Origin of the sequence: Actinoplanes palleronii (assembly GCF_016862315.1) — a bacterium.
Lineage (GTDB): Bacteria > Actinomycetota > Actinomycetes > Mycobacteriales > Micromonosporaceae > Actinoplanes > Actinoplanes palleronii.
In genome coordinates this window covers 1-46,237 of the sequence record NZ_BOMS01000008.1, presented here as the reverse complement: position 1 = coordinate 46,237, position 46,237 = coordinate 1, and the positions used below count along the sequence as shown (strand labels likewise).

General features: G+C 71.7%; 40 protein-coding genes, 1 pseudogene and 1 riboswitch. Of the genes and pseudogenes, 28 read left to right on the top strand and 13 right to left on the bottom strand.

Annotated elements, in window-relative coordinates:
* Nucleotides 1-99: 99 nt before the first annotated feature.
* On the top strand, nt 100-888 hold the full coding sequence (locus Apa02nite_RS01975) for a GVDTG sorting domain-containing protein (protein ID WP_203823541.1): 789 nt from the start codon (nt 100-102) through the stop codon (nt 886-888).
* Nucleotides 889-897: 9 nt separating this feature from the next.
* Nucleotides 898-1,929 carry a class F sortase gene (locus Apa02nite_RS50830; RefSeq protein ID WP_239164059.1) on the top strand — a complete coding sequence of 344 codons (1,032 nt, stop codon included), beginning with the start codon at nt 898-900 and terminating at the stop codon, nt 1,927-1,929.
* A gap of 473 nt (nt 1,930-2,402) precedes the next feature.
* Here the strand turns inward: Apa02nite_RS50830 and Apa02nite_RS01965 are convergent, their stop codons facing one another.
* A complete protein-coding gene (locus tag Apa02nite_RS01965; RefSeq protein WP_239164058.1) occupies nt 2,403-5,198 on the bottom strand; it encodes a GH92 family glycosyl hydrolase in 2,796 nt (931 codons plus the stop codon).
* 189 nt (nt 5,199-5,387) lie between these two features.
* Between Apa02nite_RS01965 and Apa02nite_RS01960 the strand changes: the two genes are divergently transcribed.
* Complete coding sequence (locus tag Apa02nite_RS01960; protein WP_203823540.1) at nt 5,388-6,611, top strand: hypothetical protein; 1,224 nt, start codon at nt 5,388-5,390, stop codon at nt 6,609-6,611.
* Nucleotides 6,612-6,618: 7 nt separating this feature from the next.
* Here Apa02nite_RS01960 and Apa02nite_RS01955 read toward each other — a convergent pair whose 3' ends face one another.
* Complete coding sequence (locus Apa02nite_RS01955) at nt 6,619-7,119, bottom strand: LysM peptidoglycan-binding domain-containing protein (protein WP_239164057.1); 501 nt, start codon at nt 7,117-7,119, stop codon at nt 6,619-6,621.
* A gap of 43 nt (nt 7,120-7,162) precedes the next feature.
* Nucleotides 7,163-7,368: riboswitch (cyclic di-AMP (ydaO/yuaA leader) on the bottom strand.
* A gap of 241 nt (nt 7,369-7,609) precedes the next feature.
* Between Apa02nite_RS01955 and Apa02nite_RS01950 the strand changes: the two genes are divergently transcribed.
* The 5 genes from Apa02nite_RS01950 to Apa02nite_RS01930 all read left to right on the top strand — a co-directional run bounded on the left by Apa02nite_RS01950 (nt 7,610) and on the right by Apa02nite_RS01930 (nt 14,141).
* Nucleotides 7,610-8,068, top strand: a complete 459-nt coding sequence (locus Apa02nite_RS01950) for a DUF6174 domain-containing protein (protein WP_203823538.1) — start codon at nt 7,610-7,612, stop codon at nt 8,066-8,068.
* A 98-nt stretch (nt 8,069-8,166) separates the two neighbouring features.
* Nucleotides 8,167-8,775, top strand: a complete 609-nt coding sequence (locus tag Apa02nite_RS01945) for a VOC family protein (protein ID WP_203823537.1) — start codon at nt 8,167-8,169, stop codon at nt 8,773-8,775.
* 255 nt (nt 8,776-9,030) lie between these two features.
* Entirely contained in the window at nt 9,031-11,730 is a 2,700-nt protein-coding gene (locus Apa02nite_RS01940) for a helix-turn-helix transcriptional regulator (protein WP_239164056.1), read from the top strand.
* Between the two features lie 180 nt (nt 11,731-11,910).
* Nucleotides 11,911-12,774 (top strand): family 43 glycosylhydrolase, encoded by an 864-nt coding sequence (locus Apa02nite_RS01935; protein ID WP_239164055.1) that lies wholly within the window; start codon nt 11,911-11,913, stop codon nt 12,772-12,774.
* Entirely contained in the window at nt 12,771-14,141 is a 1,371-nt protein-coding gene (locus Apa02nite_RS01930; RefSeq protein WP_203823536.1) for a glycoside hydrolase family 43 protein, read from the top strand. Before Apa02nite_RS01935 ends, Apa02nite_RS01930 begins: the two co-directional genes overlap by 4 nt.
* Nucleotides 14,142-14,259: 118 nt before the next feature.
* Here the strand turns inward: Apa02nite_RS01930 and Apa02nite_RS01925 are convergent, their stop codons facing one another.
* A complete protein-coding gene (locus Apa02nite_RS01925) occupies nt 14,260-14,874 on the bottom strand; it encodes a nucleotide sugar dehydrogenase (RefSeq protein ID WP_203823535.1) in 615 nt (204 codons plus the stop codon).
* Nucleotides 14,875-15,225: 351 nt separating this feature from the next.
* Between Apa02nite_RS01925 and Apa02nite_RS01920 the strand changes: the two genes are divergently transcribed.
* Nucleotides 15,226-15,522 (top strand): hypothetical protein, encoded by a 297-nt coding sequence (locus Apa02nite_RS01920; RefSeq protein ID WP_203823534.1) that lies wholly within the window; start codon nt 15,226-15,228, stop codon nt 15,520-15,522.
* On the opposite strand, the gene Apa02nite_RS01915 is transcribed toward Apa02nite_RS01920, so the two are convergent.
* From Apa02nite_RS01915 to Apa02nite_RS01905, 3 genes are all read right to left on the bottom strand, one after another.
* Nucleotides 15,519-16,292, bottom strand: coding sequence for an RNA ligase family protein (locus Apa02nite_RS01915; protein WP_203823533.1), 774 nt, complete (start codon nt 16,290-16,292; stop codon nt 15,519-15,521). The two genes, Apa02nite_RS01920 and Apa02nite_RS01915, sit on opposite strands and share 4 nt — an antisense overlap.
* 296 nt (nt 16,293-16,588) lie before the next feature.
* Nucleotides 16,589-17,248, bottom strand: a complete 660-nt coding sequence (locus Apa02nite_RS01910) for a Tat pathway signal sequence domain protein (RefSeq protein WP_203823532.1) — start codon at nt 17,246-17,248, stop codon at nt 16,589-16,591.
* Nucleotides 17,249-17,273: 25 nt separating this feature from the next.
* Nucleotides 17,274-18,185 carry a hypothetical protein gene (locus Apa02nite_RS01905; protein WP_203823531.1) on the bottom strand — a complete coding sequence of 304 codons (912 nt, stop codon included), beginning with the start codon at nt 18,183-18,185 and terminating at the stop codon, nt 17,274-17,276.
* Nucleotides 18,186-18,368: 183 nt separating this feature from the next.
* Here Apa02nite_RS01905 and Apa02nite_RS01900 point away from each other — a divergent pair, with 183 nt between their 5' ends.
* The 5 genes from Apa02nite_RS01900 to Apa02nite_RS01880 all read left to right on the top strand — a co-directional run bounded on the left by Apa02nite_RS01900 (nt 18,369) and on the right by Apa02nite_RS01880 (nt 22,152).
* Complete coding sequence (locus Apa02nite_RS01900) at nt 18,369-19,100, top strand: TetR/AcrR family transcriptional regulator (protein WP_067697913.1); 732 nt, start codon at nt 18,369-18,371, stop codon at nt 19,098-19,100.
* A gap of 157 nt (nt 19,101-19,257) precedes the next feature.
* Nucleotides 19,258-19,863 (top strand): DUF6230 family protein, encoded by a 606-nt coding sequence (locus tag Apa02nite_RS01895; RefSeq protein ID WP_067697915.1) that lies wholly within the window; start codon nt 19,258-19,260, stop codon nt 19,861-19,863.
* 2 nt (nt 19,864-19,865) lie between these two features.
* Entirely contained in the window at nt 19,866-20,318 is a 453-nt protein-coding gene (locus Apa02nite_RS01890) for a DUF6114 domain-containing protein (RefSeq protein WP_203823530.1), read from the top strand.
* A gap of 89 nt (nt 20,319-20,407) precedes the next feature.
* The gene (locus Apa02nite_RS01885) at nt 20,408-21,574 is read left to right on the top strand and encodes a S8 family peptidase (protein WP_239164054.1); all 1,167 of its coding nucleotides are present in this window, start codon (nt 20,408-20,410) and stop codon (nt 21,572-21,574) included.
* A gap of 239 nt (nt 21,575-21,813) precedes the next feature.
* A complete protein-coding gene (locus Apa02nite_RS01880) occupies nt 21,814-22,152 on the top strand; it encodes a hypothetical protein (RefSeq protein ID WP_203823529.1) in 339 nt (112 codons plus the stop codon).
* A gap of 44 nt (nt 22,153-22,196) precedes the next feature.
* Here Apa02nite_RS01880 and Apa02nite_RS01875 read toward each other — a convergent pair whose 3' ends face one another.
* The gene (locus Apa02nite_RS01875) at nt 22,197-22,886 is read right to left on the bottom strand and encodes a GH12 family glycosyl hydrolase domain-containing protein (RefSeq protein WP_067697920.1); all 690 of its coding nucleotides are present in this window, start codon (nt 22,884-22,886) and stop codon (nt 22,197-22,199) included.
* Nucleotides 22,887-23,118: 232 nt separating this feature from the next.
* On the opposite strand from Apa02nite_RS01875, the gene Apa02nite_RS01870 reads away from it, so the two are divergent.
* Nucleotides 23,119-24,168 (top strand): pectinesterase family protein, encoded by a 1,050-nt coding sequence (locus Apa02nite_RS01870; RefSeq protein WP_203823528.1) that lies wholly within the window; start codon nt 23,119-23,121, stop codon nt 24,166-24,168.
* A 250-nt stretch (nt 24,169-24,418) separates the two neighbouring features.
* On the opposite strand, the gene Apa02nite_RS01865 is transcribed toward Apa02nite_RS01870, so the two are convergent.
* On the bottom strand, nt 24,419-25,624 hold the full coding sequence (locus tag Apa02nite_RS01865) for an MFS transporter (RefSeq protein ID WP_203823527.1): 1,206 nt from the start codon (nt 25,622-25,624) through the stop codon (nt 24,419-24,421).
* A gap of 131 nt (nt 25,625-25,755) precedes the next feature.
* Here Apa02nite_RS01865 and Apa02nite_RS01860 point away from each other — a divergent pair, with 131 nt between their 5' ends.
* The 8 genes from Apa02nite_RS01860 (at nt 25,756) to Apa02nite_RS01825 (ending at nt 35,843) form a co-directional block, all read left to right on the top strand.
* A complete protein-coding gene (locus Apa02nite_RS01860; RefSeq protein WP_203823526.1) occupies nt 25,756-27,327 on the top strand; it encodes a lysyl oxidase family protein in 1,572 nt (523 codons plus the stop codon).
* 182 nt (nt 27,328-27,509) lie between these two features.
* Entirely contained in the window at nt 27,510-28,940 is a 1,431-nt protein-coding gene (locus tag Apa02nite_RS01855) for an alanine racemase (protein ID WP_203823525.1), read from the top strand.
* Complete coding sequence (locus Apa02nite_RS01850; RefSeq protein WP_203823524.1) at nt 28,937-30,253, top strand: pyridoxal-phosphate dependent enzyme; 1,317 nt, start codon at nt 28,937-28,939, stop codon at nt 30,251-30,253. The genes Apa02nite_RS01855 and Apa02nite_RS01850 overlap by 4 nt, the downstream gene beginning before the upstream one ends.
* Nucleotides 30,246-31,424 carry an aminotransferase class V-fold PLP-dependent enzyme gene (locus Apa02nite_RS01845; RefSeq protein ID WP_203823523.1) on the top strand — a complete coding sequence of 393 codons (1,179 nt, stop codon included), beginning with the start codon at nt 30,246-30,248 and terminating at the stop codon, nt 31,422-31,424. Before Apa02nite_RS01850 ends, Apa02nite_RS01845 begins: the two co-directional genes overlap by 8 nt.
* A 119-nt stretch (nt 31,425-31,543) precedes the next feature.
* Nucleotides 31,544-32,287 carry a class I SAM-dependent methyltransferase gene (locus Apa02nite_RS01840; protein WP_239164053.1) on the top strand — a complete coding sequence of 248 codons (744 nt, stop codon included), beginning with the start codon at nt 31,544-31,546 and terminating at the stop codon, nt 32,285-32,287.
* Nucleotides 32,288-32,309: 22 nt separating this feature from the next.
* Nucleotides 32,310-32,891 carry a hypothetical protein gene (locus tag Apa02nite_RS01835; protein ID WP_203823522.1) on the top strand — a complete coding sequence of 194 codons (582 nt, stop codon included), beginning with the start codon at nt 32,310-32,312 and terminating at the stop codon, nt 32,889-32,891.
* Between the two features lie 325 nt (nt 32,892-33,216).
* Entirely contained in the window at nt 33,217-33,771 is a 555-nt protein-coding gene (locus Apa02nite_RS01830) for a hypothetical protein (RefSeq protein WP_203823521.1), read from the top strand.
* A gap of 44 nt (nt 33,772-33,815) precedes the next feature.
* The gene (locus Apa02nite_RS01825; RefSeq protein WP_203823520.1) at nt 33,816-35,843 is read left to right on the top strand and encodes a S9 family peptidase; all 2,028 of its coding nucleotides are present in this window, start codon (nt 33,816-33,818) and stop codon (nt 35,841-35,843) included.
* 112 nt (nt 35,844-35,955) lie between these two features.
* Here Apa02nite_RS01825 and Apa02nite_RS01820 read toward each other — a convergent pair whose 3' ends face one another.
* Complete coding sequence (locus Apa02nite_RS01820; RefSeq protein ID WP_203823519.1) at nt 35,956-36,729, bottom strand: GGDEF domain-containing protein; 774 nt, start codon at nt 36,727-36,729, stop codon at nt 35,956-35,958.
* Between the two features lie 55 nt (nt 36,730-36,784).
* Complete coding sequence (locus tag Apa02nite_RS01815; RefSeq protein ID WP_239164052.1) at nt 36,785-38,485, bottom strand: serine/threonine-protein kinase; 1,701 nt, start codon at nt 38,483-38,485, stop codon at nt 36,785-36,787.
* A gap of 299 nt (nt 38,486-38,784) precedes the next feature.
* Here Apa02nite_RS01815 and Apa02nite_RS01810 point away from each other — a divergent pair, with 299 nt between their 5' ends.
* On the top strand, nt 38,785-39,240 hold the full coding sequence (locus tag Apa02nite_RS01810; protein WP_203823518.1) for an LGFP repeat-containing protein: 456 nt from the start codon (nt 38,785-38,787) through the stop codon (nt 39,238-39,240).
* A 7-nt stretch (nt 39,241-39,247) separates the two neighbouring features.
* Here Apa02nite_RS01810 and Apa02nite_RS01805 read toward each other — a convergent pair whose 3' ends face one another.
* Nucleotides 39,248-39,685, bottom strand: coding sequence for a nitroreductase family deazaflavin-dependent oxidoreductase (locus tag Apa02nite_RS01805; protein ID WP_203823517.1), 438 nt, complete (start codon nt 39,683-39,685; stop codon nt 39,248-39,250).
* A 134-nt stretch (nt 39,686-39,819) separates the two neighbouring features.
* Between Apa02nite_RS01805 and Apa02nite_RS01800 the strand changes: the two genes are divergently transcribed.
* The 3 genes and pseudogenes from Apa02nite_RS01800 to Apa02nite_RS52275 form a co-directional block, all read left to right on the top strand.
* Nucleotides 39,820-40,416, top strand: a complete 597-nt coding sequence (locus Apa02nite_RS01800; protein ID WP_203823516.1) for a TetR/AcrR family transcriptional regulator — start codon at nt 39,820-39,822, stop codon at nt 40,414-40,416.
* A complete protein-coding gene (locus Apa02nite_RS01795) occupies nt 40,413-41,060 on the top strand; it encodes a VC0807 family protein (RefSeq protein ID WP_203823515.1) in 648 nt (215 codons plus the stop codon). Before Apa02nite_RS01800 ends, Apa02nite_RS01795 begins: the two co-directional genes overlap by 4 nt.
* A pseudogene (locus Apa02nite_RS52275) lies at nt 41,057-41,971 on the top strand (FAD-dependent monooxygenase); the annotation flags it as partial. The gene Apa02nite_RS01795 and the pseudogene Apa02nite_RS52275, both read left to right, overlap by 4 nt.
* A 271-nt stretch (nt 41,972-42,242) precedes the next feature.
* Here Apa02nite_RS52275 and Apa02nite_RS01785 read toward each other — a convergent pair.
* Together Apa02nite_RS01785 and Apa02nite_RS01780 are read right to left on the bottom strand one after the other, a co-directional pair.
* A complete protein-coding gene (locus tag Apa02nite_RS01785; RefSeq protein ID WP_203823514.1) occupies nt 42,243-44,120 on the bottom strand; it encodes an ABC transporter ATP-binding protein in 1,878 nt (625 codons plus the stop codon).
* A 43-nt stretch (nt 44,121-44,163) separates the two neighbouring features.
* The gene (locus Apa02nite_RS01780; RefSeq protein WP_239164051.1) at nt 44,164-45,069 is read right to left on the bottom strand and encodes an esterase/lipase family protein; all 906 of its coding nucleotides are present in this window, start codon (nt 45,067-45,069) and stop codon (nt 44,164-44,166) included.
* Nucleotides 45,070-45,216: 147 nt separating this feature from the next.
* Between Apa02nite_RS01780 and Apa02nite_RS01775 the strand changes: the two genes are divergently transcribed.
* Nucleotides 45,217-46,119: a hypothetical protein gene (locus Apa02nite_RS01775; RefSeq protein WP_203823513.1), complete on the top strand. Its 903-nt coding sequence runs from the start codon at nt 45,217-45,219 to the stop codon at nt 46,117-46,119.
* Nucleotides 46,120-46,237: the final 118 nt, after the last annotated feature.

Sequence of the window (46,237 nt, the reverse complement as noted above, 5' to 3'; positions counted from 1 at the left end):
GACCGGGCTTTCGGGCGGCGATCGGCGCCAATCCGCGCGAGCTACCGCTCCGAATCAGGGGTGATCAAGAAAGTCGATCCCCGTCGTCTGGAGCCGCCCGTGAAACTCGCCCGCACCCTGCTCGCCGTGCCCGCTGCCGCCGCGATCCTGTTCGCCGTGCCGAGCGCCGCGTTCGCCGACGAGAGCGTCCACGTCAAGCTCGACGCCCTGAACCACTCCGGCGCGTCCGGCGCCGCGACCCTGACCGCGCTGTCCAACGGGGACCTGAAGATCAGCATCCGGTCGACCGGCCTGGTCCCGAACGCGCCGCACGCGCAGCACCTGCACGGCTCCACCGAGGGCATGGACTTCCACTGCCCGGACATGTCCGCTGACTCCGACGGCAACGGCTACGTCAGCACCGAGGAGGGCATGCCGGACTACGGCGACATCTTCGTCTCGCTGACCACCAAGGGCGACACCACCCCGAAGAGCGGCCTGGCCGTCGACCGGATGCCGATGGCCGACGCCAAGGGCAACCTCTCCTACGACCGCACCATCCCGGGCGCCGAGCTGCCCGCGGGCACGATCGCGCACCTCAAGGACCTGCACGTGGTCGAGCACGGCATCGACGCGAATAAGAACGGTAAGTACGACCTGGCCGGCCTCGGCGAGTCCACGCTGGCCAAGGCGGCCGGCCTGAAGGGCATCCCGGAGGAGGTCACCGACCCGGCGGTGTGCGGCATGGTGGCCGGCGCGGCGGTCGGCTCGGTGCCGGTCGGCGGCGTCGCCACCGGTGACGGCAGCACCCGCCACGACTCCACCCCGATGTACGCGCTCGGCGGGGTCGCCCTGCTCGGCGCGGCCGGCGTCTTCCTGGCCCGCCGCCGCCTCACCCACCAGGGCTGACCCACCCTCATGACAAACACCGAGGGAACCGACCCGCCCATCGCCGGCACCCCAGGAGCCGATCCGGCGCCCGCCGGCGGCGCGGGAGTCGAGCTGGCGCTTGCCGGCGCTCCGGGAGCCGATCCGGCGCTTGCCGGCGGCGCGGGGGTCGATCCGGCGCTTGCTGGCGGCGCGGGGGTCGAGCCGGTGCTTGCCGGCGCTCCGGGAGCCGAGCTGGCGCTTGCTGGCGGCGCGGGGGTCGAGCTGGCCGCTGCGGGCGCGGACAGCCCTGCGGCGACGGCGGCCGGCAGCCGCTGGGGGCGCTATGCGCTCTCGGCGGTGGTCCTGGTGCTCGCCGCGGTGGGGGTCACCGCCCTGGTCATCGGTGCGCGGGACCAGCCGCACCAGCCGCCGCTCGCCGCGTCCGTCGTCGGCGCGGCCCCGCCGGAGGGTGCCGTGACCACCTCGGGCACGGCACCCTCCGCCGGTGCCGCTGCCACGTCAACCGTCGGCGGCTCCACGTCAACCTCCGGCGGCTCCACGTCAACCTCCGGCGGCGACGCGACTACTGCCGGTGACGCCCTGACCGTCGGCCCGCTGATGAGCACGTCGGTGCCCACCCGGGTGGTCATCCCGGCTCTCGACGTCGACGTGCCGCTGATCGGTCTCGGACTGCAGGCCGACGGTGCGATGCAGGTCCCGACGGACGCCAAGACCGTCGGCTGGTACACCCGGGCGCCCACCCCCGGCGCCCTCGGCCCGGCGGTGCTCGCCGGGCACGTCGACTTCAAGAACAAGCCGGGCACGTTCAACAAGCTCACCGACCTGAAGGCCGGCGACTCGATCAACGTGGACCGCGCGGACGGCAGCATGGCGATGTTCCGGGTCGTCAAGGTCGACCGCTACGCCAAGGACCGGTTCCCGACCGACGCGGTCTACGGCGCGATCAACCGCGCCGGCCTGCGCCTGATCACCTGCGGCGGCGACTTCGACAGCGCCGCCGGCCACTACGAGGACAACATCGTCGTCTACGCGGACCTGGCGATGGCCCACCCCGCCTGACCACCCGTCCCGGTGTTGATCCCCCGCCGGGATCCGGGAGATCCACGGGACGGGAGGCCAGGGCCGGGCGATGCGGCGGCATCGCCCGGCCTTGACCGCTTTCCCCTGGTCGTTCTCCGCCCGGTGGCTGGCCTGGCCGTTTCGCCTGGTCGTTTCAGCCTGGCAGCCACCGGCCCGGCCCGGCCGTTTCAAGCCGGCGGGGCGGGGCGGTGCGGGCACGCAATCGACGACTGCGTGCTTCTGCCGCCCCCAGGTGGGCGGCAAACATCCGCATAACCCGATCGCGTGCCGCCCCCGCCCCCGAACCCCACCGTTCGTGTGCTCCTACCGCCCCGCCGATGCCGTTCGCGTGCTCCTACCGCCCTGCCATTGCCGGTTGCGTGCCGCTACCGCCCCGCCGATGCCGGTTGCGTGCTCCTACCGCCCTGCCGTTGCCGGTTGCGTGCTCCCGCCGCCCCGCCGCGCCCTCGTGCTCATGATGCCGCCACGTCGAACACGTGCATGATGCCCTTGTCGGTGCCCTCCGGCAGCAGCACCGCGTCCACCGTCCGCGCCGCGTCGACCGCCACCGACGCCGCGAACACCCGGAACGTGCCGGCTGCACTCGTACCGTTGGCGTTGTTGCGGGCCGGCACCGAGAGAACCTCGACGTTGCCGCCCACCGCGCCCGCCGCCCAGTCACCGAAGGTGACGTTCACCTGCTGGGAAGAACCGTCCGTGTACTGGACAGTGGCGACACCCGTGGCCGGCCCGTTGGTGGCCAGCCCGAGGAAGGACACGCTGGTCGCGGCGGCATCCGGCAGGTCGACCCGCTGGCCGTGCGGGATCCAGTTGTCCGGCGTGCCGGGCGCGGCCGAGGGCCAGGTGAAGCCGGCGATCGCGGTGCCGGGCGCGGGCAACGCGGAGCGGGGCAGGGACCAGTCGCTCAGATCGAGCGAACCGAGGTTCCCCTGACCGTCCGGCGTGGTGCCGACGCTGTTGCGGGCGTCCGCGCCGGCGGTGTAGGACGGCGGCACGTCCGCGGCCGCGGTGCCCCACGTGCCGGGCGTGTCCGACATGGTGAAGGCGAGCGTGCCACCGCACCGCGCGAACGACGCGTCCACCCAGCTCGCGGTCTGCCGCACCCCGTTGACCTTCAGCGAGCTGACATAACGTCCGGCGCCCGAGGTCGTGATCTTGAGGGGGCGACCGCCGACCGGGTTGATCGTGATCTTCGAGAACATCGGGCCGGAGATCACCAGGTCGCCGGTCCCGTAGATCGCCGGATACACGCCCAGCTGTGCGAAGACGTACCAGGCGCTCAGCGACCCCTGGTCGTCGTTGCCCGGCAGCCCGGAAGGCGTCGTGTCGTACATTTCCGACACCACCCGCCGGAGCGTGTCGGCGGTCCGGGCCGGCGCCCGCAGCCAGTTGTAGACCCACGGCGTGGTGAACGCCGGCTGGTTGGACAGGTAGTTCCCGGTCTGCGTGTACGCGCCCGCGTCCAACTGTGCCATCAACGTGTCCAGCTGCGCGGTGGCCGCCGCGACACCGCCCCGCTTGGCGATCAGCGTGGCCAGGTTGTGCGGGACCATCCACCCGTACTGATATCCGGTGGACTGGTTGAACTGCCCGCGCCCGCTGCCGTCGTCGCGTGTCCGCAGGTCGAACGAGCGATCAAAACCGGTCCGCTCCCGGGGCCGCAGGTGCGCGGTCACCGGGTCGAAGACGTTCATCCAGTTCTGCGCGCGCCCCATGAAGAAGTCGCGCTCTTTCACGAAGCCGAGCCGCCCGGCCAGCTCCGCGATCGCGAAGTCGTCGACCGAGTACTCGAGCACCCGCGACGTCGCGAAGTCACCCTTGCGGTTCTCGATCATGCCGGTGGCGAAGTACTGATACCCGTCGCTGCGCGTGGTCGTGGTGGCCGGCAGCTGCTGGGTGGCGACCATCGAGGCCAGCGCGGCCGCCCGGTCATAACCGGTCGCGCCCATGTCGTCGAGGGTCGCCAGGATGACCTGCAGGTTGTCGCCCTGCATCCGGGCCGCGCCGGGCGCCCACCTGCCGGTCTGCTGGACCAGCGCCACGATCGACTGGTTGATGTCGTCGGCCACCCGCGGGAAGGTCAGCGCGATCAGCTGCGCCTGGCTGCGGTACATGTCCCAGCCCGACCCGGCGAAGTTGATGTCGCGGTAGAAGTGCCGCCCGCGCGCCACGGTGTGCACCTCGTCGTCATAACCGAGGTACTCGCCGGTGACGTCCTCGCGGACGTTCGGGTGCAGGAACGCGTGATAGAGCGCGGTGTAGAACGACGTCCGCTGCGCGTCGTCGCCACCGGCCGCTGTCACGGTCCCGAGCGCTTCCTGCCAAGACCGTTTCGCTTGCTTTCGTACGTCGGTGAAGCCCTTCCCGCCCGTCTCTCGATCACGGTTGGCCGCCGCACCGGCCACGCTGACGTAGCTCAGCCCGGTCTTCGCGGTCACCGTCGTCCCCGGTGCGAACGTGAGCCACCCGCCGGTGTCGTGCCGGAAGTCCACGCCGGTGTCGGTGCCGCTCTTGACCGCGTGGGTGCTCCCGGTGACCATCTCGGCGTCGTTCCACGTCCCGTAGGAGCTGAACGGCTGGTCGTACGTCGTGGAGAAGTACGCCTTGTACAGGTTCCCGACGTCGCACACGTCGGTGCCGTACATCCACCCGGAGACCGTCCGGCTCGCCGGGTCGATGGTGATCTCGCTGCCGAACGACCTGTTGTTCTGCCCGGACACGTCGAGCAGCAGGGTGGCCGCGCCCGCGAACGCGTACCGGCTCACCGCGGTGCGCGTGGTCGCGGTCAGCTCGGTGGTCACCCCGTTGTCCAGCGCCACCTTGTAGTACCCGGGCTGGGCCACCTCGTTCGCGTGGCTGAAGCTCAGGTAGTACCCCTTGACGTCGGTGGCCGGGTTCACCGGCAGGGAGTCACCGGCGTACGGGATGGTGGGGAACTCGTAGCCGCCGAACCGTCCGGTGCACCCGGTGCCGGAGTGCCGGGTCATCCCGAAGCCCCGGATCAGGCTCGCGGTGTACTCGTACCCGCCCTTCTCACCGACCCCGGCGTTGCCCGGCTTGTACGTGGTGGGGCTGGGCTGCACCATCCCGAACGGGACGGCCGCGCCGGGGAACGTGTTGCCGTACGCGTCGTTGCTCTTGTTCTGCGTGGTGTCCAGCTCGGTGCCGATGAACTGGTTCACCGCGTCGAACGGGGCGAGCGCCGGCGCCGCGGTCGCGGGTGCGGCCAGCGCCACCGTCGACAGCACCGGGGCGAGGATCCCCGCCAGCCACGCTCTTCTGGACGGAAAGCTAATCATTTCGTCGATCTAACTGTCCGCAGAGGACCGGCGCATGTCGAAAAAACATCAGACAGTTGGCGCGCGGGTCACGGCCCGGGTGGCCGCTGTGCCCGGCCGACTACCATCGAGGTCACGACGGGGAGAGGTAAGAACACGGTGAACTGGCTGGTCCTCGACGACAGCATTCCCGGCGCGGTGATCGGGATCGACGGTCGTGGCATCGTCGACCGCGCCTCTCAGCAAGATCAAGACCCTCAGCAAGATCAAGGCGCTCAGCAAGGTCAAGACCTTTCGCAAGATCAAGACCCCTCGCATGATCAAGGCCGTTCGCATGATCAAGGCGACGAGAAGCCGGTCCGCGAGGAGATCGTCTCGGAGTGGCAGGACCCGGGCAACCGGGGCAGCTGGGCCGCCGACGACTGGCAGCCGCAGCCGGAGATCGTCGCCTACGCCCGCCTCGGCGTCTGGGAAGCGGCCCTGGTCCGGGTCGGCGGCCACGCCCAGCTCGGTGTCCGGCACGACGCCGGCCGGCCGGTCTGGCACGGTCTGAGCAAGTCACCCGACGACATGAACCGCGGCCTGGTCGGCGCCACCCTGCTGGCGCCGGGCCGGCTCGCCGAGGTCACCGCGCTGACCCGCCGGGACGACTTCGTCGGCGTCCAGGTCCAGGGCGCCGAACGGATCCAGCAGCTCGTCGTCCCGCGCGTCGTCGAGCACCCGCCGGGCGAGGAGATCCCGCCCGCGATGATCCGTGGCTCGGTCACCACCCTCGTGGCGCAGTCGCCGGCCGCGCCGCTCGACCTGCCCGAGGAGCTGACCGCGGAGCTGGTGCGCCGGCTGCGCCGCAAACCCGCCGACGCGGTCCGGATCGCGCTCGGGCTGCGGATCGCCGAGACCTGGCGGCTGCCGGACGGCTTCGAGCTGCCGCTGGTCTACGACGTGGCGCCGGGCAAGACCCAGGGGTACGTCACCGACGAGACCACCGGCGCGCCGCTCAGCGCGCTGCACGCCTGCCGCAACCACCACCTCACCGGCGCCCTCGACTGGTGCACGCACTGCCTGAACCCGACCTGCCGGCTCTGCTCCGAGGCGGTCCGCCCGTGCCGCCTGTGCCAGGGCACGGTCTGCGGCGACTGCGTGGCCACCCCGGACGGCCGCTGCCCGGCCTGTGCCGCCCTCACCAAGGTCGGCATGTTCCAGCGCGGCCGCTACGGGGTGTCCGCGAGCGGCGCCGTGTGGCACGGCGCCGCCACGAACGTCCAGGTGACCGTGCGTCAGGAGCGCAACTACTGGTCCCTCGAGCGCTGGGACCGCTACGACCGGGTCACCTTCCCGCTCGATCCGCACACCGTGCAGACCCTGCGGGGCTGGCTGGCGTGAGCGGAGGTCAGAGCCGGATGCGCTGACCGGGGAAGATCCGGCTCGGGCTGCTCAGCCGGTCCTTGTTGAGCGCGTAGAGCGCCCGCCAGCCTCCCTTGACGTGATAGCGCTTGGCGATCTTGGCGAGCGTGTCACCAGACTTGATCACGTAGGTCTTGCCGCTCGCCTTGGCCTTCTTCGCGGGCTTGGCGGTCGCCTTCTTGTAGACGCCGGCCTTCTTGCCGCACACCGGCCACGGGCTCAGGCCGCGCTTCGCGTACAGCTTGTTGGCGATCTTGATCTGTTCGGCCTTGGTGGCCTTGTCGGCGGTCGAGGCGTACTTGGCCCCGCCGTTCGCCTTCCACGTGCCGCGGTCGAACTGCAGACCGCCGTAGTACCCGTTCCCGGTGTTGATGTGCCACCTGCCGCCGGACTCGCACTTGGCGACCACGTCCCAGTTGACGCTGGCGGCCAGGGCCGGAGCTGCCGGTGCGAGCAACAGGCCCGCTCCGGTCACGCCGGCGGTCACCAGGCTGAGGGCAGCAAGGCGCGTTCGTCTACCGATCCGAGACATGGAAATTCCTCCACGCCTACGAGGTGAGCTGTCGGGTTCGGGCAGAGTGGCCCGGCCGTCCTATGCGGCTTCACCCCAAGACGCGCCCCCTGTCACCCGTTTCGGAAGCCGGCCGACTCCCGAACCGTGCGCGGTGCGCGCCGGAAAACGTGGTTCCCCCGCTCCTGCCATCTCTTCGTGTCTGTGGATCGGCGGCAGGACTCGGCGGTCCGTCCACAGTGCCCGCCATCGCGGGACCACCGACGGTAACCACACCGGACGGGCATCGACCAAGTTTTACGTACCTAATAGTGACGTTCTTCACGGTATTGGACCGATTTGATCTTGTTCGTGACCTGGAATGACAGGCATTTCCGACACCCGAGGTTCCGTCCCTCCTGTCGTTATGCCGCAGCTCCGGCAGAAGGCGCGGAACCGGCGCCGGTCACCGTGCGTCGAACACCACATGACCGATCTCCGGCCGCGCCGGGCCGCGCTGCTCACCGTCACCGCCGCCCTCACCCTTTCCGGGTGTTCGAGCACCCCATCCGGTACGACCGTCCGCGCGGTCGCCGGCACTCTGCCCGACCATTACTCGTACGTCGTCACGGCGAGCTGTGGCGAACGCGCCGTGATCGGCACTTTCCGCATCGTGGTCCGTGACCGCGACGTCGTGGTCTCGGCGGAACCCGCCGACCCGGAGTCGACCGTGCAGGTGCCGCTCGCGTCGTTCCCGACCCTGAAGTACATCGTCGAGCAGGTCGAGTCGGCGGAACCGGACGCGGTGGTCGAGTTCACCACCGACGCGGCCGGCCGCCCCGCCCACGTGTCGATCGACCACCGTCCGAACGCCATCGACGACGAGGAGTGTTACGACATCACCGACATCCAGCCGCTGCCGTCCGCCCCGGCCGCGTCGCGCTGACCCGGGACCCGGGTGCCGGCCAGTGACCGTCCCTGGTTCCGCGGGGCGGCCCGGCGCGCGATGGTGAAGGCACCACAGAACCCGTAGGGAGAGCCGTCATGGATTTCAAGCTCGAGATCGTCGTCCTGCCCGTCACCGACGTGGATCGGTCCCAGGCGTTCTACCGGGGGCTCGGCTGGCGCGAGGACGTCGACTACACCGGCCCGGAGGGCTTCCGCGTGGTGCACTTCACCCCGCCCGGCTCGGCCGCCTCGATCATCATCGGCAGCCGGGTCACCGACGCCGCCCCCGGCTCGGACCACGGCGTGCACCTGGTCGTCGACGACATCGAGGCGGCCCACAAGGAGCTGACCGAACGCGGCGCGGCGCCCAGCGAGATCTTCCACGACGCGGGCGGCGTCTTCCACCACGCCGGCGCCGAGGCCCGGCTGGCCGGCCCGCATCCGGAGCGCCAGACCTACGGCTCGTTCCTCACCTTCACCGACCCGGACGGCAACCTGTTCACCCTGCAGGAGGTCACCCGCCGCCTGCCCGGCCGGGTCGACCACGTCGTCTACGACTCGGCGGCCGCCCTGGAACAGGCCCTCCGCGACGCCGCCACCGCCCACGGCGTCTACGAGGCCGAAACCCTGCACGGCGTCCACGACGAGGCCTGGCCCACCTGGTACGCCACCCACATGGCCACCGCCGCCGGCCTCGCCTCCTGACCCCGCGAGACCCGGCCACCCCGGACCGCCGCGCGCCGGCGGGTCCTGGCTGGTCCCCAGGGGTGCCTCCGCGCTGCGGAGGCACCCCTGGAAGCCAGCCGGGGCCGGGAGCCGCGCTGCGGCCGGGGGTGGGGCGGGCGTCGCGTGGCCTCACGGGCGGGACTCGGCTCGTAGCCTGCGGGCGGGCGCTCCGTAGGCGTACCGAATAGGGGTTTGACCGGAAGCGGTCGGGAGCGGGCTGGGTAGGCTTTCGCCGTGCCGAGGGCTGTGGAGACGGGCGGGCTGCGGGGTCGGGGCCGGGAGACGGAGCGGCTGGATCGGCTGCTGCGGGACGTGCGGGGCGGGCAGAGCCGGGTGCTGGTGCTGCGCGGAGAAGCCGGGGCCGGCAAGTCCGCGCTGCTCGACCACCTGGCCGGGCACGCCACGGCGGCCCAGGTGGTGCGCACCGCCGGGGTCGAGCCGGAGACCGAATTGGCCTACTCCGCGGTGCAGCAGCTCTGCGCGCCGCTGCTGACCCGTCTGGACCGGCTGCCGGAGCCGCAGCGGGCCGCGTTGTCGACCGCGTTCGGGCTCAGCGCCGGGCCGCCGCCGGAGGCCTTGGTGATCGGGCTGGCCGTGCTCGGGCTGCTCGCCGAGGCGGCCGTCGACCGGCCGCTGGTCGTGGTCGTCGACGACGCGCAGTGGCTGGACCGGATGTCCGAGGTGATCCTGACGTTCGTGGCGCGGCGGCTGGACGCCGAATCCGTCGCGCTGGTCTTCGCGGCCCGCACCCCGGCCGGCGACGCCCTGCTCACCGGGCTGCCCGAGCTGCGGGTCGACGGGCTGCCCGAGGCCGACGCCCGGGCGCTGCTGGCGACCGTGCTGCCCGGTCTGCTCGACGCCCGGGTCCGGGACCGGATCGTGGCCGAGACCCGGGGCAACCCGCTCGCGCTGCTGGAGCTGTCCCGGGAGGCGGATCCGGCGTTCGGTTACGGCATCCCGGCCACCGGTTCCGTCGCGGGCCGGGTCGAGGCGGAGTTCGCGCGGCGGATCGTGGCCCTGCCCGCGGCGAGCCGCACCCTGCTGCTGGCCGCCGCGGTCGAACCGGTCGGTGACGTGCCGCTGCTCTGGGCGGCCGCCGGCCACCTCGGGATCAGCCCGGACGCGGCGGCCGCCGCCGAGGCGGCCGGACTTGTCGAGATCGGCGCCCGGGTGCGGTTCCGGCATCCGCTGGTCCGGTCGGCGGCCTGGCGCGGCGCCGAGCCGGCGGAGTTGCGTGCCGTGCACCGCGCGCTGGCCGAGGTGACCGACGCCGATCGGGACCCGGACCGGCGCGCCTGGCATCGTGGGCACGCCGCGTTCGGCGCCGACGAGGCGGTCGCCGGGGACCTGGCGAGCTCGGCCGGGCGGGCCCTGGCCCGGGGTGGCCGGGCCGCCGCCGCGGCGTTCCTGGAACGGGCCGCCGCGCTCACCCCGGCGCCCGGTCCGCGCGCCGACCGGACCCTGGCGGCTGCGCGGGCCCGGCTCGCCTCGGGTGCCGCGGCCGCGGTGCCGGAGCTGCTCGCCGCGGTCGAGCTGGGACCGCCCGATCCGGTGCGGCAGGCCGGGGTGGAACGGCTGCGGGCCCGGGTGGCGTTCGTGCTCACCGCCGGGCGCGAGGTGCCGCCGCTGCTGGCGGCCGCCCGCCGGCTCGAGGAGCTGGATCCGGTGGCGGCCCGGGAGACGTACCTGTCGGCGGTCGGCGCCGCGATCAACGCCGGGCGGCTGGGCGGCGACGACCTGCACCGGGCCGTGGACGCCGCGGCCGGCGCGCCGGCCGGTGACGACCCGGCGGGCCGGTTGCTGGCCGCGCTGATCACGTGGAGCCGGAGGGGCCACGCGGCTGCCGGGCCGGCGTTCCGGCTCGCCCTGGACGCGGTGCCGCCGGACAGCGAGCTGGACCTGCTCTGGCTGACCGGGATGCTGGTCACCGAGGTGTGGGACGACGCGGCGTTCCTGGAGCGCACCCAGCAGGCGGTCGCGGTCGCCCGGGCGGCCGGTGCGCTGTCCCGGCTGCCGGGCGCGCTGAGTTTCCGGTCCACCGCGCTGATCTACGCGGGGCGGTTCGACGAGGCCGCCGAGCTGATCGACGAGGCGACCGCCCTGGCCCGGGTCACCGGCCCGGCGCCGCATCCGGCCGCCGCGAGCATCCTGGCGGCGTTCCGTGGTGACGGCGAGGCGCCGGCGCTGATCGGCGGGCTGACCCGGGACGCGTCGTCCGGCGGGGTCGGCTGGCTGCTCGGGGTGGCCGGGTACAGCCGTGCGGTGCTGCACAACGGGCACGGCGACTACGCGGCGGCGCTGGCCGCCGCGCGGGAGGCCGCGTCGTACGAGGATCTCGCGGTGCTGCAGTGGACACTCGGTGAGCTGGTCGAGGCGGCGGTGCGTTCCGGGGCGGGGGAGATCGCGGCGCAGGCCCGGGACCGGTTGGTGGCGCGGGCCCGGACGGCGGGCGGGACGCCGTGGGCGCGGGGCGCGGGGGCGCTGGCCGACGCGTTGGTCGACGACGCCGAGGCGGACTACCGGGAGGCGGTCGCGCAGTTCGCGGCGAGCCGGTTGCGGCTGCCGGAGGCGCGGGCCCGGCTGCTGTACGGCGAGTGGCTGCGCCGCGCGAACCGGCGCGCGGAGGCCCGGGAGCAGCTGCGCCCGGCGTACGAGGCGTTCCGCGCGATGGGTGCCGAGGGTTTCGCCGAGCGGGCCGGCCGGGAACTGACCGCGACCGGCGAGACGGTACGCAAGCGGGTGGCCGGTACGACCGCCGAGATGACCGCGCAGGAGTCGCAGATCGCCCGGCTGGCCGCGGCGGGCCGGACCAATCCGGAGATCGGCGCGGTGCTGTTCCTGAGCCCCCGGACCGTCGAATGGCACCTTCGCAAGATTTTCCCGAAGCTGGGCATCACGTCCCGCAAGGAGCTGGCGGCGGCCGTCGTCCGTTGATGCCGGTCACTGGGGCCGGACTCCTTGACAGCGCCGCAATCTGAGCGCAATCATTCAGAAACTTCGAACCATGAATGGGTTGCCCCCCGGCCCGACATGGCTGGATCCCCCTGCTCTGCCCTCGGCACATCCCCGTACGCGCTGATTTGTTAGCGCTAACAGTCGAATGGGAGAACGTTTGTGAAGCGCCTCATCGGCGGCGTGGCCGCTGTTTTCGCCCTGCTTCTCGGTGTCTTCGTCCTGCCCCAGCCCGCGTCCGCGGCTACCACCCTGATCTACGCCACGTTCAAGGGTGACGCCGCCGCCGACGAGGAACTGTGGATCTATCAGTCCACCAACGGCGGCACCAGTTACAGCACCCTGGTCGACACGAACTTCCACGGGCCGACCGGCGTGCTGCGTGACCCGACGATCCTCAAGCGGGGGAGCGTCTACTACATCGCGTACACGGTGCAGTCCTGGACGACGAACAGCACCTACTTCAACGTCGCGTCCAGCACCAACCTGACCAGCTGGACCAACCTCGCCAGCATCCCGGCCGGGATCAGCGGCGCCAACTACACCTGGGCGCCGGAGTTCTACGTCGAGGGCAGCACCGTCAAGCTGATCACCAGTGTCGCGGCGACCAGCTGCTCGTTCTGCTTCCGCCCGTACGTCTACACCGCGCAGAACACCGCCCTGACCAGCTGGAGCGGCCCGGCGCAGATGTGGGGACTGGGCACCAACCACATCGACACGTTCGTGGTGAAGTCCGGCAGCACCTGGCACGCGTTCACCAAGAACGAGACCACCAAGTACATCGAGCACTGGACCACCACGGCCAACCTCACCGAGGGCTGGGTCAACAAGGGCAACCTGTTCGCGTCCGGTTACGAGGGACCGTCGCTGGTCCAGCTCGACAACGGCAGCTGGCGGATGTACGTCGACCACTACAGCGCCGGCGACGGCATCTACACCGCCACCAGCACCGACCTGAACACCTGGTCGAGCCTCAGCAAGATCACCTGCTCGGGGTGCCGGCACGGGACGGCGATCGCCAAGTGAAGCGGCGTTCGGTACTCGCCGCCGGTCTGGCCGGCGCGTCCGCGGTGCTGCTGCCCGACGCGGCCCGGGCGGCCACCTACTCCGGCTACGCGATGGCGTACTTCACCGAGTCCCCGTCGATGACCGGCGCGAACTACGGCCTGCACCTGGCGGTCAGCACGGACGGGCTGAACTGGACGCCGCTGAACCAGAACAACGCGGTGGCCACCCCGACGCTGGGCAGCAAGGGCCTGCGCGACCCGTTCATCCTGCGCAAACAGGACGGCACGTTCGTGGTGCTGGCCACCGACCTGAACGGGACCGACTGGTCGTACCAGAGCCAGTACCTGCACGTCTGGGACTCCGCCGACCTGCGCACGTTCAGCAACTACCGGCTGCTCAAGGTGCACTCGCTGGCCACCCACGCGTGGGCGCCGGAGGCGTACTGGGACGCGTCGCGCGGGCAGTACGCGATCGTCTACTCGGCGGTCAACGGCACCGGCCACAACGTCCTGATGGTCAATTACACCAGTGACTTCGTGACCGCCTCGGCGAACACGGTCTTCTACGACCCCGGTTACGACGCGATCGACGGCAGCTTCGTCACGGCCGGTGGCGTGAACTACATGTACTACAAGAACAACTCCAACAGTACGTTGCTGGGCACCAAGTCCTCGTCGCTCGCCGCGGGCAGCTTCAGCGTCTACACCGGGGCGATCACTCCCGGGCGCGGAGTCGAGGCGCCACAGATCAGCAAGTCGAACACGTCCGACGTCTGGTACATGTGGGGCGACACCTGGAGTCCCAACGGGCGGTTCTTCTGCTGGCAGACCACCAGCCTGGCCGGTGGTGCGTGGACGCTGCTCAACGACCGGGCGTACACCCAGCCGCTGAACTCCAAGCACCTGGGCATCACGCCGCTGACCGGGACCGAGGTGGCGAACCTGACCGCCAAGTGGGGGACACCCGCCTGGAACCGGATCAAGTCGTACAACTACCCGGACCGGTACGTGCGGCACGCGAGCAACGTGGGGCGGATCGACGCGTACCCGTTCGACCCGTACCAGGATCAGCAGTGGACGCTGGTGCCCGGGCTGGCCGACGCGGCCGGGGTGTCGTTCCGCTCGGTCAACTACCCGGACCGGTACCTGCGGCACAGCAACTACGCGATGGTGCTCAACGCCAACGACGGGACCAGCACGTTCGCCGCCGACGCCACGTTCTACAAGGCCGCCGGGTTCGCGGACTCCGGCTGGACGTCGTTCCGCTCCTACAACTACCCGGAGCGGTACCTGCGGCACAGCAACTACGTGCTGCGCATCGATCCGGTCACCAGCAGCTCCGCCGCCGCCGCCAAGCAGGACGCGACGTTCCGGATCGGCTACTGATCACCTAGACCCCGGCCCGCGCTCGCCTCCTCAGCCGACGTGCGCGGGCCGGATTCCACAAGCGCCGGTCGTTGTCGCGGCCACCGGGACCGCGGCGGCGACAACGACCGGCTCGTTCCTAGGCGGACCGCCGTTCGGCCGCGACCAGGTTCGCCGCCTCGGCCTCCTCGGCGTTCGCGCACGCCACCACCACGTCGTGCATGGTGCGGAAGAACGCCGCCGCCGCGAGGGCCGACCGCCGGTCGACCCCGCCGACCAGCTTCGCCCGGCCCTGGCGCTCCGGTGCGAAGGCCAGGTGGTAGCGCGCGCTGCTGCGCGCCGCGAGCGCGTCCTGGAAGACGCCGCGGGTGGTCCCGGGTGCGACCCAGGACTCCAGGACGACCAGGTCCCGGTCCCGCAGGTGCCCGGCCACGGTGTCCGCGGCGGCCAGCACCAGGCTCAGGTCCGGCCGGCCGCGCCGCAGCGGGACCGGCGCCGCGACCAGGTAGACCACGCACCCGGCGAGCCAGCCGGGATCGTCGGTGGCGTGGTATCGCCCGGTCTCGTGCATGGCCTCGAGGTCGGTGCCGATCGGCGACCGTCCCGCGCGCAGCTTGACTATCACCTCGGGATCGGTGTCGAACCCGGCGACGGTGTGCCCGGCGGTGACCGCCGTCCGGGCCAGGGCGAGACCGGCGCGGTCCTGCCCGATCACGGCGACGCGGTGGCCGTGCGTGGCGGGCTCGGGTGACATGACGATGACGGGGCTCCTTGCCATCGGTGACGAGAACGGACGAGAAAGAACCGTAAACGAGTTCGGCTCTGTCGGTAATCGCTCGCCGGTGGTCCCCCGAACGGTGCTTTCCGCGCCGTTCGAGCGATTCCGCTGTCGGTATCCGGTCAGTCGCTTGAGCCGGAACCGTCACGGAACGTACGGATGACTGTTTCCGCTGGAGTGCACGAAGCGTGACCTTCGACCTTGACATGCGCGGCCCTTCCCAGCAGGGTGTAGCGCCTAAGGCCTGTTGATCTCGGACGTCTCGGCACCATGCCCTCCGGCAACACGCCAGTCGGCATACGGTTACAGACGGTGAGGGGAACCGGGATGGAACTGGATCCGCAGGACTACGACGACCTGGTGCACGGCACGTCGATGGTGGAACGCTGGCGCCGCAGCGATCACGCCGCCGCGGTGGCCGCCGAGTTGATGAAGCTGCACGGCGGCACGGTCCCGATGAGCGAGCTGCTCTGGGCCGGCGCCGAGGCGTTCCTGCCCCGCCAGTGGAACGCCGGCCGCGCCGCCGAGCCACCGGCCGCCGCCGCCGAGATCTACGACCGCTGGCGCCGCCTGCACGAACGCCGCCTCCAGCGCCGCCAGCACCAGGCCGACGAGAAGAGCTAACCCCGGCGCTTGAGGGTGCGCTCGTAGTCCTGGAAGCGGGCCTTGGCGATCACCGACCGGTCCGGGGAGCGCAGCACGATGCCCTCGGCCCGGCGCTGGCCGCTGTCGTCCAGCGCGACCAGGGTCTCCGGCAGCCGCTCGCCGAGGAACGCGTGCATGCCGGCCACGTCGGCGGGCAGGTCCGCGCCGTCCACGGTGAACAGCCGCGGGGTCAGCTCGAAGTCGGTCACTGCCTGCAACGCGTCCTCGGTCGCGAAGCTCTGCCCGCCGCCGTCGCGCCAGGCCGCGATCCGCTCGGCCGGCCAGGTCAGCCGCTCCGCGAGATCGGGCACCTCGGCCACGTCGAACAGCCGCCAGCCGACCGCGCCGCGGGTGCTGTACTGCTTCGCCTGCGCGCCGATCTTGCCGCCGTAGAGCTCCAGGAAGTACACCCGCAGGGTGTCCGCGGGCAGCTGCTGATCCGGCAGGGCGTCGGCCACCGCGCGCAGGGCGGCCACGATGCCCTGCGACGGGTTGCCGATCAGGTCGCCGCGGGCGAGCAGCAGCTCCTCCCGGGAGCCGATCAGGTAGTCGCCGCCCGGCAGCATGATCAGCCGGGAGTTCGTGCCGTCGACCTTCTCGGTGCCGAGTACCGGGCCGGGGAACGCGGTCACGCTCTCGGTCAGGCCGCCGTTGCGCGGGTCGAGCTCGTGGTAGGTCGGGATCGACGGGTACTTGGTCAGTGAGTTGAGCGCTCTGAGATCCGCACTCCGCAGATCGAAATCGGCCATGCCCCAGGTATGTCACGCCCCCGCCCCCGCCGCCACGCATTTAGGCCCGCCGGACCGCGGCGCGGCTCCGGGCTTCGGCTGGTTCTCAGGGGTGCCTCGCAAGCTCGGACACACCCCTGAGAACCAGCCGGGGCCGCGGGGCGCGCTGCGGTCCGGAGTGGGCAGCTGCGTCGCGTTCGCCTCACGGGCGGGACTCGGCTCGTAGCCTGCGGACGTGCGCTCCGTATGCGTACCCATGGATGTTTTTGGGCCGCGCCGGCGGCTCGTTGGGGATGAGGCGCCGGCGCGGGGTCTGCTCAGTTGACGAAGACCGGAGCGGCAGCTCCCGTGACCACCGGGGTGTACTTGGCGGTGAAGTAGCCGTTCGCTACGCAGGCGGCCGGGCCGGTCACCTTGTTGAACTGCTGGTCGGTGAACGAGATCGAGTTGTCGGTGTTGTCGGCGACGCCGGTGATCGCGTTGTTGTTGGCGACGAAGACGCAGGTCACCGTGCCGAGCAGGGAGCGAAGCACCAGGGTTGCGGAGATCGGTGCGGTGGCGGTGCCGGCGACCGCCACGGTGCCGTCGCTGGCGACCGTGGTGGCATACGGCTGGTTCGTGATCGTGACGCTGTTGACGCCGGTCACCCCGGGGATGCCGGTGACCGTGCAGTTCGAGACGGCCAGGGTGGAGCCGAGCGCGGCGGCGCCGGGCGCGGCCGGATTGTCGTTGACCAGGGCGCTGAAGCTCGAGGTGTTGCACTTCATGCCGTTCGGGCCGGCCGGGGCGGTGGCGAACAGCGCCTGGCTGCCGGTGACGATGCTGGCCGAGATGGTGTCGCCGACCGCGACGGCCGGGCCGGCCAGGGTGCCGGTGGTCAGCACGGTGGCGTCGAAGGCCAGGGCCGGCGCGGCGGTGAGCAGGGAGACGAGCGTGGCGCCGGCGACGGCGGCGACGGTGAGACGAGAGGTGCGCATGGGGGGATCACCTTTCCTTGGGGGCTCAGGCCGAGGCGGCCAGGGCCTTGTTGAGGTCGTCCAGGCTGGGGGAGAGCGCGAAGGTGGTGTTGTTGCCGCTGAACACCACGGCGTTCTTGCCGGCCGCCGAGGGCAGGCCGAAGGCCAGGTTGATCAGGGGGTCGAGGCTGCCCGGGATCAGTCCGCAGCCGGTCGCCTTCGGGACCGGGTACGCGTTGTCGACCAGGGTCGCCCCGGTGAAGCCGACGCCGAGGGTCTCGAAGCCGTTCGGGTCCGGTTCCACGGTGAGGGTGCCGGCGTCGCCGGTGACCGGCTGGTTCGGCGCCGGCGGGCTGGTGGTGCCGGTGGTCGGGCTGAACCGGATCGGCGTGCTGTCCGAGCCGATGTAGCACTTGGTGCCGAACAGCGCGTTGAACAGGTGCAGCTTGACCGGCAGGACGAAGACCGGGGTGTTCTCGCCGGTGGCCAGCGGAACGAACTCGGTGATCGGACCGGCCAGCTCGACCTGGGCGAAGACGCTCGTCACGCCCGGAATGATGTTGGCGATCCCGGGCAGGGTGACCTGCAGCGGCTTGGCCACCAGGGTCTTGCCATTGGCGGCCGGGACGGTCGAGTAGACGTTGGCGACGGTGCCGTCCGGGAACTCCCGGACCGGCGCGGCGGCCGGCCAGTAGACGCCGAACTGCAGGGTGATCGGGCTGTCGAAGGCCACCGTGGTGGAGCCGATCGTGACGCTGCCGCCGTTGGTCACCGAGAAGAAGCAGCCGACCTGTACGTTGCTGGGGTCCTTCATGGTGGCCGAGGTGAGCGGGCAGTTGCCGAGGCCGGTGTAGGCGCCGCCCGGCGCAGCCGCCTGAGCCGGAGTCGTGGTGAGGGCCAGGATCGTCGCTGCGGTGGCGATCGTGGCCAGGACGGATCTGAGCCGTGACGCTGTCATGCGTCACTCCTTCGCTGGTAGCGCGGTGGACGGTGAGATGACCGCCCCGGCCGTTTCCGCAGCGTTCCGGGGCTTGTACGGGAGGCGATACTGGGGGACGCCGCCACTTGCACCATCGAGGTCCGTGCCTGACGGTATGAGAAACCCCGGCGGTATCCCATGTCAAGACATTGAGGGGCGACGATGACGAATCCGACGATCAGTCCCCTGCCCGGCGCCCGGCCCGGCCGGGATCCGTCCCGGGCGATCAAACGCGGCCCGCGCTCGCTCCCGCCCGAGGTCATCGCGGCGACGCAGCGGGAGCGGCTGTTCGACGCGCTGGTGCACACGGTCGCCGAGAAGGGATACGCGAACGCCCGGGTCAGCGACATCTGCACGGCGGCCGGAGTGACCCGCCCGGCGTTCTACGCGCTCTTCGCCGGCAAGGAGGACGCGTTCCTGGACACCTACCGGCACGGCACCCAGGTGGTGCTGCGGCTGATGGACGAGGCGTACCTGCGCGAGCAGGACTGGCGCGACGGCGCCCGGGTCGCGCTCAAGGTGCTGCTCGACGTGCTGGCCAGCGTCCCCGCGTTCGCCACCATGGCGATCGTGGAGATCGACGCGGCCGGTCCGCAGGCGCGCCGGGAGCGTACCGAGCTGCTCGGCCGGTTCGCCCGGTTCTTCGCCGACGCCCCGCCGGTGCCGGACGGCCTGGTCGACACGGTGGTGGGCGGCGTCTACTCGACCATCTACGGGCACGTCTCCACCGGCCGGGTCGCCGAGTTGCCGCAGTTGCTGCCGATGCTCGGGTATTTCATGATGGCGCCGTTCGTGGGTCGCGAGGCCGCCGCACGGGAGTTGGTCACGCCACCGGCCGGCGCCCGGGTGGTGGCCCCGTGCGCCACATCAGATACCGACGGGGTTTTTCACTGACTGAATGACGGCCCGCTCCTCTTGACGGCCTCTGTTACTGCGGCGTAACTTCCTCGAAATCCATCGAGCAACGCCAATGGTGACCCGTTCGTGCGGCATCCGCAGTGCCCGCACCGGCGTCTCACCCCGTCAACAGAGGAATCGCAAAGGAGACTGGATGTCCTCCACACGTCACGGCCGGACCCGCTGGCGCCGGTTCACCGCGATGCTGCTCACCGGCCTCGCGGCCACCGTCGGCCTGGTCCTGCTGACCGGCAAGGGTGTGCTCGCGGCGTCCTTCTCGATCTCCGGCATGCCGTTCACGGTCACCTCGCCCAAGCTGCACGGCTACGGCTTCGAGCAGTACGCGGTGCTCGACAACATGGAGCCGGGCAGCCCGAACGAGGGCGACACCGGCGGCCAGATGATCCTCATCGTCTCCGCGATCAACGACGCCGAGCTGGACGGCCTGTGCCAGGCCATCAGCCTCGGCGGCATCAACCTGAAGCTCACCGCGGGCAGCGCCACCAACAAGGTGACCGCCGACCAGCTCGTCGTCGACTCCGACGTGATCAGCGGCAACGCCGACTTCAAGAAGATCGACATCGGCCAGGACGCCAGCACGCTGGACAAGGTGCCGGGCGCCAAGGGTGGCATCGGCGTCTTCGGCCAGCAGGCCGACGAGGTGACCATCGAGAACCTGCGGCAGAACAACTACGCCACCACGGCGGCCACGTTCCACCTGCCCAACCTGCGGATGTCGTTCACCTCGGACGGCTGCTGACCATGTCCGAGATCGGCGTCCCGGTGGGTCCCCCCGACCCGTCGCACCCGGAGCCGGCTCGGACCGCGTCGCACCGGGCTCCGCCGGGCGTCACCGCCTGGCGGGCCTGGCGTGGCTGGCGGCGCAGCCGGCCGTTCTGGGGTGGCCTGTTCGTGCTGCTCGGTGGTGTGGAGATCCTACTGACCGTGTGGGCGCCGCTCGGCGTGGTGCTGCACGTCGGCATCCAGAGCTTCATCGGGTACGTGGTGCCGATCGTGCTCGTCCTGTGCGGGCTGCTGCTCTGGTTCCACCCGGTCCAGCGGGTCTTCTACTCGCTGATCGCGATCGTCTGCGCGCTCGGCTCCTGGCTGACGTCGAACATGGGCGGCTTCCTCGTCGGCCTGCTGCTGGCGCTGGTCGGCGGGGCGCTGGCGTTCGCCTGGACACCCAGCGAGCCGGCCGGAACCGAAGCCTGAAGCCATCTATCCTGGTCAATGTATGACTGGTAGCGTCCACATTCCACGGGGGCTCCTCTTCTCCATGTCGATCGAGAGGACCACGGCACGTGAGAATCCAGCACCTCGGCATCGCCGCGCTCACCGCTACCGTCATCGCCGGCCTGGGCACCCCTGCCGCGGCCGCGCCCGCCTACGGTGAGATCCGCCAGGCCGACTCGTCCACCGCCATCGCCGGCAGCTACCTCGTCGTCCTCAAGGACGGCGGCGTCGCCACCACCCAGGCCGGCGCACTGACCAGGAAGTACACCGGAACGGTGCGCGAGGTCTACGCCAGCGCGCTGCAGGGCTTCGCCGCGAGCATGTCGGCGTCCGCCGCCCGCCGGCTGGCCGCCGACCCGGCCGTCGCCTACGTCGAGCAGAACCAGGTCGTCACCGTCGCCGACACGCAGACCGGCGCGACCTGGGGCCTGGACCGGATCGACCAGGTCAGCCTGCCACTGAGCACCACGTACACCTATCCGAACACGGCGTCGAGCGTGCACGCGTACATCATCGACACCGGCATCCTCACCACGCACACCCAGTTCGGCGGCCGCGCGGTCAGCGGGTACGACTTCGTCGACAACGACAGCAACGCCACCGACTGCAACGGGCACGGCACCCACGTGGCGGGCACCGTCGGCGGCTCGACGTACGGTGTGGCCAAGGCCGTCCAGCTGGTCGGCGTCCGGGTGCTGAACTGCTCGGGCAGCGGCACCACGGCCGGCGTGGTCTCCGGGATCAACTGGGTGACCAGCAACGCGATCAAACCGGCCGTGGCGAACATGAGCCTCGGCGGCGGGGCCAGCAGCACGCTGGACACCGCGGTCCGCAACTCGATCGCGGCCGGCATCACGTACGGCGTGGCGGGCGGCAACAACAACCGCAGCGCCTGCAACTACTCGCCGGCCCGGGTGCCCACCGCGATCACGGTCGGTGCCACTACCAGCACGGATGCCCGGGCGTCCTACTCCAACTACGGCACCTGCCTCGACCTGTTCGCGCCCGGCTCGTCGATCACCTCGGCCTGGTACTCGAGCACCACGGCCACCAACACGATCAGCGGGACCTCGATGGCCACCCCGCACGTGGTCGGCGCGGCGGCGCTCGCGTTGCAGGCGAACCCGTCGTACACCCCGGCGCAGGTGTCGGCGTACCTGACCGGCAAGGCCACCAGTGGCAAGGTGACCAATCCCGGCACCGGCTCGCCGAACCTGCTGCTGTTCGTGAGCTGAATCCGGGTGTCACCGCGGCGCCGATCACGGTCGGCGCCGCTCTGGCGTGCCCACTCCGACGAACGGTCGAACCGCCCTGGACCGAATGGGGGAACCGGGATTCGGCCTAGGTGCGAACGGTGTCCGATAACGCGCTGATATTCGTACGGAAATTCGTGTTCTCCAGCGGTCCGGAAACGGCGGCGTACATTTCTTGGTGCCGGGCCTTCGGCCCGGATCATCAATCTGGGGGAGATGTGATGACGAGTATCAGGAAAATGAGCGCGGTGGCCGGGACCCTGCTGTTTCTGGGCGGCATCGGCGTCGTTCAGGGCGTCACCGTGTCGGCCGCGACGGCCGCGCCCGTGCCGGCTGTCGTGGTCGGTGGCAGCGCGCACGCCGGCGCCCCGGTCAGTGATCGGGACTACCGTCAGGGCTACCGGGACGGGTACGGCGACGGCTGGGACCAGGCCAAGGACGACTGCCGCCGGGCGATGAGCATGCACCGGGGCTTCCGTGACCGGGAGCGGGACTACGAACGCGGATACGACCGGGGATTCGATCGCGGATTCAGCGCGGGATTCCGGGAGTACTGCTGAGAGTGGATTACCGGGCGGGTGCCATCGCCCGCCCGGTAATTGCTTCAGGAAGCGGACGCGGAATAGCTGTTGGTGACGAAGTTCAGGCCGCCGCTCGACGACGTGATCTCGTAGCCGAACTGGATGTTGCCGAGGGTGACGTCACCGAACCAGCCCTTGCCCTTGATCCAGTTCATGATCGCCTTGATGTCGACGGTGCCGGCGCTGGTGTTGCCGGTCCGGACGAACGAGTACACCGCGTTCGCCCCGTTCGATCCGCTGTAGACGTTCCAGGTGTGCCCGCCGACCGTGGCGGTGGCCTGCAACGATCCGAGCGGGCCGACCGCGCCCTGCTTGTTCATCCAGAGCATGATCTCGTACGCGTTGTTGTTGGCCCAGATGTCGTAGGCGGTGGTGTACGCCCCGCTGGACGGCACCGTGACGTTGAAGCTGCTGGTGGCGCTGCCCAGCGCGCTCAACTTCTTGTTCACGCTCTTGCTGGCGTTCGGGTACGCCTTGACCCCGCCGGTGTTCGGGTGGTTCGCCCACACACCCCAGTTGCTGTACGAGTTCGCCCAGATGGACTGCGGGCCGGCCCCGCTGCCCCAGATGTTGTTGTAGAGCGTGTAACCACCGTTGCTCCAGGTGGCCCACTGGTCGGACGAGCCCCACACCGCGGCCTGGGCGGCCTGGGGTGCGACGAACAGCAAGGCGGCGGCGACGAGGGCGGACACCGCGATCCGTAGTTTGCGCATGAAGCGCCTCCTTCGAGGGGGATGGCAGCGCCGGAGCTCGACCGTCGAAGCGCTTCGACGATGGGGGATGGGCATCGGCGCTGTTCGATATGGCGTGTCCCTCAACCTAGGGCGCGGAACCCGCTCGTGCAACACCACGATTGCCGACGTGTTACGCCGCGGGTGATTGACGAGCCTGGATCCGTTCGCCTACGGTGCCGGGAGGAAAGCCCTTTCCCGCAGGGAGCCAGCCATGCGCCGTCGAACCCTTCTCGCCCTGACCGCCGGTGCCGGAGTCGCCTGGGGCACCCCGGCCGCCGCCCATCCCCGGCTGGACCTGGTCCTCGCCGCCGACGGCTCCGGTGACGTCACCACCGCCCAGGCCGCGATCGACGCCGCACCGTCCGGCGCGACCACGCCGTACGTGATCGGCGTCCGCCCCGGCACCTACCTCGGCCAGGTGATCGTCCCGGCCGGCAAGACCGCGATCGAGCTGCGCGGCCTCGGACGCTCGCCGTCCGACGTGGTGATCGCCGACGACCGCGCGAACGGCACCCTCAAACCGGACGGCACCCCGTGGGGCACCTCGGGCAGCGCCTCGGTCACGATCAGCGGCGCCGGGTTCCGCGCCACGAACCTGACCTTCGCGAACCTCTTCGACGAGGCCGCCCACCCGGAGATCGCCAACCGGCAGGCGGTCGCCGTGCTCACCCGCGCCGACAAGCTGGTCTTCGACCGGGTCCGGTTCCTGGCCAACCAGGACACCCTCTACGTCAACAGCACCGCGGCCGGCGTCGTCGCCCGCGCGTATTTCCGCGACTGCTACGTCGAGGGCGACGTCGACTTCATCTTCGGCCGGGCCACCGCGGTCTTCGACCGCTGCCGGATCCACTCGCTCGACCGCGGCAGCAGCCCCAACGGCTACGTCACCGCGCCCAGCACCGACCTCACCAACCCGCACGGCCTGCTGTTCAGCTACTGCCGGCTGACCTCGGACGCACCGGCCGGCACGGTCTTGCTGGGCCGCCCCTGGCACCCGAGCAACGACCCGAACGCCGTCGGCCAGACGGTCATCCGCGACTCCTGGATCGGCGCGCACATCGGTGCCACCGCCTGGAGCGACTTCGGCACCTGGCCCTGGCGCGACGCCCGCCTCGCCGAATACCGCAACACCGGCCCGGGCGCGCTGGTCACCGCCGACCGCCCGCAACTCACCCGCGCCGAGGCCGCCGCCACCGAGATCCCGGACTTCCTCCGCGGCGCCGACGCCTGGTCACCGGAGTGCGCCCGCCGCGCGGTTTAACCCTTTTACGGTACGAACTATGACTCCCAGTCCGCAGGCTACGAGCCGAGTCGCGCCCGTGGGGCCGCCGCGACGCCGTCATCGGGTGCGGACCGCAGCGCGTCTCCGGGTCCTGGCTGGTTCTCAGGGGTGCCTGCGGCACCTTGAGGCACCCCTGAGCGCCAGCCGGGCTCCGGTGGCCGTGCGGCTCTCGCGCGCCGCGCGGGCTCGCGGGGTTGCCGGCCGGTCCGGGCCGTGGCGCGCCTTCCGGTTACCGGCTGGTGCTCAGCGGTGCCTCCGGCACGCTGAGGGACCCCTGAGTGCCAGCCCAGCGGGTGAGCGGGCGGTAGAGCAGGCCGCCGAGCGCGAAGAACAGGGCCAGCACCAGCCAGCCCCCGGCGTGCAGGCCCAGCACACACGCGGTGATCAGCGGCGGCGCCACCATGTCGCCGAGGCCGCGCCCGGCGAAGTACGTCCCCTGGTACTGCCCCTGCGCCCAGGGCGGCGCCAGCGCGAAGACGATGCCCCAGCTGCCGGTCGACAACCACAGCTCGCCGAGCACGTGGATCACCGCGGCCACCACGATCAGCGCGCCGGCCGTCCACGGCGACCGGCCCGCCGTCGCCGCGAACACCGCGCAGGCCAGGGCGATCACCACGCTGCCGCGCAGGGCGGAGCGGCCGGCCGCGGCCAGGTCGTGCACCCCGCGGGTCATCCGTACCTGCAGCAGCACGCACCCGGCTGTGTTGATCACCAGGGCGACCGAGATCAGCCAGAGCGGGGCGTGCGCTCCGGTGGCCAGCCACAGCGGCAGGCCGATGGCGAGCAGGTCGTTGTAGGTGCTGGAGAGCAACCCGTCCAGCGCCGCGAAGGCCAGGAACGGGCGGTCGCGCAACGCCACCAGGCGCGGCCCGCCGGCCGGGGTGACCTGGGGTGCGACGGCCGGCGCCCGGGTCAGCAGGGCCGCCGCCACCAGGAACGTGGCCGCGTTGACCAGCAGCACCACCACGTACGCGAGGTCGTGGTGCACCAGCAGCGGCACACTCCCGGCGAGCGTGCCCAGCCCGATCCCGGCGTTCGACATGGTGCGCATCCGGGCCCGCATCGCCAGCCGCTGCCCGGGCGGCACGCCACCGGCGGCGAGGGCCCCGTTCGCGCCCTTGACCATCGCGGTGGCCACCGCGATCAGGCAGGAGAGCAGTGCGAACGGCACGACGGAGTGCACCGCGAGCAGCCCGGTGTACGCGCCGGCCAGCACCACCATGGACAGCATGGACAGTCGTTTCGGCCCGTACCGGTCGGCGACGTACCCGAGCGGGGTCATCGCCAGCACCCCGGCGGCCGCGCCGGCGCTGAGTCCGATGGCGATCATCGCGGGGCTCAGCCCGGCGACAGTTGTCAGGAAGAGCACGCTGGTGGTCAGGTAGGCGCCGTTACCGAACGCGTTGATCAGCGTGGCCAGGAGAAGCACGGGCATGCTGCGATCTAACAAGACGTACGTACGGTTTGCAAACTGCTTCGACAGGTTTCACCGTCTTGTTCACAGCCACCACACAGGTAACCCGGTTGCATGACCCCCACACGTAGGACAGAACCTGGGGGAAACGCATGACCGGTAAGCGAAGGGCAGTGGTCGCCGGCGCGACCACGCTGGTACTGCTCGGCTCGGGGATCGGGGTCGCGCAGGCGGCCCCCGCACCGGGGGCGATCAGCCTGGTCGCGGCCACCAAGAGCGTCATCGCGGAGCGCTACGTCGGCGACGAGGGCAGCGGTATCTACCTCGACCTGGGCGTCAACGTGATCGCGGGCAAGTCCCCGCTGGAGATCCGGACCACCCGCACGTCGTACCAGAGCAAGATCGTGGCGCGGCAGATCGTGACCAAGAACGGTAAGAAGACCGCGGTGAAGCTGCCGGCCGGTTCGGTCAGCGACTTCAGCGGCCTGCGCAACTTCACCACCATCACGATCAAGAACACCGCCGGCAAGGTGGTCAAGAAGTACCAGACGGACTTCTGCCCGAACACCTACGACTCGGTGCGCACCCGCCGGGACGCCCCGGCCCAGACGCCGTACCCGCGGTACTGCGCCGGCCGGACCAGTGAGGGCGGCAACCCGTTCCTGCTCGGTGCGGTGTGGGGCATCCAGGCCGGCTGGAACGCCGGGATCAACCCGATGCCGACCAGCGGCAAGGCGTTCGACCTGGCCGCCGGCAAGTACCAGGTGAGCGTCGCGCTCAACCCGGCGTACCGGAAGTTCTTCAAGGTCCCGGCGAAGAGCGCGACCGCGTCGGTCGCGGTGACCGTCGTCAACGTCACGCCGGAGCAGAAGGCCGCGAGCGCCGCCGCGGTGGCGCCGAAGACCACGCCGGGCGGGCACAACCACGGCGAGGGCGACGAGTCCGCGCAGATTTCCGACTATCTGCCGCAGTTCCGGGCCCCGGCGTCCCGTCCGGCCGCGGCCAAGGTCGCGCCGAAGACCGGCCCGCGCCCCGACCTGCGCTCGCTGCCGGCCTGGGGGATCTCGCTGGAGAAGGGTCGCAACGAGACGACCGGCCAGGTCAACGGCCGGTGGTACGTCAACTTCGGCGCCACCGTCTGGAACGCCGGCTCGTCCCCGCTGCTCGTCGACGGCTTCCGCCGCACCGGCAGTGAGCTGATGGACGCCTACCAGTACGTCTTCGACGCCAAGGGCAAGCAGGTCGGCTCGTTCGCGGCCGGCACCATGGAGTGGGACAAGCGGGAGGGCCACAAGCACTGGCACTTCACCGACTTCGCGCGCTACGACCTGCTGAAAGCCGACAAGAAGCTCGCGGTCCGCAGTGGCAAGGAGGCGTTCTGCCTGGCCAACACGGACGCGGTCGACTACACGCTGAAGAGCGCCAAGTGGCGGCCGGAGAACACCGACCTGTCCACGGCGTGCGGTGGCAACACCGCGGTGGCGGTGCGCGAGGTGCTCGACATCGGCAACGGTGACACCTACAGCCAGGACCGTCCGGGTCAGTCGTTCGACGTCACCGGCCTGGCCAACGGCACCTACTACATCCGGGTGAAGGCCAACCCGGTCGGCAAGCTCAGCGAGCTGAGCACGAAGAACAACATCTCGTACCGCAAGATCGTGCTGGGCGGCACCAAGACCGCACGCACCCTGAGCGTTCCGGCGGTCTACGGCATCAAGGGCTGAATGAAACGGAATGAGTGAATGGATGGGCGGCCCTCGGCCGCCCATTTATTCGTAGGTGCTCATATGAGCATTTCAAGGAATTGCCGACAGAGCCGTTGACACGGCATTCACCCGATCCGGACTGGCGATGAAACTCGTTGTCAGATACGTTGAGAAAACGCCGGTGAAATCGGGAGACGCAGATGCTGAGTCTGACGCCGAGAATCGACACGAACCTCCAATCCCTGCTCGACGACCACGAATTCCTGGCCGAACTGCTGGACGCGCTGGGCTCACCCCTCAACCTGGTCCTGCCGCGCCAGCTGGCGGCGAACGTCGCCGCGTTCCGGGAGACCTACCGCCGGCACCGTCTCGGCGGCCGCCTCTACTACGCGCACAAGGCCAACCGTTCCGGCGCGCTGCTGCGAGAACTCGCGGCCGGCGACACCGGGGTGGACGTGGCCTCCCTCGGCGAGTTGCAACACGCCCTGGGCGCCGGATTCACCCCGGACCGGATCGTCGCGACCGGGCCGAAGAATCGCGAATTCCTCTGGCTCGCCGCCCGCACCGGGGTGACCGTCAGCGTCGATTCCGCCGACGAGCTCGCCGAGCTGGCCGGCATCGTGGCCGGGCACCGGCTGCCCCGGGTGCCGGTCAGCCTGCGGCTCGCCGGATTCACCTCGACCGGCGTGCGGGTGCTGACCCGCCGCAGCCGGTTCGGCACCCCGGCCGGCCGGCTGCCCGAGCTGCTCGACGTGCTGGAGAAACACCCCGACCAGCTGGAGCTGACCGGGGTGGCCTATCACCTGGACACCGTCGGGCTGCCCGAGAAGGCGGTGGCGCTGGAGGGCTGCCTGGCCGCTCTGGACGCGTGCCGGGCCCGGGGCCTGCGCCCGCGGTCGCTGGACATCGGCGGCGGCTTCGGCGTGAACTACCTGGCCGACGGCGCCGAGTGGGACCGCTGGACCACCGAGCTGGGGCAGGCCGTGCTCGGCCGCCGGCCCCGGATGACCTGGGACGGCCACGGGTACGGCCTGCGCGCCGAGAACGGCACCCTGCGCGGGACCCTGGCGCTGTACCCGGCCCACCGGCCGGTGTCCGGCGCCGCCTACCTGGACCGCCTGCTCGGCACCCCGGCCCCGGAGCTCGGCCGCCCGCTCGGCGAGCTGCTGCTCGACCACATGTACGACCTGGACATCGAACCCGGCCGCGCCCTGCTCGACCAGTGCGGCCTGGTCCTGGCCCGGGTGCTGTCGGCCGACGGCGACGCGGTCCGGCTGGACCTCAACGCCCGTGACGTCAGCCTCGAGGAGCACGGCGTACTGATGGATCCGGTGGTGATCCCGCGCACCGGTGACCGCCGCGCCGGCCCGGCCGCCGTCCACCTGTTCGGCAACCTCTGCCTGGAGGCCGACCTGATCACCCGTCGCACGGTGTTCCTGCCGGTGCTGCCCCGCCCCGGTGACCTGCTCGCCTTCGTCAACACGGCCGGCTACTTCATGGACTTCAGCGCCACCACCGCCCTGCGCCAGCCGGTGGCCCGCACCGTGGCGGTCCACCGTTCCGGCGGCCGCCACCGCTGGTGCCTCGACGAGCAGTACTGGCCTGTCCACCCCCGGCAGGAGACCCGATGAGATACGACGACATCACCGAGGCGATCGGCGCCACCCCGCTGGTCCGCATCGACCCGGCCGTGCACGGCCTGGCCAACGTCGACCTGTACGCCAAGCTGGAGCTGCTCAACCCGTTCGGCTCGGTGAAGGACCGGGCCGCCTGGCACATGGCCGGCCCGCTGCTGTCCGGCGCGGCGCCCGGCGACACCCTGGTCGAGCTGTCCAGCGGCAACACCGCCAAGGCCCTCGCGCTGCTCGCCGGGATGCACGGCGTGCCGTTCAAGAGCGTCACCAACCGGATGAAGGTGCCCGAGATCAAGGAGCTGCTGCTCCTGCTCGGCGCGGAGATCGACGAGCTGCCCGGCCAGTCCGAGTGCCTCGACCCGACCGACACCGACGACCCGCTCACCCGGATGCACCAGCGGCTGGCCGCGTCCGGGGGCGGCTACCTGCACACCGACCAGTACTTCAACGAGCGCAACGTGGACGCCCACGCGTACGGCACCGGCCCGGAGATCGTCAAGGACCTGGACGGGCGCGCGCCGGACTACTTCGTCGCCTGCGTGGGCACGGCCGGCTCGTCCACCGGGGTGGCCCGGGTGCTGCGCCAGCACCACGCCGACGTCGAGGTGGTCGGGCTGGTCGCGGCGAAGGGCGACTTCATCCCGGGGATCCGGACCATCGACGAGGTGCACGAGGTGGGGCTGTTCGACCCGGCCGTCTACGACGCCCTGGAGACCATCGACGCGGACGACGCGATCGACGGCCTGCTGACCCTGGTGCGGCGCTGCGGCATCCTGACCGGTCCGACCGGTGGCGGCGCGTTCCAGGGGGCGGTCCGCTTCCTTCGTACGATCGATGCCGGCCTCACGAGTCGCAAGACGGCGGTGTTCATCGTCTGCGACCGGGTGGAGAGCTACCTCTCCTACGTGCGGGACCGCCGCCCCGAGCTGTTCGGCCGGCCACCGCGGCGCAACTCGGCCGGCACCCTGACCGGCGCCGAGCTGGCCGCCGCGCCGGTGCTCGGCGTCGGCGACGCCCAGCGCTGGCTCACCGAGACGAACGCCGTGGTGGTCGACCTGCGCAGCCCGTACGCGTTCCAGGCGCTGCACATCGCCGGCTCGATCAACATCGTCGACGAGGTGTTCGCCGAGCTGCTGCCGGCCGGGCTGCCGTTCAGTCGCCGCCGCCCGGTGCTGCTGGTCTGCCCGGTCGGCGAGAAGTCCGCGAGATACTCCGCGCTGCTCACCCGGATGGGCCACCCGGACGCCCGCTCCCTGCACGGCGGGATCATCGCCTGGCGCGACGCCGGAGCCGAGCTGGTCCGTGACTGACCCGGCCTGGCAGCGGGAGCTGCGCGCCCACTTCCCGATCGTCACCGGCCACCCGGACGTGGCCTACCTGGACAGCGCGGCCACCTCGCAGAAGCCGCAACCCGTCCTGGACGCCGTGCTCGACTACCTGACCGGCGAGAACGCCAACGCCGCCCGGGGCACGTACCCCTGGGCCAACCGCACCACGGCCCGGATCGAACAGGCCCGTGACCGGGTGCGCGTCTTCCTCGGCGACCCGGCTCCGGACCGCTCCGGGGTGCACTTCGTCAGCGGCGCCACCGAGGGCCTGCGCGCCGTGGCCCGGGACTGGCTCGCCCCGCAGCTGCGCGACGGCGACGAGATCGTGGTCCCGTACGCCGACCACAACGCGAACATCGTGCCCTGGCAGGAGGCCGCCGCCCTGGCCCGCGCCCGCGGCGCCCACGTCACCCTGCGCGCCATGCCGTACGACGACGCCCACGACTACGACGCCGCCCGCCTGGCCCGGCTGGTCACCCCGCGGACCCGGCTGATCGCCGCCACCCACGTGCACCACGTCTACGGCAACGACATGCACGTGTCCCGGCTGCGCGCGGCGGCCGGACCGGGCGTGCCGATCTGCCTGGACGCCGCGCAGAGCGTCGGGCACCTGCCGATCTCGCTGGCCGCGCTGGACGTCGACTTCCTGGTCTTCTCCGGCCACAAGGCCCTCGCCCTGCCCGGCACCGGCGCGATCTGGTCCGGCAACCGGCGCGGACCGGCGTATGCCGAGGCCGGCTGGCGCGGCACCCCGAACACCAGCGGCATCGTCAGCCTGGTCGCGGCGCTGGACTGGCTGGACGCGGCCGGCGTCGACCGGATCGAGCGGTGGACCCGCGACCTCGGCGCCCGGCTCACCGCGGGTCTGGCCGAGCTGGACGCCTATCAGGTGCTCGGCTGTCAGAGCAGTCTCGCGGCGGCCTCCGCGACACAGCGCCGGCAGGGCATCGTCACGTTCCGGCACCGCACGATCGGCTCCAACGACCTCGGTTTCATCCTGGCCGCGGACGGCCTGCTGGTCCGGGCCGACGGCCACTGCCAGGGAGACGAGGGGGAGAAGACCTCTTCGGTACGGGTGAGCCTGCACGTGCACAACTCACCCGCCGAGATCGACCGCCTGCTCGAGCGGCTCGCCGCGCTGAATCACGACTGAACGCCGCCCCGTTCTGTTAGAAACGGTTGTCATTTCAGAATGTGTTCCGGAGCCCCGCCGCGTGCCGTCGACCGGCGGGTTCCGGGACACGACGCCGTGGAGCCACGAAAGCAGCCGCCATGACCCCGATCGCTCTCGACCCGGTGCGCGTCGCCGCCTGGCGCAGCACCTGGGACGCGATGATGACCGGCTTCATCCCCGGCCTGGCCGGCCTGGAACGGGCGCTCGGCACCGCGGTCGAGGCGCTGCGCGGTGGCCCGCCGCGCCGGGTGCTCGACCTCGGCGGCGGCCCGGGACTGCTCGCCGAACGGATGGCCGCCCGCTGGCCGGAGGCCACGGTCACCCTCGTCGACCTGGACCCGGTGCTGCTCGAACTGGCCCGGGCCGGCCTGCCCGACGTGATCGGGGTGGTCGGCGCCGACCTCGCCTCGACCGCGTGGACGGCCCGCGCCGGCGGCGGCCACGACCTGATCACCGCGGTGATGACCGTGCACTACCTGTCCCCGGCCGCGATCCACGCGCTCTACGCCGCGGCCCGGGAGGCGCTCGCGCCCGGCGGAGTGCTCGTCGTCGCCGACCTGATGCCCGACGACGGGCTGCCCGGGCTGATGCGGGTGCTCGACCCCGGCCCCGGCGAGGCGGCCGCCGAACTCGCCTGGGCGCGGTGGTGGAGTGAGCTGTCCGCCGTACCGGAGATCGGCGGCCTGATGGACGCCCGCGCCGCGCTGTTCCGCGATCGTCCGCCGGCGGGTTTCACGGCCGGGCTGAGCTGGCACGCCGCCGCGGCCCGGACCGCCGGATTCGGCGAAGCCGGAGCGCTCTGGCGCGAAGGCCGCCACGCCGCGCTGGCCGCCTGCCGCTGACCGCGCGGCTATCATCGCGCGGATGTACATCGACTTCCGTCAGGGTAATTTCCGGGTCTGGGCGGGCGGGGTGCTCGGGTCCGGTTTCTTCGGGTTCGCGGCGCTGATGGCCGCGGTCAACCCGGAGGAGCACCTGGTCGGCGGCGACGACCCGACGACCCGGTTCCTGGCCTGGGTCTGCACGTTCCTGTTCCTGATCCCGTTCGGTGCCCTGGTGATCTTCGCGCCGAAGCTCCTCGGCCGGACCGGTGTCACCGTCGACCAGGCAGGCATCCACGGCATCCCCTGGTCCGACCTGGTCGGCGTCGGCATCGCCTACAAGGTCAACCCCGCCCCGCAGAAGGTGCCGCTGCCCGAGGGGGTCCGCCGCCAGGGCCACGTGCTGGAGTTCTTCCCGGCACCCGGTGTCGACCTGACCGACCGGGTCGCGGGCCTGCGCCCGGCCACCGAGCCGCCGCCGCACCCGGGCCTGCCGTCCGAACGGTTCCGCCTCCCGATGCCGGACGCGTCAGCGGTCCCGGCCCGGATCGAGCAGGCGGTCCGCTCCTACGCCCCCCACCGCTGGCTGGGCACCTACCAGCGCACCTGGACCCCGCTCGCCTGACCCCGCGAGGCCACCGCCACCCCGGGCCGCGGTGCGCTTCCGGGCCCGGCTGGTGGTGAGGGGTGTCTCCGGGCTGTTGAGGGGCCCCTCAGCGCCAGCCGGGGCCTGGGGGCGCGCTGCGGTCGGGAGTGGGGGCGGCGTCGCGCGAGACCACCACGGGACTCGGCTTGTAGCCTGCGGGCGGTCGCCCGACATTCGTACCGAAAAAGGGTGTGGCAGTGACCGGAAGGGATCGGTTCTTAGCCGGGCCTTAACGGTCGGACAGCGTGCCGATAGGTCTCCGGGCGCGATTCTTTGCAGGTCAGATCGACCTGGAGGTTTTGAGATGAACAAGATTCGTACCGCTGTGGCGCTCGCGGCCGGCGCTCTCACCGTTCTCGGGCTGGCCGGGACGGCGCTGGCGTCCGACGGGGCCGACGACAGCCCGCGGTCCTCGGCGTCGCCGTCGGCCTCGGTGTCGGCGTCCGCTTCGGTGTCGCCCTCGGCCTCGCCCTCGGCCTCCGCTTCGGCTTCGGGCCGGGTGGATGACCACGGTGGTGACCGGAAGCGATCGGCGTCCCCGTCGGCTTCGGGTCGGGTGGACGATCACGGTGGTGACCGGAAGCGATCGGAGGCCGGCGACGACAAGGGTGGTTCCCGCACCCGCCACGCCGAGCCTGGCGACGACAAGGGCGGCACCCGCACCCGCCACGCCGAGCCTGGCGATGACAAGGGTGGTTCCCGCACCCGCCACGCCGAGCCCGGTGACGACAAGGGCGGCTCGCGGAGCCGCAGTTCGGAGAAGGGCGACGACCACCGCGGCCGGGGCCACGGCTCGGATCACCGGAGCGAGCACGGCTCCGACGACAAGGGTGGGCGCGGCCACGGCTCGGACGACTGATCCGCCGAGCGGGCCCCGGGGCGCCCGCGCGGTGGTAGAAAGACATGGTGATCATCGATGCCTTTGCCGACCTGGACGCCTACGCGGCCCTGCCCCGGGTCACCGGTCTGCGGCTGTCCCCGGACGGCCGCCGGCTGGTCGTCGGCGTGGCGACCCCGGAGCCGAAGAAGAACCGGTACGCCACGGCGCTGTGGGAGGTCGACCCGGCCGGTGAGCATCCGGCCCGGCGGCTGACCCGCAGCACCAGGGGTGAGTCGGTGGCGGCCTTCACCCCCGGCGGGGACCTGCTGTTCACCTCGGCCCGCCCGGACCCCGTGGGCGACCCGGACGGCGAGCCGGGGACAGCGCTGTGGCTGCAACCGGCCGCCGGTGGCGACGCCCGGGTGGTGGCCGCGCCGCCCGGCGGCGTCCGGGGAGTGGTGGTCAGCCGGTCCGGGACGCTGGTGTTCGGGTCGTCGCTGATGCCGTCCGCCGCCGACCCGGCCGCGGACAAGGAGGCCCGGGCCAAGCGCAAGGACACCGGCGTCAACGCTGTCCTGTACGAGGAACTGCCGATCCGGTACTGGGACCACGCCTTCGGCCCGGACCGCCTCCGCCTGCTGACCGCCGAGCCGGCGCCGGCCGGGGAAGCGCCTCTGGAACTGCGTGACCTCACCGGGCACGTCGGCCGCGCGCTCTTCGACGAGGCGACCTGGGACGTCGCACCGGACGGGCGCACCGTCGTCGCGGTGTGGACGGTGGCCGAGGCGGCGGGGTCGCAGCGCGAGACCGTCGTCGCGATCGACGTGGCGACCGGTGAGCGCCGCACCCTGGCCGGCGACCCGGGCCACGAGTACACCTCGCCGCGGATCTCGCCGGACGGGACGTCGGTCGCGGTGGTCGTCTACCGGCGGTCCACCGCGTCGGACCCCGGCGACCGCTGGCTGGCCGTGCTCCCGCTGGCCGGTGGCCCGGTCCGGGACCTGACCGCGGCGTGGGACCGCTGGCCGGACGCCATCCGCTGGACACCGGACGGCACCGCGCTGGTGGTGGCCGCCGACGACGGCGGGCGCGCGCCGCTGTGGCGGGTGGACGCGACCAGCGGTGCGGTGTCCCGGCTGACCCCGGACGACGGGAGCTACACCGACGCGGAGGTGTCACCGGACGGGCGCTGGGTCTACGCGCTGCGCTCGGCGATCGACAGCGCGCCCGCCCCGGTCCGGGTCGCGCTCGACGGGGCCGGCACGGTGGACCGCCTGCCGGGGCCGGTGGCGGAGACGCCGGTTCCGGGCCGGGTGACCGAGGTGACCACCACGGCCGCGGACGGCACCCCGCTGCGCGCCTGGCTCGCCCTGCCCGCCGAGGCCGGTCCGGAGCGGCCCGCCCCGCTGCTGCTGTGGATCCACGGTGGCCCGCTGGGCTCCTGGAACTCCTGGTCGTGGCGCTGGAACCCGTGGATCGCGGTGGCCCGGGGGTACGCCGTGCTGCTGCCCGACCCGGCGCTCTCCACCGGCTACGGTCACGAGTTCATCCGGCGGGGCTGGGGCGCGTGGGGCGCCGCACCGTACACCGACCTGCTCGCGCTGACCGACGCCACCGAGCAGCGCGCCGACGTCGACGCGACCCGGACCGCGGCGATGGGTGGCAGCTTCGGCGGCTACATGGCCAACTGGATCGCCGGGCACACCGACCGGTTCGCGGCGATCGTCACGCACGCCTCGCTGTGGTCGCTCGACCAGATGTGGGGGACCACCGACACGGCGTTCTACTGGGCCCGGGAGATGACCCGGGAGGTGATGGAGGTGAACTCGCCGCACCGGTTCGCCGACGAGATCACCACGCCGATGCTGGTCATCCACGGCGACAAGGACTACCGCGTACCGATCGGCGAGGCGCTGCGGCTGTGGTGGGACCTGCTGTCCCGGTCGACGGACCAGGACGGCGTGACCCCGCACAAGTTCCTGTTCTTCCCGGACGAGAACCACTGGGTGCTCACCCCGGAGCACGCGAAGGTCTGGTACGCCACCGTGCTGGCGTTCCTGGACCACCACGTCCGCGGCGAGAAGTGGCAGCGCCCGGAGCTTCTCGGCTGAGTTCGCGCCGGACCTGCGCAGGTCGGCCTCAGCATGGGCAAGGCTGTCGTGAGGGGTTGAATGCCGTTCCCCATCGACATCGACCTCACCGAGATCGACCGGATCTGACCGGTCAGCGGGAGGGCAGGGCCGGCCGGTGCTCCCGGCTGTCGATCTCGTTCCGGGGCCGCAGGTCGCCTTCCACGCCGACCTCGTAGAGCGCGGCACCGTCCCGGGACCGGCTCGCGGCCCGCAGCGCGGTCTCGGCCCGTACGAAAAGCTCGGTTGTCGTCGCGGCGTGCACCGGATAGACCGCGGCGCCGACCGCGGCGCTGATCCGGACCTGGTATCCGTCCAGGTCGGCCGGGCCCCGCACCAGGTCCAGCAGCCGGCGCGCGGTGTCCAGACAGGCCGGCGCCGAGCCGACCTGGGGGAGCAGCACGGCGAACTCGTCGTCGCCGAGCCGGCCGACCGTGTCGGTGTCCCGGACCGCGGCCGCCAGCCGGGCCGCGACCTCCTTCAGCAGCAGGTCGCCGATCGCCGGGCCGAGGGTGTCGGTGACGTCCGCGAGCTCGTGCACGCCGAACACCAGCAGCCCGGCCGGCTCCTGGTCGCTGTCGGCGACCGGCAGGGTCCGCTCCACCACCGCGGTCAGCGCCCGCCGGTCCGGCAGCCCGGTCAGGCCGTCGAGCCGTGGCTCGAGCTCGCCGGGCTGGTCGGTGTCGTCGCCGAACAGGGGCCGGACGCACGCCGCGAGCAGCAGCAGGTCGAACGCGGTGAGCACGCCGATCGCCCACGGGTCGGAGACCCCGGCCATCGCGCAGCCGGCCAGCGCCACCACACCGAGCGCGAGGCCGACCAGCGCGGCCCGCGCTCGCATCTTCTGCCGCACACCATCGCCCGTCATGCCGCCCTGATCGGCTGCCGGGCGGCGACGTTGAGGAATCAGGCGGGTCCGGGCGTCAGCAGCGGTCGAACTCACTCTCGAACGTCGCCGCCCCGATCGAGCCGCCCCACTTCACGCAGACGTCCTGGGCGACCTCGATGACCGGCCCGGCGAAGTCCTTGATCGTGCCACCGGCGGTCTTCCGGGGGCTGCCCTGCAGCTCGAGGAAGGCCGAGGCCACCGCCTTCTTGCCGTCGGCGGGGTCCTTCACGGTGACCACGCAGGTGGTGTTGTCGGCGGCACGCACGAGCAGGTAGACCGTGCCCCTCAGGACGCCCGAGGCGTTCTTCAGCGGCGCCTGGTCGAGCACCTGGAAGTCGCCGTCGCACACGTCGCGCGGGTCGGCCGCGGGCACCGCCGGCGCGGAGGACTCCGACGGCTCGGGGCTGGCCGACGACGGGCTCGGCTTCGGGGTGCGCTTGCGGGACTTCGACGGAGTCGGCTCCGCCTCGTCGTCGTCGCCCGCCGGTTGCTGCGGGGTGTCGGCGGCCTGCGTGGTGGTCGGGCTGCCGGTGGTGTCCGCGTTGCTGGAGTCGGGCCAGAACGCGGCCAGGACACCACCGCCGGCCAGCACCAGGGCCAGCGCGGCGAGCACGGCGACGTTGCGGCGCTTGGCCGGCGGCTCGGCGGCCGCCTGGTAGCCGTCGGACGGCACGTCACCGGGGTAGGAGCCGGTGCCGCCGCCCGGATAGGCGGGCGGGACGGAGGCCGCGCCGGCCGCGTAGGCACCGGAGGGCCGTGCGGCCGGGTAGGCGCCCGAGGGCCGCATGGGCTGGTAGGCGCCGGACGGCCGGGAAGCCGGGTAGGCGCCGGACGAGGGCGGCGGTCCGGGGAAGGGCCGGGTCTGCTGGCCGGTGGGCCCGCCGGGCCCGAAGGCGCCGCCGTTCGGCGCCCGGCCCGCGTTGCGCGCCGCGTCGGCCAGCGCCGCTCCGCTCGGGAACCGCTGCGCCGGGTCCTTCGCCAGCGCCCGCATCACCACCGCCGCCACCCCGCGCGGCACGTCCGGCGGCAGCACCGGCGGCTGGCCGTGCACCAGTTGCCCGAGGATCGCGAGGGGGTTGTCGCCGACGTAGGGCGGCCGGCCGGTCAGGCAGTGGAAGGCGACCGCGCCCAGCGCGTACACGTCGGTGGCGGCCGTGACCGGCTTGCCCTCGGCCTGTTCCGGCGCCATGTAGTGCACCGAGCCCATCACCACGTTGGTGCTGGTGATCCCGGTGACCCCGACCGACCGGGCCACGCCGAAGTCGACCAGCACGATCGCGCCGCCCGGCCGGACCAGCAGGTTCGCCGGTTTCACGTCGCGGTGGATGATGCCGGACTGGTGCGCGGCGTGCAGCGCGTCGGCGACCCCCGCGGTGATGGCCATGGTCTCGGCCGGGCTGAGCCGCCCGGCGTCCTGGACCTTCTTCGACAGCGAGATGCCGTCGATGTACTCCATCACCATGTAGTCGAACCGGTCGTTGCCGACGACCGCGTTCTCGCCGTAGTCGTAGACCTGGACGATCCCGGGGTGGCGCAGCTGGGCCATCATCCGCGCCTCGGAGCGGAACCGGGTGATGAACTCCCGGTCGGCCATCAGGCCGGGCAGCACCACCTTGACCGCGACCTCGCGGTTCAGCAGCCGGTCGGCGCCACGCCAGACCTCGCCCATCCCGCCCGCGGCGATCCGTTGGGTCAGCTGGTAACGACCGTTGAGCACGATTCCCGGGGCAAGCACCGGGCCATGCTAATCGCCGAAACCAAAAAGGTGGTCACCGTGGTCCATCCACGAGACGCGGTCCTCACTTCCGGCCGCTGATTTTCCGGTACGACCTGGGCCTTCCCGTCCGCAGGCGACGCGCCACGTCCCGCCCGTGAGGCGTCGCGGCGTCCGCGCGGCGCCAGGCCGTCCGGCGCGTTACCGGACATTCGGGACGAGGCTCCGCCACGGGCTGATCTAGGGGCGAATGTCGCACTCCGGTATGCCGGAAATGGTACGAATGTGAAGTCAGAAACCGCCGACACCTATGGATGGTTATGAAACTGCGAGCAATGGCGGCGGTCGCGCTCGGCTTCACCGCCGTGGCGATGTGCGGAACCGTGGCGGCCCGGGCCGAGCAGAGTGAATCCACGGACAAGAGCGCGACCTACTGCCGGCTCCGGGTGCACGGCGGGATCCTGGCGAAGTACGTACGGGTCGGCTCGGACAAGGGCAAGCTCGGCTGCCCGCTCGGCATCGAGCAGCGTGCGGCCGGCGGCGGCCGGATGCAGCAGTTCGACGGCGGCTCGATCTACTGGTCGCAGGCGACCGGTGCGCACGCGGTCTCCGGGCGCATCCTCGACCTGTGGCAGGGCAGCCGTGGTGAGGCCGGGTGCATCGGCTACCCGACCGACGACGAGTCGGTCACCCCGGACCGCCGGGGTCACTACCAGCACTTCCAGCACGGCACCATCTGGCGCTGGAACGACGGCAAGGTCAGCGCGGTCTGCTGAGCGCGTCTCAGCCCGGGACGATGCGGAAGACCGGGAAGCCGGGCGCCGCGTCCGCGATGTCCGCGGCCGGCGAGTCGGCCTTGAGCCCGTCGAAGAACGCCCCGGTCTCCCACGCCCACTTGCGCAGGTAGAGCCGGATCAGCTCGGGCTTGTCGGCGTCGGCGATCTCGACCGGGGTGAAGTGCTGGCGGCGCCGGCCCAGGCGCAGCTCACCCTCGCCGGCGACCCGCAGGTTGCGCACCCACTGGGTGTGCCCGCGCGGCGCGAGCAGGTAGCGCTCACCCTCGTGGGTGAAGACGTTGACCACGGTGGCGCGCACCTCGCCGCTCTTGCGCCCGCGCACCTCGAGGACCCGGCTGCCCATCAGGCTGATCCCGCGCGCGGTGAGCCACCGCGCAAAGTCGTTGAAGGCGTTCGTCGCGCGCTTCGGGGCCAGGTATCGCATGTCGTCCTCCTCGTTCGAGAGAGCACTGCTCTCGCCTGTAAACAGTGAACACCGAGCGCCGATCCATGTCAAGAGCAGTGCTCTCGCTCATGACGGGGTTGACGAGAATTACTCGGGCGAGTAAAAATTTACTCATGCGAGTAAACGACACGGTCGCGGCGGCCGCCCGGCGGGCGCAGATCGTCACCGCGGCGATCGACACGATCGCCGAGCTGGGCTACGGCAACGCCTCCTTCGCCCGCATCGCCAAGCGGGCCGGGATCAGCAGCACCCGGTTGATCTCGTACCACTTCGACGACAAGGCCGACCTGGTCCGAGCCGTGGTGGGCGCGGTGCTCACCGAGGCCGCCGAGCACATGGGCAAGCGCCTGCGGGCCGCCACCGGCCGCGTCGAGCTGCTGACGGCGTACATCGAGTCGAACCTCGAGTTCATCGCCGAGCACCCGACCGCGATCCGGGCGGTCATCGAGATCGCGGCGGCCGCCCGCACCGAGGACGGCACTCCGCTGGTGCGCCCCGAGGACGCCGACGACCCGGTGGCCCGCCTCGCCGTGCTGTTCCGGGAGGGCCAGCAGGCCGGCGAGTTCCGCACGTTCGACCCCGAGGTCATGGCGGTGACGCTGCGCGCCGCGATCGACGCCGCGGCGAACCGGCCCGACCTCGACCCGCACGCCTACGCGGCCGAGCTGGTCGCGCTCTTCACCCTCGCGACCCGGAAGGACCCGGCATGACCACGACCGCTCCGCCGCGCACCCCGAACCGGATGTCCCTGCTCCTCCCGCTGCTGATCGACTTCGGTCTGCCGCTCGTGGTCTTCTACGGCCTGCGCGCTGCCGGCGTCGACCAGTGGTGGTCGCTGCTGCTCTCCGGCGTCGTGCCGGTGGTCATGGTGATCGTCCGGTTCACCCGGTCCCGGACCGTCGACTTCCTGGCGATCTTCGTGCTCTCGGTGGTCGCGCTCAGCCTGGGCGTCTCGGCGATGACCGGCGACGCCCGGACGATGCTGATCCGGGACGCCTGGGGCGGCCTGCTCGGCGGCCTGATCGCGGTCTGGCTGCTCGCGTCGGTCTTCGTCGGCCGCCCCGCCACGATGTACCTCATCCGGGCGTTCGTGCTGGCCAAGGTCGGCCCGGCCGGACTCGCGGCCTGGGAGAGCAAGTGGGACACCGACCGGGCCTTCCGGCACGGCCTACGGGTGATCACCTTCGTCTGGGGCGTCGCCGGGCTGCTCAACGTGATCGTCACGCTGACCGCGGCCTACCTGCTGCCGATCGACCTCGCCACCGCCGTGCTCAACGTCAGCTGGCCGATCCTGGTGGCGCCGACCTTCGTGTTCCACCTCTACTACACGAAGAAACGGGACCTGCGCGCATGAACTACGACGTGATCGTGGCGGGGGCCGGGCCGACCGGGTTGATGCTGGCCGGGGAGCTGGCGCTCGGCGGGGCGCGGGTCCTGGTGCTGGAGCGGCTGGCCGAGCGCACCGGGCAGTCCAAGGCGCTCAACCTGCAGCCGCGCTCGGCCGAGGTGCTCGCCTCCCGGGGACTGCTCGACGAGATCCTGGCCGAGGCGCCGGTGCTGCTGCCGCGCGGGCACTTCGCCGGGATCCCGCTCGACTACTCGGTGCTGGACACGCCGTACCCGTACCAGGTCGGCATCCCGCAGGCCCGGGTCGAGGCGCGGCTGGCCGACTGGGCGCTGTCGCTCGGCGCCGAGATCCGCTACGGCGCGGCGCTGGACTCTTTCGGTCAGGACGAGACCGGGGTGACGGTGCACGGCGAGCGGGCCGGGTATCTGGTGGGCTGCGACGGCGCGCGGAGTGTCGTACGAAAGCGGTCTGGTGTTGATTTTGAAGGCCGGGACGGCCGGGTCTGTGCCCTGGTCGCGGACGTCTCGCTGGCCGGGGGTGGCCCGCAGGGGTGGGAGTTGCCGGCGCCGAAGGGTGACGGGATGCTGACCGTGCTGCCGCTGGGCGACGGGATCTTCCGCATGCTGGCGGCCGGTCCGGTGCAGTCGGCGGCCGGGCGCGACGATCCGATCCCGGACGCCGAGATCGCCGCGGCCCTGGCGGCCGAGTCGCTGGTGCTGGACGAGGTGCGCTGGGCCAGCCGGTTCACCGACGCCACCCGGCAGGCCACGCGGTACCGCACCGGCCGGGTGCTGCTGGCCGGCGACGCCGCGCACATCCACTCGCCGGCCGGTGGTCAGGGCCTCAACCTGGGTCTGCAGGACGCCTTCAACCTGGGCTGGAAGCTCGCCGAGGTGATCCGCGGCGAGTCCGGCGACGAGCTGCTGGACAGCTACCACGCCGAGCGGCACCCGGTCGCCGCCCGGGTCCTGCAGTCCACCCGGGCGCAGGGGGTGCTGTTCGTGCCGGACGAGGACGTGGCCGCGCTGCGCGAGGTCTTCGCCGAGTTCGCCGACCCGGCAGCGCTGGCCGAGCGGGTGGCCGGGCTCGACCACGGCGATCGGATCCCCGGCCTGGACCTCGGGCTGCTGCGGGACGGGCGCCGCACGTCGTCGACGGCGTGCCGGTCCGCCCGGACGGGTTCCGCGATCAGGCAGGCACCTTGTCCCCCTGATCGAACTGGGTGCGGTAGAGCTCCTGGTAGCGGCCGCCGGCGGCGAGCAGGGACTGGTGGGTGCCGCGTTCCAGCACCCGGCCCTCCTCGATCACCAGGATCTGGTCGGCGGCCCGGACCGTGGACAGCCGGTGCGCGATCACCACGGCGGTCCGGCCGGCCAGGGCCTCGCCGAGTGCCGCCTGCACCGCCTGCTCCGAGGTGGAGTCGAGGTGTGCGGTCGCCTCGTCCAGCACCACCACCCGCGGGCGGGCCAGCAGCAGCCGGGCGATGGTCAGCCGCTGCCGTTCCCCGCCGGAGAGCCGGTAGCCGCGCTCGCCGACCACCGTGTCCAAGCCGTCCGGCAGCGCCTCGATCAGGTCGGCGACGTGCGCCCGGCGCAGCACCTCCCAGATCTCCTCCTCGGTCGCCTCGGGGCGGGCCAGCAGCAGGTTCGCCCGGACTGAGTCGTGGAACAGGTGCCCGTCCTGGGTGACCATGCCGAGCGTGGCCCGCAGCGACGCGGCGCTGAGGTCACGCACGTCCACCCCGGACAGCCGGACCGCGCCGGACTCCGCGTCGTAGAGCCGGGGCAGCAGGCTCGCCATCGTCGACTTGCCGGCCCCGGACGAGCCGACCAGGGCCACCATCTGCCCGGGCTCGGCGGTGAACGACACCTCGTGCAGCACCTCGACGCCACCCCGGGTGTCCAGCGTCGCCACCTCCTCCAGCGAGGCCAGCGAGACCTTGTCCGCCGACGGGTAGGCGAACCGCACCGCGTCGAACTCCACCGACACCGGCCCGTCCGGCACCGTCCGCGCGTCAGGCTTCTCCTCGATCAGCGGTTTCAGGTCGAGCACCTCGAACACCCGCTCGAAGCTGACCAGCGCGCTCATCACCTCGACCCGGGCGCTGGCCAGCGCGGTCAGCGGGGCGTAGAGCCGGGTGAGCAGGATGGCCATCGCGACCACGGCACCCGGCTCGAGGGTGCCGCGCAGCGCGTAGAAGCCGCCGAGGCCGTAGACCAGGGCGATGGCGACCCCGGAGACCGAGAGCAGGGCGGTCATGAAGACCGTCTGGGTCATCGCGGTGCGTACCCCGATGTCCCGGACGCGCCGGGCCCGGGCGGCGAACTCGGCGGACTCGGCGTCGGGGCGGCCGTACAGCTTGACCAGCGTCGCGCCCGGCGCCGAGAACCGCTCGGTCATCTGGGTGCCCATCGCCGCGTTGTGCTCGGCGGCCTCCCGTTCCAGCTGGGCCAGCCGGCCGCCCATCCGGCGGGCCGGCCAGACGAAGATCGGCAACAGCACCAGCGCCAGCAGGGTGATCTGCCAGGAGATGCCGATCATCACGATCAGCGTCAGGATCAGCGTGACGACGTTGCCGACCACCCCGGACAGGGTGTCGCTGAACGCCCGCTGCGCGCCGATCACGTCGTTGTTCAGCCGGCTCACCAGCGCGCCGGTCCGGGTCCGGGTGAAGAACGCGACAGGCATCCGCTGCACGTGGTCGAAGACCGTGGTCCGCAGGTCCAGGATCAGCCCCTCACCGATCCGCGCGGAGAACCACCGCTGGACCAGTCCGAGCCCCGACTCGCTGAGCGCGGCGACCGCGATCGCCACCGCCAGGCCGATCACGACGGCCGCGGCGGCGCGGTCGACGATCGCGTTGACCACCCGCCCGGCCAGCACCGGCGTGGCCACCGACAGGACCGCGGTGACGACGCTGAGCAGCAGGAATCCGATGATCTGCCGCCGGTGCGGCCGGGCGAACGCGGCTATCCGTCTCAGCGTCGCCAGGGAGAACGGTCGTTTGTCGTTCCGCTGGTGCATCGCGTGGTACATCGAGTTCCAGGCCGCCATCTCCATGCTCATGACGGCTACCGTCACACCTGACCCAAGGTTGAGGTCAAGTCGTTTAACTCCGCAGGGGTGGCTCCGCGGTCAGTTGCGGGGTGGACAGCATGGAGCGGGCGCTCTGGGCCAGCGCCGCGGCGGCGTTGCCCGGGAACCGGATCGGGTCGACCGCCGGCATGAACGGCCACCCGCAGGTCGCCCGGCTCACCCGGGACAGCCGGGCCGGTCCGGGGTGCCGGAACGCGTCGATGCCGAGCAGCCAGGCCGCGTTGTCGTAGGCCATCCCGAAGTGCTCGACCGTCTCCAGCGGGCAGAGCTCCTGCACCGCGATGTTGCTGACGTTGCGTGCCGGCGGCAGCGCGGAGAGCCGGTACGGCAGGATGATCTCGTCGTAGCGCGTGTAGAGCTGCGTGTAGTCGACACCCGGCCAGGTCTGCGGCCCCTGATTCAACGCGGTCAGGAACGCCGACCCGGCCCGCTGCTGCCAGTACGCCGCCGAGCACACCGTCTGCGCCGCGCACTGCACCACGAACTCCTGCGTGCCGTGGTTCGAGGCCGCGAGGGACACGTAGTCGTCGACCATCGCCCGGGTGTCCGGGTGGTGCTGGAACGCCCAGCGGCCGAGCATCCCGCCCTGGCTGTGCCCGAGCAGGTCGATCCTGGCGCCGGTGGCGTGGTGCAGCTCGCGGATGGCGTAGGTGACCCGCTCGGCGGCGACCTGGACGTCGCCGTTGCCGCTGTCCGGCAGGTCGATCTCGCAGTGTGCGCGGCCCTCCGCGTCGAAGGCCCGGGCCCAGTTCCAGGAGAAGTTCGCCCGGGCGGTGGAGGTGGTGCCGTGGATCAGCAGGACCGGGGTACGGCCGGCGCGGGCACTGGCCGCCGGGTCCCCGGTGCAGTGCAGATCAGTTCCGGTCGTCGCCGGGGTCGCAGGAGTGACCGGAAGGGCCAGGAGGGTGGCGGATAACAAGATCGCAAGACTCACGTGGTCGGAAACGAGCCACCCGCGACGGGCGGTGCGGGTTCCGGGACACGACCTAGGATGCCCGGCGTGGGATCACGCGCGAACGTCGCCATCAGACAGGACGGTCTCTGGACCCACTATGGATCGAACGGCATGGGGTACAGCCTCGACGCGTGGCTGGCGCTCGGCCCCGGACCCGCGGTGGCGATGTTCCGCAGCGGTTCGTGGCCGGCCTGGACGCCCGAGGTCTGGCAGCACGAGTCGTGGGCCGAGGCGGGCGCGCTGATCGACCTGGACGCGCGGGAGCTGCTGTTCTTCGTGTCCGCCGACTACGCGCGGCGGCGGGCCCTGATCGAGGCGTGCCGGCGGGTCTGGCCGGGCTGGGTGGTGCGCTGGGCGTACAACGGGATCTCGGACGTCACCGACGCGCTGGGCCTGGACCGTGCCGTCGTGCGGCGGGAACCGTGGACGAACGACGACCTGTTCCACTGGGTGCGCCCCGGCGCGGACGATCCGCCGCGCTGGCATTACCTGGTCAGCGTGGGTGCGGTGACGTATTGGCCGGCGCCGTACAAGCCCTGGGAGATCGGGCCGGCGCTCCTCGGCCAGCTGTCCGAGCTGGCCCAGGTCGCCGAGCTGCCCGACGTTCCGGGCGGAGGCCTGCATCTGGACCCGGTCACCCGGACCGCCGGCGTGTGGTCGATCGATCCGGTGGACGGGCTGGCCGAGCGGTTCTTCGCGCGCTGGCCCGGCTGGACGCTCGAATTCTGGGACGACCGGTACCAGGAGCAGGAGATCCGCTGCGGCGCGTTCCGCTTCGTGGAACCGGCCGCGGACGTGCGCCGGCTGGCCCGGCGGGTGCTGGACCACTGGCTGCCCAGCACGGAGATGTTCCGCGACCAGTGGCCGGCGGCGGACGAGGGCTACGACAGGTATTACGGCACGCGGGACGCCCGCCTCACCGTCGCGGACCTGCAACGGCTCGTCGATCTGCTGCTGGGGCCGGACGCCGCGCCGATCGACGTCGCGGCACACGCCCGGAAGATGCACGGCTGACCCCGGGGGGTGGGGACGGCCCCACCCGAAGCCTGTGGGTGGCGCAGGCGGCGCGACTCCGGGCCCGCCGATGGCTGGGGGTCGCCTGGCGGATCTTCCGGCCGATCGCGGTCCGTTT

Coding starts and splice junctions, on each gene's coding strand:
- Apa02nite_RS50830 (WP_239164059.1), top strand. CDS start 898: ATGACAAACACCGAGGGAACCGACCCGCCCATCGCCGGCACCCCAGGA.
- Apa02nite_RS01950 (WP_203823538.1), top strand. CDS start 7,610: ATGACCGATCTCCGGCCGCGCCGGGCCGCGCTGCTCACCGTCACCGCC.
- Apa02nite_RS01945 (WP_203823537.1), top strand. CDS start 8,167: ATGGATTTCAAGCTCGAGATCGTCGTCCTGCCCGTCACCGACGTGGAT.
- Apa02nite_RS01925 (WP_203823535.1), bottom strand. CDS start 14,874: ATGTCACCCGAGCCCGCCACGCACGGCCACCGCGTCGCCGTGATCGGG.
- Apa02nite_RS01920 (WP_203823534.1), top strand. CDS start 15,226: ATGGAACTGGATCCGCAGGACTACGACGACCTGGTGCACGGCACGTCG.
- Apa02nite_RS01915 (WP_203823533.1), bottom strand. CDS start 16,292: ATGGCCGATTTCGATCTGCGGAGTGCGGATCTCAGAGCGCTCAACTCA.
- Apa02nite_RS01910 (WP_203823532.1), bottom strand. CDS start 17,248: ATGCGCACCTCTCGTCTCACCGTCGCCGCCGTCGCCGGCGCCACGCTC.
- Apa02nite_RS01905 (WP_203823531.1), bottom strand. CDS start 18,185: ATGACAGCGTCACGGCTCAGATCCGTCCTGGCCACGATCGCCACCGCA.
- Apa02nite_RS01900 (WP_067697913.1), top strand. CDS start 18,369: ATGACGAATCCGACGATCAGTCCCCTGCCCGGCGCCCGGCCCGGCCGG.
- Apa02nite_RS01895 (WP_067697915.1), top strand. CDS start 19,258: ATGTCCTCCACACGTCACGGCCGGACCCGCTGGCGCCGGTTCACCGCG.
- Apa02nite_RS01890 (WP_203823530.1), top strand. CDS start 19,866: ATGTCCGAGATCGGCGTCCCGGTGGGTCCCCCCGACCCGTCGCACCCG.
- Apa02nite_RS01880 (WP_203823529.1), top strand. CDS start 21,814: ATGACGAGTATCAGGAAAATGAGCGCGGTGGCCGGGACCCTGCTGTTT.
- Apa02nite_RS01875 (WP_067697920.1), bottom strand. CDS start 22,886: ATGCGCAAACTACGGATCGCGGTGTCCGCCCTCGTCGCCGCCGCCTTG.
- Apa02nite_RS01870 (WP_203823528.1), top strand. CDS start 23,119: ATGCGCCGTCGAACCCTTCTCGCCCTGACCGCCGGTGCCGGAGTCGCC.
- Apa02nite_RS01865 (WP_203823527.1), bottom strand. CDS start 25,624: ATGCCCGTGCTTCTCCTGGCCACGCTGATCAACGCGTTCGGTAACGGC.
- Apa02nite_RS01860 (WP_203823526.1), top strand. CDS start 25,756: ATGACCGGTAAGCGAAGGGCAGTGGTCGCCGGCGCGACCACGCTGGTA.
- Apa02nite_RS01855 (WP_203823525.1), top strand. CDS start 27,510: ATGCTGAGTCTGACGCCGAGAATCGACACGAACCTCCAATCCCTGCTC.
- Apa02nite_RS01850 (WP_203823524.1), top strand. CDS start 28,937: ATGAGATACGACGACATCACCGAGGCGATCGGCGCCACCCCGCTGGTC.
- Apa02nite_RS01840 (WP_239164053.1), top strand. CDS start 31,544: ATGACCCCGATCGCTCTCGACCCGGTGCGCGTCGCCGCCTGGCGCAGC.
- Apa02nite_RS01835 (WP_203823522.1), top strand. CDS start 32,310: ATGTACATCGACTTCCGTCAGGGTAATTTCCGGGTCTGGGCGGGCGGG.
- Apa02nite_RS01830 (WP_203823521.1), top strand. CDS start 33,217: ATGAACAAGATTCGTACCGCTGTGGCGCTCGCGGCCGGCGCTCTCACC.
- Apa02nite_RS01825 (WP_203823520.1), top strand. CDS start 33,816: ATGGTGATCATCGATGCCTTTGCCGACCTGGACGCCTACGCGGCCCTG.
- Apa02nite_RS01820 (WP_203823519.1), bottom strand. CDS start 36,729: ATGACGGGCGATGGTGTGCGGCAGAAGATGCGAGCGCGGGCCGCGCTG.
- Apa02nite_RS01810 (WP_203823518.1), top strand. CDS start 38,785: ATGAAACTGCGAGCAATGGCGGCGGTCGCGCTCGGCTTCACCGCCGTG.
- Apa02nite_RS01805 (WP_203823517.1), bottom strand. CDS start 39,685: ATGCGATACCTGGCCCCGAAGCGCGCGACGAACGCCTTCAACGACTTT.
- Apa02nite_RS01800 (WP_203823516.1), top strand. CDS start 39,820: ATGCGAGTAAACGACACGGTCGCGGCGGCCGCCCGGCGGGCGCAGATC.
- Apa02nite_RS01795 (WP_203823515.1), top strand. CDS start 40,413: ATGACCACGACCGCTCCGCCGCGCACCCCGAACCGGATGTCCCTGCTC.
- Apa02nite_RS01785 (WP_203823514.1), bottom strand. CDS start 44,120: ATGAGCATGGAGATGGCGGCCTGGAACTCGATGTACCACGCGATGCAC.
- Apa02nite_RS01775 (WP_203823513.1), top strand. CDS start 45,217: ATGGGGTACAGCCTCGACGCGTGGCTGGCGCTCGGCCCCGGACCCGCG.